Origin of the sequence: Paenibacillus sp. Root52, assembly GCF_001426865.1 — a bacterium.
GTDB lineage: Bacteria > Bacillota > Bacilli > Paenibacillales > Paenibacillaceae > Paenibacillus.
Genome location: NZ_LMFO01000001.1, coordinates 576,714 through 634,384, shown reverse-complemented (window position 1 = coordinate 634,384; position 57,671 = coordinate 576,714). Strand labels below are relative to the sequence as shown.

At 41.9% G+C, this 57,671-nt stretch carries 46 protein-coding genes and 5 pseudogenes (2 of these 51 cut by a window edge); 12 read left to right on the top strand and 39 right to left on the bottom strand.

Translation table 11 applies throughout. The annotated features are described in order from the left end of the window. Together ASD24_RS02675 and ASD24_RS30660 are read right to left on the bottom strand one after the other, a co-directional pair. Positions 1–6,215 carry the 5' portion of a DUF5695 domain-containing protein gene (locus ASD24_RS02675; protein ID WP_162248914.1) on the bottom strand. The gene continues 1,114 nt to the left of window position 1, outside the view, so 6,215 of the gene's 7,329 nt are visible here — the first part of the coding sequence; its start codon is at positions 6,213–6,215; its stop codon lies off the left edge, out of view. A 245-nt stretch (positions 6,216–6,460) separates the two neighbouring features. Further along, positions 6,461–6,766, bottom strand: a pseudogene (locus tag ASD24_RS30660) (arabinose transporter permease); the annotation flags it as partial. Positions 6,767–6,871: 105 nt separating this feature from the next. Here ASD24_RS30660 and ASD24_RS02670 point away from each other — a divergent pair. Next, on the top strand, positions 6,872–7,834 hold the full coding sequence (locus tag ASD24_RS02670; protein WP_235540297.1) for a helix-turn-helix transcriptional regulator: 963 nt from the start codon (positions 6,872–6,874) through the stop codon (positions 7,832–7,834). Positions 7,835–8,002: 168 nt separating this feature from the next. Here ASD24_RS02670 and ASD24_RS02665 read toward each other — a convergent pair whose 3' ends face one another. The 10 genes from ASD24_RS02665 to ASD24_RS31380 form a co-directional block, all read right to left on the bottom strand. Then, on the bottom strand, positions 8,003–9,988 hold the full coding sequence (locus tag ASD24_RS02665; RefSeq protein WP_056691095.1) for a glycoside hydrolase family 127 protein: 1,986 nt from the start codon (positions 9,986–9,988) through the stop codon (positions 8,003–8,005). 247 nt (positions 9,989–10,235) lie between these two features. Then, entirely contained in the window at positions 10,236–10,985 is a 750-nt protein-coding gene (locus ASD24_RS02660) for an AraC family transcriptional regulator (RefSeq protein WP_268795309.1), read from the bottom strand. 329 nt (positions 10,986–11,314) lie between these two features. Further along, positions 11,315–13,378 (bottom strand): beta-galactosidase, encoded by a 2,064-nt coding sequence (locus ASD24_RS02655; protein WP_056691090.1) that lies wholly within the window; start codon positions 13,376–13,378, stop codon positions 11,315–11,317. A gap of 212 nt (positions 13,379–13,590) precedes the next feature. After that, entirely contained in the window at positions 13,591–14,064 is a 474-nt protein-coding gene (locus ASD24_RS02650; RefSeq protein WP_056691087.1) for an Imm26 family immunity protein, read from the bottom strand. A gap of 282 nt (positions 14,065–14,346) precedes the next feature. Then, entirely contained in the window at positions 14,347–14,532 is a 186-nt protein-coding gene (locus tag ASD24_RS30865; protein ID WP_156395299.1) for a hypothetical protein, read from the bottom strand. A gap of 148 nt (positions 14,533–14,680) precedes the next feature. Continuing rightward, the gene (locus tag ASD24_RS02645) at positions 14,681–15,451 is read right to left on the bottom strand and encodes an SDR family oxidoreductase (RefSeq protein ID WP_235540293.1); all 771 of its coding nucleotides are present in this window, start codon (positions 15,449–15,451) and stop codon (positions 14,681–14,683) included. Positions 15,452–15,831: 380 nt separating this feature from the next. After that, a complete protein-coding gene (locus tag ASD24_RS02640; protein ID WP_235540291.1) occupies positions 15,832–17,817 on the bottom strand; it encodes a methyl-accepting chemotaxis protein in 1,986 nt (661 codons plus the stop codon). A 245-nt stretch (positions 17,818–18,062) separates the two neighbouring features. Further along, positions 18,063–19,253 carry an MFS transporter gene (locus ASD24_RS02635; RefSeq protein ID WP_056691084.1) on the bottom strand — a complete coding sequence of 397 codons (1,191 nt, stop codon included), beginning with the start codon at positions 19,251–19,253 and terminating at the stop codon, positions 18,063–18,065. 371 nt (positions 19,254–19,624) lie between these two features. Further along, positions 19,625–20,443: a DUF5605 domain-containing protein gene (locus ASD24_RS31385; RefSeq protein ID WP_327205217.1), complete on the bottom strand. Its 819-nt coding sequence runs from the start codon at positions 20,441–20,443 to the stop codon at positions 19,625–19,627. Then, on the bottom strand, positions 20,440–21,108 hold the full coding sequence (locus ASD24_RS31380; protein ID WP_327205216.1) for a DUF5060 domain-containing protein: 669 nt from the start codon (positions 21,106–21,108) through the stop codon (positions 20,440–20,442). The genes ASD24_RS31385 and ASD24_RS31380 overlap by 4 nt, the downstream gene beginning before the upstream one ends. A gap of 371 nt (positions 21,109–21,479) precedes the next feature. Here ASD24_RS31380 and ASD24_RS02625 point away from each other — a divergent pair, with 371 nt between their 5' ends. Then, complete coding sequence (locus ASD24_RS02625; RefSeq protein ID WP_056691082.1) at positions 21,480–22,367, top strand: SDR family oxidoreductase; 888 nt, start codon at positions 21,480–21,482, stop codon at positions 22,365–22,367. Between the two features lie 215 nt (positions 22,368–22,582). On the opposite strand, the gene ASD24_RS02620 is transcribed toward ASD24_RS02625, so the two are convergent. Further along, entirely contained in the window at positions 22,583–23,071 is a 489-nt protein-coding gene (locus ASD24_RS02620) for an NUDIX hydrolase (protein WP_056691080.1), read from the bottom strand. 196 nt (positions 23,072–23,267) lie between these two features. Here ASD24_RS02620 and ASD24_RS31485 point away from each other — a divergent pair, with 196 nt between their 5' ends. Beyond that, the gene (locus ASD24_RS31485; protein WP_442952575.1) at positions 23,268–23,534 is read left to right on the top strand and encodes an SDR family NAD(P)-dependent oxidoreductase; all 267 of its coding nucleotides are present in this window, start codon (positions 23,268–23,270) and stop codon (positions 23,532–23,534) included. Then, on the top strand, positions 23,491–24,228 hold the full coding sequence (locus ASD24_RS02615) for an SDR family NAD(P)-dependent oxidoreductase (protein WP_327205215.1): 738 nt from the start codon (positions 23,491–23,493) through the stop codon (positions 24,226–24,228). The genes ASD24_RS31485 and ASD24_RS02615 overlap by 44 nt, the downstream gene beginning before the upstream one ends. A 106-nt stretch (positions 24,229–24,334) precedes the next feature. On the opposite strand, the gene ASD24_RS02610 is transcribed toward ASD24_RS02615, so the two are convergent. The 12 genes from ASD24_RS02610 to ASD24_RS02555 all read right to left on the bottom strand — a co-directional run bounded on the left by ASD24_RS02610 (position 24,335) and on the right by ASD24_RS02555 (position 34,975). Further along, entirely contained in the window at positions 24,335–25,066 is a 732-nt protein-coding gene (locus ASD24_RS02610; RefSeq protein WP_056691078.1) for a hypothetical protein, read from the bottom strand. 53 nt (positions 25,067–25,119) lie between these two features. Continuing rightward, positions 25,120–25,374, bottom strand: coding sequence for a DUF3221 domain-containing protein (locus ASD24_RS02605; RefSeq protein WP_056691075.1), 255 nt, complete (start codon positions 25,372–25,374; stop codon positions 25,120–25,122). Positions 25,375–25,486: 112 nt separating this feature from the next. Next, positions 25,487–25,789, bottom strand: a complete 303-nt coding sequence (locus tag ASD24_RS02600) for a hypothetical protein (protein WP_235540289.1) — start codon at positions 25,787–25,789, stop codon at positions 25,487–25,489. Positions 25,790–26,122: 333 nt separating this feature from the next. Next, positions 26,123–26,677 carry a hypothetical protein gene (locus tag ASD24_RS02595; RefSeq protein WP_056691069.1) on the bottom strand — a complete coding sequence of 185 codons (555 nt, stop codon included), beginning with the start codon at positions 26,675–26,677 and terminating at the stop codon, positions 26,123–26,125. Positions 26,678–26,937: 260 nt separating this feature from the next. Then, entirely contained in the window at positions 26,938–27,570 is a 633-nt protein-coding gene (locus ASD24_RS02590) for a copper amine oxidase N-terminal domain-containing protein (RefSeq protein WP_056691066.1), read from the bottom strand. A 196-nt stretch (positions 27,571–27,766) separates the two neighbouring features. Beyond that, a complete protein-coding gene (locus ASD24_RS02585) occupies positions 27,767–28,699 on the bottom strand; it encodes a glycoside hydrolase family 5 protein (protein WP_442952579.1) in 933 nt (310 codons plus the stop codon). A 458-nt stretch (positions 28,700–29,157) separates the two neighbouring features. Then, a complete protein-coding gene (locus tag ASD24_RS02580; protein ID WP_056691060.1) occupies positions 29,158–30,195 on the bottom strand; it encodes an NAD(P)/FAD-dependent oxidoreductase in 1,038 nt (345 codons plus the stop codon). A 173-nt stretch (positions 30,196–30,368) separates the two neighbouring features. Further along, positions 30,369–31,958: a helix-turn-helix domain-containing protein gene (locus ASD24_RS02575; RefSeq protein ID WP_056691057.1), complete on the bottom strand. Its 1,590-nt coding sequence runs from the start codon at positions 31,956–31,958 to the stop codon at positions 30,369–30,371. A gap of 140 nt (positions 31,959–32,098) precedes the next feature. Then, entirely contained in the window at positions 32,099–33,112 is a 1,014-nt protein-coding gene (locus ASD24_RS02570) for an ABC transporter substrate-binding protein (RefSeq protein ID WP_056691054.1), read from the bottom strand. Between the two features lie 402 nt (positions 33,113–33,514). Then, positions 33,515–33,826: a spore coat protein gene (locus ASD24_RS02565; RefSeq protein WP_082560244.1), complete on the bottom strand. Its 312-nt coding sequence runs from the start codon at positions 33,824–33,826 to the stop codon at positions 33,515–33,517. Positions 33,827–33,840: 14 nt separating this feature from the next. Further along, a complete protein-coding gene (locus ASD24_RS02560) occupies positions 33,841–34,032 on the bottom strand; it encodes a hypothetical protein (protein WP_056691052.1) in 192 nt (63 codons plus the stop codon). 103 nt (positions 34,033–34,135) lie between these two features. After that, on the bottom strand, positions 34,136–34,975 hold the full coding sequence (locus ASD24_RS02555) for a manganese catalase family protein (RefSeq protein ID WP_056691049.1): 840 nt from the start codon (positions 34,973–34,975) through the stop codon (positions 34,136–34,138). Between the two features lie 519 nt (positions 34,976–35,494). Here ASD24_RS02555 and ASD24_RS02550 point away from each other — a divergent pair. From ASD24_RS02550 to ASD24_RS02540, 3 genes and pseudogenes are all read left to right on the top strand, one after another. Further along, positions 35,495–37,090, top strand: a pseudogene (locus ASD24_RS02550) (spore germination protein). Beyond that, positions 37,087–38,301, top strand: a complete 1,215-nt coding sequence (locus tag ASD24_RS02545; protein ID WP_056691046.1) for a Ger(x)C family spore germination protein — start codon at positions 37,087–37,089, stop codon at positions 38,299–38,301. The pseudogene ASD24_RS02550 and the gene ASD24_RS02545 overlap by 4 nt, the downstream one beginning before the upstream one ends. Before the next feature lie 31 nt (positions 38,302–38,332). Next, on the top strand, positions 38,333–39,463 hold the full coding sequence (locus tag ASD24_RS02540; RefSeq protein WP_056691043.1) for a GerAB/ArcD/ProY family transporter: 1,131 nt from the start codon (positions 38,333–38,335) through the stop codon (positions 39,461–39,463). A 95-nt stretch (positions 39,464–39,558) separates the two neighbouring features. Here the strand turns inward: ASD24_RS02540 and ASD24_RS02535 are convergent, their stop codons facing one another. Continuing rightward, a complete protein-coding gene (locus tag ASD24_RS02535; protein WP_056691040.1) occupies positions 39,559–40,863 on the bottom strand; it encodes a helix-turn-helix domain-containing protein in 1,305 nt (434 codons plus the stop codon). A 172-nt stretch (positions 40,864–41,035) separates the two neighbouring features. Here ASD24_RS02535 and ASD24_RS02530 point away from each other — a divergent pair, with 172 nt between their 5' ends. Beyond that, positions 41,036–41,653 (top strand): GNAT family N-acetyltransferase, encoded by a 618-nt coding sequence (locus tag ASD24_RS02530; RefSeq protein WP_056691037.1) that lies wholly within the window; start codon positions 41,036–41,038, stop codon positions 41,651–41,653. A 30-nt stretch (positions 41,654–41,683) separates the two neighbouring features. On the opposite strand, the gene ASD24_RS02525 is transcribed toward ASD24_RS02530, so the two are convergent. The 4 genes and pseudogenes from ASD24_RS02525 to ASD24_RS02515 all read right to left on the bottom strand — a co-directional run bounded on the left by ASD24_RS02525 (position 41,684) and on the right by ASD24_RS02515 (position 44,585). After that, a complete protein-coding gene (locus ASD24_RS02525) occupies positions 41,684–42,028 on the bottom strand; it encodes a winged helix-turn-helix transcriptional regulator (RefSeq protein ID WP_056691034.1) in 345 nt (114 codons plus the stop codon). 491 nt (positions 42,029–42,519) lie between these two features. Continuing rightward, positions 42,520–42,699 (bottom strand): hypothetical protein, encoded by a 180-nt coding sequence (locus tag ASD24_RS31480; protein ID WP_442952578.1) that lies wholly within the window; start codon positions 42,697–42,699, stop codon positions 42,520–42,522. Positions 42,700–42,969: 270 nt separating this feature from the next. Further along, positions 42,970–43,131: pseudogene (locus ASD24_RS31475) on the bottom strand (maltose acetyltransferase domain-containing protein); the annotation flags it as partial. 89 nt (positions 43,132–43,220) lie between these two features. After that, the gene (locus ASD24_RS02515) at positions 43,221–44,585 is read right to left on the bottom strand and encodes an MATE family efflux transporter (protein WP_056691028.1); all 1,365 of its coding nucleotides are present in this window, start codon (positions 44,583–44,585) and stop codon (positions 43,221–43,223) included. A 135-nt stretch (positions 44,586–44,720) separates the two neighbouring features. Here ASD24_RS02515 and ASD24_RS02510 point away from each other — a divergent pair, with 135 nt between their 5' ends. Next, the gene (locus ASD24_RS02510) at positions 44,721–45,611 is read left to right on the top strand and encodes a helix-turn-helix transcriptional regulator (protein WP_056691026.1); all 891 of its coding nucleotides are present in this window, start codon (positions 44,721–44,723) and stop codon (positions 45,609–45,611) included. An 81-nt stretch (positions 45,612–45,692) separates the two neighbouring features. On the opposite strand, the gene ASD24_RS02505 is transcribed toward ASD24_RS02510, so the two are convergent. After that, positions 45,693–46,493, bottom strand: coding sequence for a Cof-type HAD-IIB family hydrolase (locus tag ASD24_RS02505; RefSeq protein ID WP_056691023.1), 801 nt, complete (start codon positions 46,491–46,493; stop codon positions 45,693–45,695). Between the two features lie 441 nt (positions 46,494–46,934). Between ASD24_RS02505 and ASD24_RS02500 the strand changes: the two genes are divergently transcribed. After that, complete coding sequence (locus ASD24_RS02500) at positions 46,935–47,279, top strand: LysR family transcriptional regulator substrate-binding protein (protein WP_235540288.1); 345 nt, start codon at positions 46,935–46,937, stop codon at positions 47,277–47,279. Positions 47,280–47,446: 167 nt separating this feature from the next. On the opposite strand, the gene ASD24_RS02495 is transcribed toward ASD24_RS02500, so the two are convergent. The 5 genes and pseudogenes from ASD24_RS02495 to ASD24_RS30860 form a co-directional block, all read right to left on the bottom strand. Beyond that, positions 47,447–47,944, bottom strand: coding sequence for an SMI1/KNR4 family protein (locus tag ASD24_RS02495; protein ID WP_056691020.1), 498 nt, complete (start codon positions 47,942–47,944; stop codon positions 47,447–47,449). An 82-nt stretch (positions 47,945–48,026) separates the two neighbouring features. Beyond that, positions 48,027–48,623: an SMI1/KNR4 family protein gene (locus ASD24_RS02490; RefSeq protein WP_056691016.1), complete on the bottom strand. Its 597-nt coding sequence runs from the start codon at positions 48,621–48,623 to the stop codon at positions 48,027–48,029. A 307-nt stretch (positions 48,624–48,930) separates the two neighbouring features. Continuing rightward, a complete protein-coding gene (locus tag ASD24_RS02485; protein WP_056691014.1) occupies positions 48,931–49,722 on the bottom strand; it encodes an SDR family NAD(P)-dependent oxidoreductase in 792 nt (263 codons plus the stop codon). Positions 49,723–49,773: 51 nt separating this feature from the next. Further along, positions 49,774–50,829: an AraC family transcriptional regulator gene (locus ASD24_RS02480; RefSeq protein ID WP_056691010.1), complete on the bottom strand. Its 1,056-nt coding sequence runs from the start codon at positions 50,827–50,829 to the stop codon at positions 49,774–49,776. Between the two features lie 351 nt (positions 50,830–51,180). Then, positions 51,181–52,569, bottom strand: a pseudogene (locus ASD24_RS30860) (serine hydrolase domain-containing protein). A 159-nt stretch (positions 52,570–52,728) separates the two neighbouring features. Here ASD24_RS30860 and ASD24_RS02465 point away from each other — a divergent pair. Beyond that, positions 52,729–53,259, top strand: coding sequence for a hypothetical protein (locus ASD24_RS02465; protein ID WP_056691001.1), 531 nt, complete (start codon positions 52,729–52,731; stop codon positions 53,257–53,259). A gap of 120 nt (positions 53,260–53,379) precedes the next feature. Here ASD24_RS02465 and ASD24_RS02460 read toward each other — a convergent pair whose 3' ends face one another. After that, the gene (locus ASD24_RS02460; RefSeq protein WP_235540285.1) at positions 53,380–53,601 is read right to left on the bottom strand and encodes a hypothetical protein; all 222 of its coding nucleotides are present in this window, start codon (positions 53,599–53,601) and stop codon (positions 53,380–53,382) included. A 380-nt stretch (positions 53,602–53,981) separates the two neighbouring features. Continuing rightward, positions 53,982–55,721, bottom strand: coding sequence for an ABC-F family ATP-binding cassette domain-containing protein (locus tag ASD24_RS02455; protein ID WP_056690994.1), 1,740 nt, complete (start codon positions 55,719–55,721; stop codon positions 53,982–53,984). A gap of 170 nt (positions 55,722–55,891) precedes the next feature. On the opposite strand from ASD24_RS02455, the pseudogene ASD24_RS29790 reads away from it, so the two are divergent. Continuing rightward, positions 55,892–56,050, top strand: a pseudogene (locus ASD24_RS29790) (VOC family protein); the annotation flags it as partial. A gap of 188 nt (positions 56,051–56,238) precedes the next feature. Here ASD24_RS29790 and ASD24_RS29785 read toward each other — a convergent pair. Beyond that, positions 56,239–57,671 carry the 3' portion of an InlB B-repeat-containing protein gene (locus tag ASD24_RS29785; RefSeq protein ID WP_082560240.1) on the bottom strand. Its footprint extends 1,522 nt past the window's final position, so only the last 1,433 of its 2,955 coding nucleotides appear in the window; its start codon lies off the right edge, out of view; it ends in the stop codon at positions 56,239–56,241.

Sequence of the window (57,671 nt, the reverse complement as noted above, 5' to 3'; positions counted from 1 at the left end):
ATACCGGTTTTGCTATCCGTCTTTGGTGCCAAAATCTTAATTATTCCTCCTTCGACTTTTATGTTTTCAGGAGTCACAGTCGGAGTTGGAGTAGGTACGGTGACTGACACAGGTGAATCCGTTGACGGCGGTGTTTCCGTCGGTTCTGGATTGATAACTGGATTGCTGATAACGACAGTAAGGGATGGGCTCGCATAATGAGTTGCCGTTTCTTTATATCTCACTTCGTAGATTCCGTTGCCAAGACCTGAAATATCTGTGCCTGTGATCGCTTCCCAGTTGACAGCTTCTCCTCCCCCTTGTCGATATTCCATAGCAGGACTCACACCAGTAATCTTACCGTCCTTAACACCCGCTGCACTAACATTTATAGCCTTGACCTCTTCACTGGACGGTGGATTCTGCTCCTGTTTGATTCCTTCAGGGACGATGACTAGAATAGTAGGGCTTGGATTGCTCAGATCCGTTCCTGCGTACCGGAGCTCATAGCTACCTGCCTCTAGACCTTCAATGCTGGTTCCACTGATCGGCATATAACCTCCCTGATCCGCCTTGCGGTACTCCATATCGGCAGTCACATTTTCGATTCTGCCATCACTTCCGCCTGCCACTGTAGGTGATGTAATAATCAGTGCTTCCGCTGTTGGGCCCTCTCTGTCTTCCTTGGCTTCATTGCGAATATCTACTGTTACTGGTGGACTTGCCTTTAGGTTGTCTGTGGCTGCGTACCGGATTTGATAACTGCCGGGATGCAGATCACTGATCGTTGTACCTATAACAAGCACGTATTCCTCTTCGCCAAGCTTCCGGTATTCCATCGTATCATTCAAACCTTCAATTTTGCCTTTCGTCTCGGTATCCGGATTGGCGTGTGAAATTACCCACCCACTCGCATCGGGTGCAGCCTGCTCCTGTGGCTGCCCTTCCGGTATAACAACTTCCTTATCCAGGCTGGCATTCAGCGAATCGGTCTTCATATACCGGACATAATATTTACCAGCGGAGAGGCCTATAACCTCAGTTGTTGCAATTGCAGTATATTCTTCTGCGCCTTCCTGCTTATACTCCATTTCGCTTGTAACACCAATCAGTTTGCCGTCATCTCCATGGAGAACGGACGGTGCCACCCCGGTTGGTGTTACTGGACCTTCACGATCAGGCATAGATACCGCCTGGTGAACTTCCCATTCCCATATGCCTACACCGTTATCTCCCGCCCTTGATTGCTTGGTCAAGGTAACCCGCAGCGCCTTTACCTCCAGCGCCGGATCAAACGTATACGGATTGGAGGATTCTGCCGGAGAATGTTCAACCACATTGATTCCTTCCGTAATCGTTCCTGCGGTTACCCATTCATTGGTAGCGCTATCCGCTGGGATGTAAGAATACACCACTTGGGTAGGTGGCTTGATCCCTCCTGCGTCTGACCACAGCACCAGATTCGAACTCTGGATAGTGGCACCCTGCGGCCATTCATATTGCACCCACTCCTCTGCGCCTTCATGTCCCCAGGTTCCCCAGTGCGGGATATTGTTGCCTTCCTTCTTACCGTCATTCACTGCCGCCAGGCTCTCCCAAGGAGAGGTGTAGCTGGAAGAAGCATTGGCGAGGAAGGCCATATTGCCGTCTCTCGGACTGAGCAGATGCAAATCCGTCAACAATTTTTCCAGCGCCAAGGTTATTTCTCCGTCTGTGGCGTTTATATTCTTGATTACAGCAGAAGCTTCTGTCTTCGCCGCTTCAATTGGAGCAAGGCCTGGATCTATAAAGTTCGATGCATTTAATGTATTTACATAGTTATAGACCTTGATCAGTTCTGACTTATCTACCGCGCCGGTATAGCCATTTACCTTCCATTCCAGAATACCGCTGCCATTAACGGAAGGCTTCATATCCAAACGGACACCTGTAATATATTGAGGCTCAAAGGTAGTTGTATTGTATTTATTAAGTTCATTACCCAGTCCCTTTATGTCCCGCGGGGTGTACCATTTCCCATCTTCGCCGCGAAGCATAAGTTGCATATCCTTCGGACGGAAGTTCCCGCCGTTGTCCTGAAATACATATACATCCATGGAGGCGGCCAGGAATGGCTGATCCCATTCATACGTCACCCATGCCGGATCTCCTTCTCTTCCCCAGTTATGCCATGCACTGTTGGTGGCACCGCGGTTGGGTGAAAAATCTGCTGAGCTCTTAGGTTCAATACCGTTATTCATCGCTTCCGGATATCCGTCTCCACCAGAGAAGCTTGCAGAGGCTTTAGCTGTCAGAGCCGCATTCTGTAATCCTGTATCCACGACATATACAGTAGCCCAAACCTCCAGCGCACTACCATTGACGTTTCCTCTGATCTCAACTTGAGCCGGACTAGCATAGCTGCTTGGATCAATAACATCCCAAGTAATGTCCTGCTGAATGTACCCGTCCTCTGACAGAATATAAATTTGTCTAGGGAGTTGTGGTGCAATATCCTTCTTGGTCACTGCACTGAGTGCCCGGTAAACATCAACTGTATCTTCCTTGATCTCGATAGTTACATCCTTGCTGGCTTCTTTGTCTCCATCTACTGCACTGAAAGTAAATACGTAAGTGCCTGCCTTACTTACACGCGCATAGGCCGATGTCTTGTCACCATCTACAAAAGAAATATCCGCTGAACCCGCAGGCTGTTGCTTCACGACCCAGGTGTAGTTCAACTGTGGTTCTTCTGCCTCACCATGCACAGGGTCGGCAATAGCCTCCCCGGACAATACCACGATACTGTTATTGCTAACGTCCTGAGCCGCAATCACCTGGCCAATTGCTGGAGGCTGTTTATCAGGTGGAGAAGCCAGCTCAAAGGTTACCGGACTGGAACCAGTCAGTGTTCCATCACTTGCGCTAAGCTTAACCGTATAAGTTCCCTCTTTCGTACCTGTAGCCTGTGTAATGCTTGCTTTCGGATGATTAAAGGTGAGCTTGCCGCCTTCCGGAGCGCTGACGACTTCCCATTGATAAGACAGTGTCCCTTCTGGCGCGCCATCATCGGTTACGATTCCATTCAGCATAAATGGAATTAACGCCTGCGGGTGTTGTGTCGCCAATTCAACAGTAATTTGCGGAGCTTCATTTTCACCGCCGGCTGATTTTTCAATGGTCAATTCAGCTTGTTGCACGCTGCCCATCTGGAACATCGCAACGCCTGCATTATTCTTAACATAGAACTGTCCGGCTTTTTCACCATTCAGCTTCATCGTATAATAGCCATTCTCCATCCCTACGCCATCGAACGAAATCCGTGAGGTATGTTCTTTTCCGGAAACGTTGAGAAGTTGAAGAGTGTAGCCCTTACCGTCTTTTTGAATTTGTGCGCTTTCTATTTTATCGCTTTCGAGCTCCAAATAGATTTTCTCATCGATCAGATTGATACGCTTGCCGAACCCGTCTTTCGGTGTAATGTTGTAGCTGTCTCCTTCGTCAGTCACCAGCGCCCCATATCCGAACAGCCCAAATACGGGATCTGTCACAATATCGGAGCTGATGCTGAGTAGGGAACCATAGAGACCTTCTTCCGATTCGCCCGAAAAGTCATTCCAGCCATTACTCATGACGCGTGAGCCGCCATCGTATACGTCTTTAGTTCCTGTTCCTCCCTTATACATCGAATATCGCCAAGAGGTGCTGCCAACTGAATTAGCTGAAATCTGACCCATATTGACGGCATTGAAGTTCGAAATCTTCGCAGCGTAATTACGCTGCTGTGCAATTGCCTTCTGCTCCACCGTCCTGCCATCATTCTCATATCGGAGCCAATCATCCATAATGTATCCTGCTAAAGACGCAGTGTATTGGAAATTCCACCAACCTTCACCGCCGCGGAAGACAGGCACTGAATAATGGAACCAGGTAGGCTGTATCCCGCGCATGGCACGTGTTTTCCAATCGGCCATTTCCATACTTTTCTCTGCAGCACCTGTAAGCGTGTCTGTTGGATAGTACGTACGCAGCCCCTTCGCTGCTGCATAAGCCCCTTCTTCGCCGGTATTATCATATTCAAATTCGGATCCGTATGGATACGCGGCTCTCGTCATATTTCTTCCCTTATCGAGGGCAAACTTCTTCTGCAGATTGGCTGACTCGGTCTGCATTCCCTCTTCCTTCAGTGCTTCAATCATATCCGGGATTTGCTGCTCGCCATAGAATCCGATGGCTCCGGTTGAAACACGCTTATAATAAATGTTATAAGCCTTCTCCAGATAAAACTGAGGTGATTCCCGATACTCGATGAGATTAGGATACGCCTTCTGAATCCGGTACATATTGAAGAATCCGGTAGCTTCCATGATTTCGGAGAATGTACGTGTATAGGGCTTATCTTTGTCCGTATATGCCCCAGAATCTTTTAGCCAGTTTGCAACGATGTAGCTATCCTGCGTATTCTTCATGTATCTTTCCCACATGAAGTCAATCAGGTATGTCTCGATAGAGCGAATTTCATCCGGGTTAGGTTCCAGATAGTTCTTCATTGTCATGAAGTTGACGTTGTCATGGCTCCAGTCATCCCCCCAATGGTTTATGTTGAGATCCTTGCCGCTTGAAAGATACCAATCGAAATAGTTACCATAAGTCGGACTTTCTGGGTTCTTATCCTGTGTTTGCTCGACCATGAATTCGGAGTGGGCGTCCGAGATTGCATCCAGCTCGGCTAGAACATTGAACTCGAATTGAGTAAATTTATCCACCCATTCGCTGCCGTCCTTCAGCTTATATTCAACACGCACGCTATTGTTGCCAATCGAATCAAACTGAAGGGAATAGATATGATGCTGCTCACCATTTACAATTTTAGTCTCCACAAACTCAATTGACTCGTTATAGCCGGGATTCCCATTAGGCAGTCCCCGTCCGCTACGTGAGTTGTCAACCATTTCCTGCCTACTCTTCCCAGGCTTGATATCCGGAATATGCGCTTCGTCAAACGGATCATTCTCATCCACATTCAGAATATCGATGGACTGTACATCAACGATACTGTCGTCATAGTGCAGATCAAGCTTTACAGGCATATTAATCGCAGTCTGGAAGCCCGGCACCGCTACGGCATCAATCATGCCTGATTTATATAGAATGGAGCGGAGATTGGCTTCACGGTCTTCCATTGAGGTCGAGCTGTTATTAGGGCTTTGGGCACTTTCCTGCGGCGTATTGTCGCCTCCACGGATCGCTGAGAATTTGAACTTATACGTCTTGGACTCATCCGGCCCGAGAACAAGACTGGAAGCATCGGTATAGTAACCGCGCCCTGTTTTTTGAATATCTTTGGAGTGGATATAGAGAACGTTCAACCCTGGATACCAACCGCCACTGTCCCCGGTCCAATTCTTAAATGTATCTGCAGCACGTAACTCTCCTGCTTCATGCATCCAATAATCTACATATTCAATTCGAGCACCGCTCTCCGGCACCGGAGTGAAGAGCATAAAGTTCCCCTCACCACTGGTACGGATGACATAAGAATATCCACTATCAGCACCTGCAAAATTATGCACCGTCACACGATCATCATAAGTATCAGATAAGGTCTGGTATTTGTTATTCCAAGGCATCGGCAAGCCAATATCCCCGAATTCTATATACTGGTTACTCTTGTTCTTCACCGTAATTTCCCACAGCATTGAACCGTCATTGGTCTCCATATCAAAAACTGACTTCACATCGAAGCCCTTCATTACCCGCTGAACCGTAGAGTCCAGGTTCTGTCCGATAAAGTTGACTTCTACCTTCTTGCCATCTGCTGATGCTAACTTGTTAATATAGGGGTTATTAGGATTGATCGTCGAATATTGTGTAGATCCTCCAGCGGCCAATGTCTTATTGGTATCCACTTCTACAAAGCCGTCTCTATTGTCAGGGAATTGTCCACTAGCACCCGTACGGTAAGAGAAGATCATTTCACCCATCCACTGGTGCTGAGTACCATTTTGCGGTGAAGTAGTGTTAGGTAGGACGAAATTGATTGGCTTTCCCTGTTTATTGGTAGGGTTGTTGTTGATATAGAGCTCTTCGATCTGGCCTAAGTCCCCAACTTTGGCAGATAGGTTGGCATTGGAAATATCGTTCTTTACTGCAGCCGCTGCGACCTCTGGCAAAGCGCTAACCTGTAATGGCAGACTTGAAAATGCCAGTAAAAGCGCGATCATTAGCGACTTCCACTTCTTCGAAATCATTGTCATAATAACCTCCTGTATATATGTGATCATATGCATTAGGCGATTAATTCTTTTAAACCGGTAAGTAAAGTGCCCTCTACGAAATACTTCTGACCGATCCATAGAAAAATGACGTTCATGCTTTCGGCGAGAGTAGAAGCATTCCTTCAGATGACCATTGAATACCCTACCCCCTTGTTCGAAGCAGGGCCAATACAAACTTAAATAAAGCTTGGGGCATCCTTTGGGTCGCATAGAAGGAGTTTGCTTTAACCTTTCACCTCACCGACTGTGAGCCCTGAGATGAAGTAGCGCTGAAAGAATAGAAGCAGAATCAAGATGGGAACAATGGCAAGCACGGCTCCTGAGATCAGTTCCTCATAATGGTTGCCCAGCGGGGATAACGGAGGAAGCCAGCCCGATCGGTAGGGTGAACTGTCCCATTGTCCGCGGCACAATGAGTGGCCACAGAAAGTTATTCCGGCTGTTCATAGCCTGCAAGATGCAATTGCACCAAACGCCGGTGCCATAAGTGGCACCATAATGCGGAAAAAGATACCAAACTCGGTACAGCCTTTAATTCATACAGGAGCCGTTTAAGAATAGAAAACTCAGTTTCGTAAGCGCTTTATTTTCAATGATACTTGTTGTATCATAAAAAATAAATGCTCGATGCCAACATGAATTTTAAATATTTCAACCTGATCGGAGGTGCCGGATTGGACTCGCCCATTCTTCATTTCATCACCCCGCCTATTCCCTATTTTATTGATTGTGGACGTGCTTATTACGAAGCCGGTGAATATCACATCAGCCGCAGTGACATCGGTGTATTTGATCTAATTGTCGTTACAAGCGGTTCACTCGCCATTAGTGAGAACGGGACAGAATGGCTTCTGAAGCAAGGAGAAGCACTCATACTTAAGCCCGATGGTCATCACTACGGCTACGCTGCCTGTAAGACAGAAACGGAAATGATCTGGATTCATTTTCAAACCTATGGCAGCTGGAGAGAGTCTTCGAACATGGACGAATGCCTAGCTAATCAAGCCGAACTAATTCAGACACACAAGGTAAGTGCGTATCTGAATCACTGTGATGTCTGTTCCATCTTCATCCCCAAACATATGCGTATTACAACTAAAGATATGGAACTGTTAGAGCATTTCTCTCAGCTTGATCAGGAGCCTCAGTCCATGCGCAATTGGAAACGGCAGGCGACTTTTCAGCAGTTTATGCAGCACCTGGACCTTGGGCTGTCCTCACTATCCGACGTTGCTGCCATCCGGATTGCCGAGAAAGTTGAACTCTATATCCGTCGCAATTACCCTCTACCGATCTCCAATCCGATGCTGCAAAAGGAACTCAACTACCATCCAAACTATCTCGCACGCAGCATGCTGAAAGTGTATGGGATGACACCTATGGAATATCTGCTACATTACAGAATTGAACAGGCCAAAAAGCTGCTGCTGCAAACCGCCTGGCCCGTTGCCCGGATCGCAGAAGAGATTGGCTTCAATCACGTATCCTACTTCTCTTCCTGTTTTGCCAAAAGAGAGGGTATCTCTCCTTCCAACTTCCGCAGCAAGTTCACCAACACAGAAATTAAATCAACGACTCATTCAGGACGGATGCTCTGAAAAATAAAAAAGCGTCCGCTCACCAGAAATTACGTTATCCTGCAACGCGATCTCTGAGTGTATCAGACGCTTCCCTCTTTGCTTATCAATTAAAGAATTACTTTTCAACGTAAGCTTACCTAGCCAGTTTCGTTCACTCACACTCTATCATCCTGTTAGATAGTCCCTTTATTCGCACTCCCGAATCCAAACGCTCATTTCTCCTTCATCCCGGTTGGCCCAAGTAAAGTATGGAATGAAGCGAAGCTCGGCTGGCTGGATATCCCATTGAACATCACTGCGATATAAATGTATTCCCCAGTCTTCATCGGATACCATTCGCCGACCAATAGTTGTAAGTGCCGGAACCCCCAGAGGCATCCGCTCCCCGCTACCAACAGAAAACTGGGCATCCCGAGGCAGCTGAATGCGATGCAATCCGCGGCCATTATCGACTTCTTCGAGACAATACATAAACGGTCCCCGCTGTAAGGCTACTTTACCGAAAGTGGCTCTGATGTGATCGTGCCCTTTCATTCGCAGCAATTCCATAGGGAAGTGAAGCCTGATCTCATCACCGGATTTCCACGTACGGGTCACCTTCATATAACCGGATTCAAGAATAAACCCATCCTGATCTGTGTTCTCCCCATTAATCCACAGCTCGGGATTCACGCACCAGTCCGGTTTTCTCAGAGCTACTGTAAACTCCATTCCCTCCGAGGAGTCAGGTCGAACAATCAGCTTAACTTCTCCGGTGGAGGTATAGTCAGAGTCCATGGTTAGCCATGCTCTTCTATCCTCAAGTGTGAATTCTGCTTCTCCGCCAATGTACAACTGCACATACAACGTAGCTTGTTCCACAACCGGGGTATACACATATTGATCCAATGAGGCAAGTAATCGTGCAATGTTCGGTGGACAGCAGGCACAACCGAACCACCCTTGCCTACGTGTTCTTACATGGGCATAATTAGGATTCAGACGTTGAATCTCCGGATCGACTTCAAGTGGATTTACATAGAAAAAGCGTTGACCATCCAGGGACATTCCACTAATCACCGTATTATATAGGGCTCGCTCCATAACATCCGCGTACCGGCTATCTTGATTCAGCTGCAACATGCGCTTCGCCCAAAAGATCAGGCCAATTGAGGCACAGGTCTCTGCGTAGGCCGTATCTCCCGGTAGATCATAATCGCCTGTAAATGCTTCTTCTTTGGCTGATGAACCAATGCTTCCCGTAATATACATTCGCTTGCTTACAATGTTGCTCCACAACCGTTCACTGGCTTCTCTCAGTGATGTATCTCCCGTCTCAGCAGCTACATCTGTCATAGCTGCACACATGTAAACCAGTCGAACGGCATGGCCTTCTGCTGTTGACTGCTCCCTAACGGGGAGATGGGACTGCGAGTAAGTGTGCCGGTGAACCATGTCCAACTCGCTAAAATGTATGGTACGCCCCCGTTGTTCCCATTCCTCTACAAAAAAATGCGGACTCGCTCCGCGCTGATCCAGAAAATAACAGCTCAATTCAAGATATTTCTTTTCCCGTGTCGTCTCATACAATTTGAAGAGCGCAAGTTCAATCTCCTGATGCCCATCATAACCTGGCAATTGTCCCGGATCAGTACCAAACACAGTGCCTATATGATCCGCCAGGCGAATAACCACATCCAGCAGCATGCGCTTACCCGTGGCATGATAATACGCCACACCTGCCTCAATCATATGTCCTGCACAATATAGTTCATGGCACTCAGCGAGATTCGTCCAGCGCGCCCCAGGTTCACGCAAGGTAAAGTACGTGTTCAGATAACCATCGGGTTGCTGTGCCCGGGCTATGGTCTCAATAACGGAATCCACAAGGACTTCCAGTTCAGGGTCGGGCTTCGCAGAGAGCAGGTATGCCGCTGCCTCAATCCATTTCGCAACATCGCTGTCCTGAAATACCATGCCATAATGAACGCCCTCTTCCTCCCCTGCTGCAATGCGGAAATTCCGAATGGCTCGGCTGGGTTCAGCTCCTTCGATACGGTCATTGAGCGCTTCCCACTGATAAGGAACAACCACACTTCGCACCAGTTCAATATAGTGTGACCAGAATGGATCATTAATTTTATGACTATAGACTGGTGTCTTAGGATGATGTCGGACATCTGGTTTTGTCATGAGAACCTCTCCTTGTTCTACTTAATATCCTTATTTTACAAATCATTACATCAGCGCGAAATCATCATTTACAACTGAAATTTACATAATTACAACCTTCTACGACGGCAGCATATAACCATGATCGGAATCTGGGAATACAAGCATCATTTTCATGTCCTTTCCAACAATTGATATAACAAAAAAGCCGCTAAACTAGCGACTTCAATGGGGTACTTTGCCGTTATTGTACAGAAACTCGGTGCTACTAAACCGTGAATCGATATTTGGCAGGAGTGATTCCATGCTCTCGTTTGAATATACGTACAAAATAGTTTAATTCCATCCCTACCATTGTCGCGATCTCACCTACAGACAACTCTGAATGTTCAGATAAAAGCTCTGCCCCCCTGTGCAATCGAAGGCGTTGCAGGTAGTGACTGGGATTCACGCCATATATCTCTTTGAACTTACGTTGAAAATGTTGCTTGGAATAACCGACCGTATCGGCAATATTAGCAAGGCTTAGATTTTCCATATAATGCTGCTCCATATATTGTACCGAGGCGCGAAGCATCTCTTTCGCGTTTGTAGTGCTTCGATAGTTTTGCATTGGTTTCTCGCATTGAGTCGTTGTAGCGATGGACGTTAACATACTATATATTTTCGTAGAGGCCTTATGATAAGGATCGCTCTCCTCAGGATCACTTACATGCCATAGCTCCCTGATATCTGATTCAAGCTGCTGTATCTTTTGTTCATTCACTGAGATCGGTTTCATCATTGGAAGTTGTAGTGCGTTAACTAGGGACTCAACAAAGCTTCCCTCAATGCCCATATATCCTAATAGCCAGGATTCCGTTGATGATGGGCCATAATCATGAGCGAGTTTGCTTGGCACAAATAAGATATCTCCCCTTCTCATCTTGATATAAGGCATGTTCTCAAAATGAAAGGCACCTGATCCTGCAAAGCAAATCATACATTGAAATGTTGGATAACCAATAGGCCGATGCATCATGTGCTGGTGATGTAATCCGCAGCTATATAATGACAAAGGTAATTCAATCTTGCCTTTATTATGAAAAAGCCTGAATGGTAACATGCTTCTCTTAGATCTCCTTCAAAATGAGACAACAATACGATATTGAAGTACTGTAATCTGGCGGATGTTGTGTTCTAATCTTAGACTCGTTCAATTATACCATTTTTAAATAAAACCAGGATCCTCTCAAATGGAGGTTCCTGGTTTTAAATTCCTGAATTCAAGGTATATGAAGGCTGTTTAATACATTTGCGATATTTTCAAATCTGCTGTATAACATCCCTACTTAGCGGTTCTTACACTCAAAATTCTCGATAGAAATCGTTTCGCATTTCCGATACCGCTAGGTAACATTCTTTACCGGCCAGCAATCTTGCTGGTACTCTCCACACATCTCCGTAGTAATAACTGTCAGCAACGAGTTCTTCATCTGCGTAAATTTGTGCAACATCGCCATAATAATCAATATCTAAGAATCCTTCGGATCCTGTAACGGTGATCTTTTGCCACTTAACTTCTCTATCACCGCCCATATGCAGTTGCTCTGTATGTTTCGGTTCAAATGGAGGCTGTTCTACATCTTCGAACGTAATTGCAGGTGCTGTATAAGATTGCTGAATGGATTTCTGATTAAATGTTACACCATTCCAATGCCAATATTGAAACCCACCGTCTTCCACAGAACGAATTTCGTTATCAGCTTTGTACAGATCACATCCATCGCCCACATAAAGCTCTCCATCCAGTCTGCGCAGATATCGTGCCTGATCCCAGCTCAGGGTAACTACTGTAGTGCCGTTGACCTGAAATGCAGAATCAAGCCCTGCTTGAGCTGTTATATTCTGTCCATCACTGAATTGATATTCGGGTGTAATTCCAGGTATTTGCGCAAAGAAGTAGGTATCTCCTTCTCTGCATAACGGTTGCACAGTGCCATAGTCGAGAACAATACCCGACAACTCCATTTGGAACGGCATGAAGAAACTTACTTCTCCACACACATCAATTGACGGGAATATGACACTGCCTGTATCGATGACAACGTTTCGCACATCCTGAAGCTCAGAAAGCCTTTGATAATGATTAACAAATACATATCCACTCACACCATCTGTCCGCATCACATAACGCAATGATGTAATATCCTCTCTTGAAACTGAATTCTCAGCTTCCACTCTGGTCATCGGTGCAAGTGTCTCCTCAAAGTCCTGTACGAACAAGTGCAGAATATTCAACAGCCTGTACTGCTCTCGAACTTCGCCATACTCCGATAAGGCACACTGAAAATCATATGAAAGAATGGGATAATCATTCGGATAGCCTGTTGCTTTTGATTCCTGAAAAGTCGACAGCTTGCCAATTTTATTGGTTCCGCCATGGTACATATAGTAGCCAATCAGATTGTTACCATCACCGATCTTTACAAGCGATATGCTATAAATATCCATACCTCTAATTCGTGGTCTGCGGTGATGTGTAACCTGAATACCTCCGCCCAATTCGCAAGTTGCAAATGGATATCGTTCATACGGCAATCGCCACTGCCCATCGCCTTCAAGTTCTTGAGGAAGGAGATCGGCTCCTATGCCGGTGTCATTTCTCATGCCCGTAAAGAAATAATGAGGAGATGGCGGAAGTTGATCTAGGTGATCGTCCCATGGAGCATCACAGTATCCTCCGAATACAGGAAACACTTCATCTACTGGTATTCGCGCTCCCTCAACGGCATTCCAACCAGTTACCGTATATATGGGGGCAATCATGCCACAATCCACAGCCATTTCTTTTAGTGTAGCTAGATGCTCAGCATCATTTGTTAACTCATTCTCTAACTGCACAGCAATGATGTTTCCACCATCTTTGTAGAAAAGTCCTTGTACCTGCTTCGAAATATTCTCATAGAAAGTACGCACTTTCTTAAGATATTCTGGATTGTTTTTACGCAGCTTAAATGGTTTTTGGAGCAGCCAATCCGGAAGTCCTCCGTTTCTGCATTCACCGTGTGCCCATGGTCCAATCCTTATGACAGCTTCAAGCCCGGCCTTCTTACATTCCAATATAAAAGCACGAAGATCATTGTCACCTGAGAAGTCGAATACCCCTTCGCTCTCTTCATGGTAGATCCAGAACACATAGCTAGATACAAGCGTAATGCCGCCTGCTTTCATTTTACACAGCTCTTTATACCAATCGTTTCGATTATATCTGGAATAATGAAATTCACCCATGACTGGAATAGAAGGCTTGCCACTACGTGTAATATATAAACTTGTTACATCAATCTTTTCTCCTGCAGGATTTTCCCCGCCAAGATTTAAATGATTTTGTAAAACTTCAGGTTTCTGATATTTTTTGAATGTATACATTAAAGTCTTCCTCTCTTCATTTGAATCATGTCTTATACTGATGTCATTGTAACGTAGAGAAAGATTGATACGTTAGGATTATCATGATGATAAATAGCACAAAATGAACAATTGTATGAAAGTAAGTATGTAAATTGAAATGTCAGTAGGTCATAGTGAAGTTAGAGAACAAAAAAACCTTGAAGGCGATTAGCACATCAAGGTAACTCAAACTAATCTATATAAATTAACTCATTATAATAAGGATCCCATTCTCCTGTTAGAAATTTAGCACGAATCGCGTTTTCTAGGCTAACAGGCGACCAAGGCTCTAATTCAGGAACTTCTTCAATCTCCGAAGCAAGGGGATCATCATTCACAATATCACCCTTATGATCTACCAGGATATACCCATCTTCAGTTTCTACTTTGTACAAAGGATATGTCATGCTTGGTATTGGCCCATTTCCAACCACACTCCAGAAGCCATCTTCAATTCTAGAGTTTACAGTCTGTATTAAGAAAATGATTGGGTTTGACGTGATTTCACTGATCGCTGGGTGTTCTGTTGCTACTAAGTCATATACGATCATACAATCTGATGTTCTTCCTTCAGAAATAACTTGTCCATAACAAGAACGATCTTGATCAAGCTTTATTGCGAAGATATCTCCTATTTTCACCTTAATTCTTTTCTTTCTTGCCATGCTACTCATATCTCATGCCTCGATTCCTTTGCTACCGTCAAATATGCCCAATCTTCTCCATGCTTGCTTCTATACTTAATTCCGTACTCCCACGTTGACTAACGTTCTTGTTCATTGTAGATCACTCCTCCTAACAAGAAAGCAACAACCATACATTCAAGCCAAGGTTACTATAAAGTGGAACTCATCGTCAATCAAGTCACGTGAGCAATACTCTCCATGTAACACGGGTTCAATTATTGTTTAAGATTATTTAAGAAGGGTAACGATTTAACGATGATATTAATCCAAGAGTGCAGATTCGAAACCTTTGGCGGTGTGGCTATACTCTCGATTTTTATGAGTAATCAGGCTGTGAGTAAAGCTCATTTTGGGTGCGAAGGGGAAAAACTGCAGTGTACCCGTCTCTAGTTCATTCAGAATGTCCTGATGTGTCCCATGTTCAATGCGTAAATTTACATCTGGCATGTTTGGCTAATGAAAATTTGTCTGTCATTTATTAAAAATAGGATGAGCAAGTTAACAAAAAATTGCTCATCCTATTTTCCGTTATTTTCTAATGTTGAATCTAGATTATCTTATCAAACACACAATAATTTCTTTCGGTTAATTTATATTATTGAACCGTATATCCACCATCAACGGATATAGCCTGACCAATGACATAGCTTGCGGAAGAAGAGCATAACCAAAGGACAACGGAAGCTACTTCCTCTGGTTTCGCTAAACGACCAATGGGGACTTGTTTCATTAATTCATCCATGGCATCACTTTCCGTGGCTAACATATTTTCTACCATTGGCGTTTCAATGATCCCAGGACAAACTGCATTAATCCGAATTCCTTTTGAAGCGTACTCTAAAGCAGTACTTTTCGTTAATCCCAATACGCCGTGTTTAGATGCATGGTATACAGAACGTTCGGGAACACCTATTAATCCACCCATTGAAGAACAATTAACGATCGCGCCTTCTGTCCCTTGCTTTCTTAACTGTAACAACTCATGCTTCATACAAAGCCAAATTCCCTTCGTATTAACGTTCATAACATCATCGTAAACGTCTTCTTTCAAATCAACCGTATCTGTCGCAGCATTTTGAATACCAGCATTGTTATAGGCATAATCTAGTTTTCCAAATGTAGCTACCGTTTTCTCCACCATGGATTCAACAGATCTCTCATTCGAAACATCACATTGGATGGATATCGCCTGATAACCTGCGTTGATCAAGTCTTGTGCTTCTTGTTTAGGTTCATTTATATCCACTAAAGCTACGCTAGCACCTTCTTTAGCAAATAATTGTGCGGTTGCCAGTCCGATACCACCTTTTGCTCCAGTTACAATTACCACTTTATCTTTCATAGATACTGTCATTGTTGCTTTCATGAAAATTCCTCCTAATAATAAATTGAACTGTAATTGTTTAATCAACTCATGTTAATTATTTTAAACAAGATCTGTTTTCTTTCAATAGTCAATAATTCAAGATCTGTGCGTTTCTCAACAGCCCATCCATAATTGCCGATTATCTCGAAAAAAGCGAACTTAGATATGAGCAAAGCAATCGGTACAGCTTCTTATCGTTGTGTTGGGACAAGAACTTACGTATATATAGCAAAAAAAAGTCGCTAGATTAATAGCGACTTTTACCGATCAACTCTTTTTAAAATCCCTCTTAGAGAGTCAAAAAGTATTCCATAATTTTAATTTTCAGCAGAATAAACTATCTCATAGACTTTGCACCGTTGTATGTTATCTCGTACCATCTACACAGTAAAACGTTGAACCAACTTTTGCATATCTTCGGCCATTTTGGCGAGTTTTACTGAGGATGAAGAGATCTCTTCCATCGCCGCCATTTGCTCTTGAGCTGCTGCAGATGTAGTCTGCGCACCACTAGCCGAAACTTTAGATATGTTAGCCATCTCGGCAACTGTAGCAGAAACTTGTTCTGTGCTTGCCGATAACTGCTCTGATACAGCGGATATGTCCTGAATTTGACCGACAATGTGGGAAGTAAACTGTTCAATATTCGATATGGTAACCGAAGCTTCTTGGCTTACGCGCATGCCTTCACCAACTTGATCACGAACCTTTTTGTTCATTAATGAAGTTGATCTATCGATTAGATCAAACATTTTACCAATCGTTTCCCCAATTTCGTCTGCACTTTGTTTGGATTGCAGCGAAAGTTGGCGAACTTCACCTGCAACGACAGCAAATCCTTTACCATGCTCTCCTGCTCTCGCTGCTTCAATCGATGCATTTAGAGACAGCAGATTCGTTTGCCGAGAAATATCAGCGATGGCTTCATTCATTCGATTCGCTTCAGTCGAGAGCGTAGACAGCTCGTTAATCAATGCTGATGTTTCTGTGACAGCTTCAAGAATCTGTTCCATCTGTTCTCGAACACTGGTTATGGTTGTACCACCAAGCACGACAGCTCGCTCTGTTTCCTCTGCTGAATAAACAATTGCGCCTGCAGACTCAGCAATTGTGCTGATCCCTCGAGCCATTTCTTCAACTGCATTTGCGGCTTGTTCAGCATTTTCGGCTCCGATTACAGCCGTTTCCGCCGTTTGTTGTACTGTCTCAGTAACATGTTGAACAGATAATGTGGTTTGTTCTGTGCTCTCTTGTATCATTTGCGAAGAATTGTTCAGCATAGATGATGTCTGATTTAGTTCACCGACAACCGATTGTAATGTAATGGTCATTTGGTCAAAATCATCTGCCAATAGCCCAAATTCGTCCTTGTTTGTGAGTCCCACTCGCGCAGACAGATTTCCATCTCTGACATTGCGGGTAGCTGTGCGCAGCTTTTGCATTGGCACCATAAATGATCTTAGAATAACAAATATAATCAAACCTGCTATAAGAACAGAAATGCTAATGACAATATAGCTTGTAACCATAATCGGTTTTGCTGCTGCTATAAAATCTTCATGCCCCATTAAAGCAATGACATTCCAACCAGTTAAAGCATTGACGCCAGTATAGACTTCCAAGTCATACGCAAGGTCAGTCCTGACAAAGTGGGAAAATGCCATAGGCTCATCATCGCTTAAAGCGGAATTGGGCTGGAGCGGAATTCCACCAACAAGTTCTCCGCCAAGCTCGCCGCCTCCACCTTGCGTGATCGCACCTGCCCAAGCTGCGATCGTTCGATTGGAGTCCACGACAACCACGCTTCCGTTTCCGCCAACATTCACGATGGATAACTCTTTTGCGAGAACATCCAAGTCGAGTCTAATACTAGCTACACCTTCTCCTTCTCTAAGAGATTTAGATATGTCTACAACAATTTTACCGGTTAGTTCATCCTTCATGATGTTAGAAAAGTAAAACTTCCCATCATTGCTTTTTCCATTGTTGTACCACTCGTTCTGACGAGGATCATAAGTCGAATCAGAAATTTCTGGGGCAGCTATATATTCCCCTTGTTCGTTTGCAATTGTTATAGAAATAATATCAGGATATGTAGAGGTTAATCGATCCAACTCGGTATGAATTATATCTGCGCTCTCCGTAAGTGAGGTAGGTTCAATCATTGTATCTATAAAATGTAATAGTTCTGCTTTTCCACCTACGATGTTATCAATGTTCTGCCCTGTCATGGTTAGTATGGTGTTAATCGGCTCTGTCATTTTCTGCTGAACTTGGTCTTTAGCACTTTGATATGAATAATATCCAATCAGCGCAGTTGGAATAATGAGAACACTAAGAAATGCTACAATCAGTTTAGTACTCATTTTGTGGAAAATGCTAAGTCCTTTCTTGATAGGTAATAATCTTTTGCTTTTTTCCTTCAAGTGTATCATCCTCTTTCTCTTTCTATTATGCTTGCTTTGCATTCAAGTCAATAAACGCAAAAAAACCCATATATACACACACTCAAAGAAACTTTGAGCATGTATATACATAGGTTTTGCCTGAAAATTCAGTAACAAGCCTTATTTGATCTGTATTATATCATAAATATGGAGTAAATGGGCTTTTATTCTGGGACTATCGGTCTAGCCGATCGGGTCAATGTCCCTGAGATCATCACACCAATCAATACCGCAATCATGGCATTCAGCAACCCATAATGCTCTCCCAAAAAACCTAAAGCAGGCGGTCCTACCAATGATGCGATGTAACCGGAAGTAGCTACTGCACCGACTCTAGCTGCTGCGCCCTGTGGATCATCACCGGCTGCGGACAAACCAACGGGGAAACCTAAGGAAGCACCCAGCCCCCATAGAAAAACTCCAGCAGAAGCAAGTAGATAATGTTGACCCCATATTACAAGAACCAAGCCGCAGATTGCTGAGATCGCACACCCCATTAAGACACGAACTCTTCCATACCGGTCTAAGACCCAGCCACCCGAGAATCGCCCAAGGGTCATGGCTCCTACAAAAATGCCGTAGACAATTGAGCTCGTTAATGAGTTAACCCCATATCCATCCACCATAATTAACGGTAACCAGTCATTTGCCGATCCTTCAGCAAACGCCATACCTAAAACCATAATACCTATTAATAAGGTTCGTTTTTCCGTCCAAACTTGTAGCGGCTTCTTGGGCGCAGTTCCCCTATTATCAATACTTGGGACAATTTCTTTACCTGTTGCCTTCGGAAGATAGCGGAAAGAGCTCAATAGCGCTATTGAAATGAACAGAGCTAAGATTAAAAAATGAATCAGAATAGGAAGCCTTATCGCCTCTGCTCCAACCCCGATTGCAGCTCCAGCCAGTGTACCTACACTGAAGAAGCCATGAAAGGCAGGCAAAAGAACTTTGCCCATTGCTTTTTCCACCGCAGAGCCTTCCATATTTAATCCTACCTCGGCAGCACCAAAGCCAGCTCCAAATACGAATAGTCCAATCATTACAATGGCCAATGTCTTCGCTGCTGCTCCTACGCCTATAGCAATAAATCCACATACAATCATGATAGAACTTACGATAATAACGAGTCGTGCACCTTTTCGGATGATCACCGATCCCGCAGTAAGTAACCCTGTAAGTGAACCTATCGCTAAAGCAAAAATGATCATTCCCATTCCCGACGTAGATACATTCAACTGATCTCGCACGGCTGGTGTTCGTGCCACCCATGAAGCAAAGGCTAGACCGGGTAGTGCAAACAATAAGAATAAGATGTTTCGTAGCATTCGATTCTGATCATATACCGTTGTCATATGTACTTGGTCTCACCTCTTTCTCTTTCACCAGTTTGGTGAATTCCATACTTTTAAATCACTCTTTTAATAAGTATTTTAATAAGTAATAATTTATATGAGATTAATGTAAAAGTCTACTTCTTTTTAGTCGCAGGTCAAAACTAAACTGGTATTCAGTACGAGATCTGTTCCGCTTTTTTTGAGCTATTAAAAAGTTAAACCCGCTAAACTAGCGATTCTCAATATAAGTATGCTGCTATCTTTTCCACCTTATTTACTAGCAAAAAAAGCTAATACGGTCTTATCAACCGCATTAGCTCTTGGATTTAACCTAGAAATGGAATCGTTCGCTTAGGAGTCACTAGATGCCTTCTTCCTGTCTTACTTGCTTACTCTACAACTGGTTGAACAGCACTTAAGCGCAACGCAAAGTAAGGTCGGCTAGGCAAAGGAATTCGGCTCTTTCCTCGGTACGTCTCCATCAGCCTTGTAAACACCATCCCCTGCGTGTCGATCCATTCAGCAACAAATTCTCGGTCTTCCGGTAGGTCTACTTCTCGGTATCCTGGCTGGTGTTGACCATAATAATGTAAGTAATATTCACCCTCTACCCCCATTACTGGTACGTCGCGGAGCGGAATGGGCATAGTGTCAGTTGGCATTTGCTCCGCCACTTGACGAAGAAAACGGATGTGTTCATGACTTCGTCCGTATAACGTTCCGCCTTTGGCCCACCAGATCTCATCTTCTGGATGCAAGAAAGTCTCACCATGACTGGCATAACCACCTCGTGCAAAACTTTCCCATATCCGGTGCGTCATTTCTTCCGCACTAAGATTGCCCCATCGCTGCTGCAGGTTCCCTTCGTATCCACATTCATCGACGATCACAGGTTTCCCATATTGAGCTCTCCATGAAGTGACTAACGTGACGTCCCAGTGCTGAATGCTGCAATGTGTAATTTCCGGACGGCTATGATCATACATAACTATACTTTCTGGGATATACATGGCTGTACCGTTATGAATGGATAGCAGATGTGCATACGGATCTTCCTCTGCAGCGAGACTAATCAACCTATCCCAATCTGACATCGCTTTTTCACTCATAAAATCATATTCATTCGCCATTGACCACCAGACATTCCGGTAAGCCGCCAACCGTGCAATTGCGTATTGAAGATAACGATTATCTTCCTGGGCATTCATACGATCGAAGCCCCATCGTCCCTATCGTATGGGTGAAACAAAATCAGATCCGCTTCAATCTGCAGCTCAAGCAATGCTTCGATACAGTTCTCAACGTGCTCCCAGTAAACGGGGTTGAAGCGAGTATAATCAAAGCCCTTTTCGGAAGAGCCGACAAATGGAAAAAACGTAGGTTCCTCCGCGTTAAATGAGTAATTTTTCGGAAATAAGCACATGCGAATTTTATTAAATGCCCCTTCGGCAAGAGTGTTCAGCGTTGCCGTACGTAATGCCTCTGATTGATATATCCATGCATAAGCAGTTGTACCAAACGGATAGAATGGTGTGCCATCCGCATAAGCAAAACGATTTTCATCCAGGGTTCCGACCGGTCCGTGAACCGAAGCTGCTGCCGGTATACATGTAAAACTTCCTTGCAACCCATTCAACTCGGGAAGATTACTAAACGTCTCATATGTCCAGTCCCCAATGTCAGATGGCAAGAATCTGACCACATACTCCCCGTTTCCAGCATAAAAACCGGAAACCTTCTGTTCAATCTTGTCATGACGAAAAATGACCGTCCAATCGGTATCCAGATAAGGATTACCTTCAGTTGAGCCAGACAACTGAAGTTCAAACCGTGCCCATTGGGGCACAGGTTCATGAAGCATCGCGTTTTGCATAACGAACCCTCCACCTTTCCTTATGGCATTCCAGAATTGTAAACGCATTCAATTTACTCAACCATATTTTAGCACTATTTTATATTAAGTTCAGCATTTTTCACTTAACTACTAGGTGAATATCGCAATTTATTTTTATGTACGGATACTCCCCGTCCTAATCGTTACTCCTGAATTAATGATTCCTACGTTAATATGAGCCTCTGGACTCACGATCCCTCTCATCACATAATTATCACTTCTTGGTTACTATATAACCAAAAAGTACGTACTATTTTTAAAGTAAACCATAGTACATAATGAGCCTAGTGATCATGAACAAAAGCAAAGCCGTTTCTCAATAAAACGATCAAAGCAAAGGGGTTATTACGATGGGGAAAATTCTTATTACTGGAGCAACAGGTAATCTCGGCAGCAGGACACTAGAGCTTCTTCTTACTAAAGTGCCATTCAATCAGGTCGCTGTATTGGTACGTAATACCGAGTCCGAACAAATCAAAAGGTATGTTAAAGAAGGTGTAGAAGCTCATCAGGGCGATTATTTGGATTATAACTCCCTTCTGCAAGCGTTTAATGGTGTTGAAAAAGTGATGCTGATTTCCGCGCAAGCATTTACTGACCGCAATACACAACATTTCAATGTCATCGCAGCTGCCAAACAGGCTGGTGTGAAACAAGTGATCTTCACGTCGATCATACGAAAAGAAAATTCAAATCTTATCATTCCTGAAGTCACGATGTCAGATATATTTGCAGAACAAGCGCTTAAAGCATCCGGATTAGCCTATACGATTCTACGGAATCCACCGTATCTTGAAGTCATGCATTCGTATTATGGAGATCCACTTAAAGTCGGCGTAAAAGTACCAGAGGGGTTGGGTAAAGTAGCCGCTGCATCTCTGGATGATTTGGCTGCAGCCAACGTAGCTATTCTCACTCAGGACGGTCATGAAAATAAATCATATACGCTAAGTGGCAGCGAAGGAAGCTCATTTGCGGACATTGCTGAAGCACTCTCTGAGATTCATGGGATACACATCCCTTATGAAGCAATTAGCGAAACAGAATATTCAGACACGATGGTAGCGAATGGATTACCTGTCCCTATGACCGACTTCTTATTAGGTTGGGTGCGAGCGATCAACACTGGGGAATTCTCGGAAACATCTGGGGATCTTGAACGTCTAATTGGCCAAAAACCAATGACATATAAGGATTTCTTGAAAAATAAATTTCCGTTTTCTAAAGTAGAAAATTAAAAATTAAAAGCTAGCATGTTTTCCAACATACGCTACCCAATGAGCTGCTGTAGTATTGGCCAGTCGAGAATGACTGTATTCTCACTGGCTCTTTTTATGTAGTAGAGAGTGCCTGCCGTTAATTCTTCATAAATAGCCGATCATGCTGATCGGCTGTTACTCTTGTCGTCATAAAGTTACAGTTCACGATAGTTTTATATGCGTTCCTCATCAAGTTAAACATTCCGTTGAAGCTTCACATTAAATTCTGTCATTGACGAAGTGACATACTCCATATAACTCACAGACCCGTTAAAGTTTAGATAGGCTTCATAACGCATACGGATTCCAGGTAAAGTAATCAAGTCCAGCACATTTTCCTTTGGAACCCATCTACATTCGCTCGTTTCATCAGACGTAGTTAACGCTCCACCTGTAGCTTGACAGACGAAATCAAACATGACCTTCGTAGGAACATCAGTCACGCCGTCATACCACTTATGGATTGCTGTATTCGAAACAACACTAATTAAATGACTGACCGTGGCTTCTATTCCACTTTCCTCTTTGATTTCACGAATGACTCCATCAATCAGATTTTCTCCAACTTCAGTTATACCCCCAGGATACACCCATCCATCATCATGAGCTTTTACTAAAAGGATATTTCCGTCTCCATCTTCTACAATTCCACCTGCTGATACGATATGTGTCGGGAAAGCCATTGTACAACCTCCAAATATGATGAATTTGTATAATTATTCCACACAGTTCCCGTACTTTCCTTTTTGGATGGGTAAAAGATCATTTAACTAACTAAATATATCTGCAATGAAGAAAAGCACTTTGTGTTTTCCTTGACCTATAGTTGACTCTAGTATGTATAATGTTAAACCAAATGAACAATAAGGAGCTCTGAATATGACATCAAACCAAAATTACAATATTACTCCGCAGAAGCCCCTTTCTAGTGGCTTCGATAAACATTCGACGGCCAAAGATATACTGAAAGGAATCGACCTCAGCAATAAAATTTGCATAGTAACTGGCGGGTACTCGGGAATCGGACTTGAGACCACTCGTGCGTTAGCGGAAGCCGGTGCAACAGTCGTAGTACCAGCTCGTTCTATGGACAAAGCACGCGATGCCTTATTGGATATTCCCACGTGTGGAATTGGCAGAGCTTGACCTGATCAATCTGGAGTCTATTGATACGTTTGCAGAGCGCTTCCTGGATACAGGACGCCAGATTGATATTCTGATTAACAATGCGGGGATCATGGTTCCTCCATTAACACGGGATTCCCGTGGATATGAATCTCAATTTGCCACAAACCATCTGGGGCATTTCCAGTTAACAGCACGCTTATGGCCAGCATTGATAAAAGCAGGTAACGCTAGAGTCGTATCTGTATCCTCTTCAGGAATCGTATTGGGTGGCGTGGAGTTCGATGACCCGAACTATGAGCATCACCCCTATGATAAGTGGAAAGCTTACGGGCAATCCAAATCAGCTAATGCTCTCTTTGCAGTTTCATTAGACCGATTAGGTTATAGTCACGGTATCCGTGCGTTCTCAGTCCATCCTGGCGCAATCTATACAGATCTGTCCCGGTTCTTGTCCGAAGAAGAGCTCGGAGGATTGGATTTTGGAAATGATCTCAAAACAGAAGCTCAAGGTGCAGCGACAAGTGTGTGGTGTGCAACCAGCTCTATTCTGAATGATATGGGCGGAGTATATTGCTTGGATGTGGATATTGCTCAAGCGGTGTCTACACCAGAAGAAATGCCAGGTGTTTTGCCCTGGGCCATAGATCCTGAAGCTGCAGACCGACTGGGGAAACTTAGTGAACAATTGACTGGCGTAAAGTTTGGCGAATAAATTAGTGGACAACCTTTTGCATCAGGATGTAATTGCAGGTATGGGAAGTTAGATACTGATTACCTTTTTGCTTAAGAAGGCTTCACTAGTTGATTAATATATAAAGTTACTTTATGGCTACTACAAATTTTTCATTACCTTTTTTATTAATCAAAGCCACTTCATAATCGGATTCCCATGCAAGTTCACCTAAATGTCTAGCATAGGCAAATTCATCTGGCTGATCTGATTTTACCTTCTCTAAAAGCACTTGCGTACCATCTCGATGTGAAATAGCTATGTATATATCCATCGTTTTCACGTTATGCTGGCATATCACTGTAGCATTGCACTTCTTATTCGGGCTTTTTATGGCTTTTTTCCAAGTCCATTCGTTTAAGTATCCTAACTCTTCAATTTTTAGAGCTGTCTCCTTAAATGGTTCGACTCGCCAATTATGACATACAGCAATTTTCTCGATTCCGCTCATTAGCAGTTGAAGCGTAGTCTTTTTCTTCTCCAACTCACTCTTTGCACTAAATTCACTTAAATTAAATTGAATTGGCACCGACCATACGCCTGAATCGTTGATAATTCTTTTGTCTGAAGAGTCTTCTACACATTCTATAAGGACTTTCCAACAATCGTTCGTTTGGTATCTCCCGAATAAACGTTCATACATCGCTGTAATACAACGCGTTTCTAAGCTAAATGAACGTCTTTTCCATTTCCAATTCAATTCATAATCTAGTTTCGTTGCTTCGTTGTAATCACATTTTTGTGTTCTCATTACAGATTCAATAATTTCATCATTAATAGTATATGGTAAGTCTAGGTCAAATTCCTTTAAAATTCTCATTGTAACTGCACCTCAGCATTTGAATTACATGATTATAGCCCTATCCATCTTCCCTAGTATTCAATCTTAACTTTATCAGCTAGAGCTTGTGGGGGTGATGATTGGGCTATTAGATTTTTAATCCATACTTCAACTTTTTTATTTTGAAATGACTTCTCAAACTTAGTCTTAGCTACGCCAGCGACAATTATTTCACTATCCTGATCTTGACTAATCCAAATTAGGTTTGATGCTGAGTCATCTGCGTTATTTTGTTCGATTAATATTAGTACCAAAACGAATGTAAGTCCACTCACTAATTTGGCCATATCCATCATCCTCCTCTTCCAATATTAAATCCAGCATTACAGTGCGGATTTCTTAACTCTTCTTAAATCTTCTTAGCACCAGTCAACATTTTAGTTGTTAGCACAGCAAGTACTAACCTTTATTACTTTCATTAGTCTTTTTGTGTTGTCTGTACCGCATAATGGCAAATGGTAGATTAATTATTCCCGCAATAAAAGGAGACACAATAGATATCCATTGAGGTATGGTAGGATAAATAGGATTTCCATCTCCAACAGGTCCTACCTTGGGTTGGCTGCTGTCCCACAAACCATATAAGAGACCAATAGGGGGCAGTAATATGCAAAATAGACTCGCAACGATATGTAAGACATATTTGTTCATTCCTAATCCTCCATTCAATGTATTCACATTTGCATCTATTAAATTATACATTATTTAGAAGTTGGAATTACACTACTTTGGATTAAGCACATTTCATGTCCAATTGAAATGTAACAAAAAAAGCCGCTAACTTAGCGACTTTGATAAGAACAGGTAATTGCTCTTGAACGTCTTGTATTCAATATGTTTTAGATACACATTTCCTCGGAAAATCCTCGGAACGAAGTACCTCCCAAAAAGTTTCCTCATGGGCTTTAACATGGACAAAACCTTTTTCAAATTGACAAACATCAGGATGGAATATACTAACTACCGCCAATGGGTCATGGAAGGTCAACTTGTTTGAACTTTTCAGCCACGAGTAACCAAAAACAATGCTTAAATTCAATCCTTCAATGTCTTATCTGATTGTCTAAAGATAAAATGATCATCAGGATTCCAGACGTGCAGATGATCAGCGCAGTATCCACGTAGCCATAATACGCCATCCATTTTTCTAAGATAGAATCCTTTTGGAAAACCCTCGTCATCAGTTAGAATCTCCGATGCAATCGTGACGGAACCCACTGGAGCTCTATGTTGTTGCACAGGTTTTCCCGAATAACCCTCAGGCTGATCCAGATACACTAGTCTTAGGTAAGGTCCTAATTCTAGCGGACACAATTCCAAATCTAGTTCAATCGCTTTCGCAAAGATTCGACTCGTAGTAGCTCCATCTGGAAAACCAAGTTCACCAACGGTTAGTTCTACGATCTCCACACTATACTTCGTTTCGGATGTTCTAAATTTATCATCAGCTAATAGCTTCTTTCCTAATTCATTCATTAAGATAGTATTTTGCTGTAACTTCTGGATAAGTTGCGTTCTCGTAAGTCCTCCAACCTCTACAGTTCGCTTTAGTCTTTCACCATTGAAGGATTTTTCATTTTCAATACGCATTCTTAATCACTCCTAACAAATTGGGTTAGGCTCAAAACAATATAATAGACTGAATTTACATATTCCAGAATTCTAAGTACATTTCCTCTTTAATTGAACTCCGTTTTTGAACAAAATCTGCTCCGATGCTTTAAACTCTTTTTTTTTCGATAAAAACAAGCATCATTTTCATTTGTAGCTTCATCATATAACCTAAATTTTCTTGAGATTATAACAGTGAATTGATATACAAAAAGGAGAGCCTCTGCCCTCCTCTTCATTTATATCTCAATATTTAATGTGTTTTTGCTACCATTCAATTGCAGAGTGGCGCCTAATCCTTTAATCGATTGTACTGGAATATACGTAACCCCGTTAATCACTTTTGGAGCTGTGCTTAATGTAGAAGCCTTTCCGTTGTAAAATACGGTTTTACTCCCCATGGTCAAAGTTACCTTGAATTTATCTTTTGTTAGACCTATCGTTGCAGTATCTTGATCGTATGTAAATGTTGCATCTAATGCATCGGCAATGTCTCGTAAGGGAAGCAAGTTACTCCCTTGATATTGAACAGGTTTGTTAGTAAAATCTACTTTTTTATCATTCACATATACTTTTAGTGAAGATTCCGTATATTGCGGTTTAGTTTCTTTGGGTTTTGCTGGGGTTGTTTTTTTGGAAGATGATGATGAAGAAGATGATGAAGAAGAACTACCTGATGACTTGCTACTTGAAGAAGAACTACCACCATTATGATAATGATACTCTCCGTACTCTAATCCCCATTTGGCACAATTTGTCCAACACGTATGACCGCCATTAGAATCTGTTCTCCCCGGATGAGCAAGCACACTTGTTGCACTGGATAGAAGAAACAGAGATAACACGGAAGTTACAAGTACCTTTTTGTTCATATCTAGCACTCCCTTACTGGTTCTATTTTCCTATGTATCATAACATACAATATAGGTACCTACTAGATTTATAATTAACAATGGATAAATGCTCTCTTCCTTTATATTGGACTCAAAATTGTAGCGATAAATTAAGAAAAGCCGCTAACTAGATTAGCGACTTTCAATGTAATTATATTTTTGTTCCTCATTACTATTAAAAAATACCTGCTTTAACTGAAGTGTTCTTGATCCCATACGTGTCATTCACTACAGTGTTTCCGAAGCTGGTCAAGCTTCCGTTAGGACCAGTGGCCATATCTAGATATTGCAGCCCTGAGCCATTACCGTACCAGGACCAAGCCAGCCAGCCTACCCCTTTTTCCTGACCATATTTCATAATCGCATATTCATCAACGTCTCCATTAGTGTGGTATCCACCGAACTCACCAATAATTAAGGCTAACCCTTTGTTCAGAACGTTTTCCATATTAGCTTTTACCGTAGCAGCATCTTTGCCAGCATACTCGTACATATGAATGGAGAAAACCGTGTTTTTCTGAGTGTCAGCCGCGAAGACGCTTTGTCCATAATCTACAATCGATTGTGGATATTGTCCCCAGCCAGCTGCGTCAATAATGAGTGTGTTTTTAATTCCCGCATTTCTCAATTTCGGAATAGCTTTCTTATACCCATCTGCCCACGCACTTCCATTCCATGTTCCGTACCACTCATTAGCAATATTTACAATGACACGATCTTCTTTGCCAATCAGTGCTTCCTTAATGCTAATCCAGTAGTTAACCGCAGCATCTAATGAATTATAATCGTCTTTGCCTGTTGCATCATGCACTTCAAGGATAGCAATCATTTTGTTCGCATTCACAATATTGATGATATTTTTAACGGAATTTAAATCGTCTTTCGTATATTGCGTACCGTTGGATAAAACAATACGAACTGTATTTGCACCCGTTTTTGCAATGGCAGGAATAGCGGTGTTCAGATCATCCTTATACCACGAATGTCCATGGTTAATACCACGCATGTAAAAAGGCTTACCTGTAGAATCATACAACTTACCACCACTGACATAAAAACCACTAGCAGCTGATACTTGAGGTGCTGTACTTCCCAATACCGCTAACATAAGAGCAGCAATTACAGTGAAGATCGTACATTTCTTCCATTTGACCATGCGTTTATCCTCCTAAAATTTGTTTATCTCAATTAACAGACTCTAATAAGAATTTGTTAATTAAAATCCTAGAGACACGCCAAGCTTTCATTCAAAACTCTTGCAACCTTTAACTCTCAACTGTAACTTAACATTATTGAAAATTTACCATTTAATATAACAACTATTTACCTTATCGATTAGTTAACAATAGTTATAATAAATTGAAAACGCTTACTAGTCAACTTTTTTCTATTTATATCCATAATAGAATCCGCAACAATAGTTAGCGTTACTTTTACATTTCAAAGGAACTCTCCTTTATTTCGTTATTTACATCAAAAAAAAGCGCCAACTGGCGCTCAGATCGGATCAAGAATTATTCAATTGAAAATCTCTTCTCACAACTTCGCCCTAATGATAGCAAACCTCTATTCAACAGATACGCCAAGCGCCTTGTTTTTTTCTTTAAACCTCTCGTTATGAGACGATACATAGGCCATTCTCGGCGCCTCGGGATCCAAATACAGCTTGGCGCTGTTAAGCGCTAAAGCCGCATCCGTGAACGCTCCAGCAATCAGGTTGAGCTTACTTTCGTAATTGGCGAAGTCGCCAGCACCGAAGATGCCCGGTAAGTTCGTCTCCAGTTTCGGACTGACAAATATGTTCCAGTCGTCCATATCCAGTCCCCAATCCTTGATACCTGTAAAATCGGATTTTAGACCGTGGTTGACAATAACCTCGTCTATTTCCAGCTCGCGTGATTCCCCTGATTCGATATGTGCAATCGTCACTCGTTCAATTGAATTCCCATTACCGCTGTATAATTGCGTGACTTCATATGGCGTTAAGACCTCGGCAGAAGACTCCTTCATTCGAGCGATGTTTTTCTCATGTCCACCGAAACGATCGCGCCGATGTACGACTGTAACCTGAGCAGCGATAGGAACTAACTCGTTCGCCCAATCAACAGCCGAATTCCCCCCACCTGAAATAAGCACCCGCTTTCCTCTGAATGGCTCCAGCTCCTGCACCGTATAGTGCAGATTGGATACCTCGTAGCGCTCAGCCCCTTCCAGCTCAAGCTTCGCCATTCGGAGAATACCGCGGCCAATTGCCAAAATGACTGTCCGTGTCCAGTGCTTCTCTCCCGTTGCTGCCTTCAAAATGTACGTTGAATCCGCTTGTTTCTCCAAACCGATAATGTGCTGACCAAATACAATGGTTGGGTCGAACGTCCTCGCCTGCTCAGACAATTGTGCAATTAATGTCTCACATAGGATCGGTGTAACCCCTCCAACATCCCATATCATTTTTTCGGGATATATCAGCATCCGCCCGCCAAGTTCGTCTTTGGCTTCGATTAACTTCGTCTTCAAATGGCGCATTCCACTATAAAAAGCAGTATACATTCCTGCAGGACCACCGCCAATAATTGTCACATCGTATAATTCAAGCTGTTCTGTCAATCCGTATCCTCCTCCAGCCGGTTCATCTAACGCCCAAGATATTGATAATCATTATCAACTTCATTGTAGCTTCGACGACTTCCGAATAACAATGGACAGAATCGACGGTTGCTTTGTACAAAATCGAGAATGAAAACCTTCCAGTCGCAACTGAAATTATAAACCAAGCTATATCAAGCTAACGATCGTAGGATATCATCAATTTTTTTGCTATTTGAAATAATCCCGTTATTCATCCAGGTTAGAAAATCCACTTCGTAAACATGGTTATGCCGTACAGCTGGTAGATCAAGCCACTCTGGCTGCTGCAGAAGTTCCCTCTCCTTACCTTCGGCCTGGCTGTGCCACTTATCAAATGTAATAAACAGATGATCCGCATTTAGCTTATGTAAGTCATCTACGGAGAGATTGAACATACCTGGTCTATTTGCCTTAGAAAATACACCTACTGCCGCATGGGAATGTAAACCAACATCGCCATAAAGGACAGTTGAAACAAAACCTTGGCCTTCATCGGTATACTGAATGAGGTGATCTGCCGAAATACGCAGAAAAGCAACCGTTTCACCTTTCATCATCTGACTCAGTGTATGACTCGCGCTCCTTGCCTTGAAATCATACTTGGCGATCGCATCATCGGCTAACTCCGTCCGACCAAAATAATCGGCAACGGTACGCAGCAGTGTACGCCAGTTATTGGTCTGCTCACGTAGAATACACGTGTTGGATATGCGTCGACACTGCGAATATTGCTGCTGCTCATAACGATCCATAAGTAATATTAGATCCGGTTTATAACTGGAAAGTGTGTCAAAGTTACCGCCATTCTCGTCGAACGTTGGAATATGATTTAAGCCTAGATAGTCTTGTTTGCCCCACTTTGCATGACTATACTGGGCGATAGGCTGCATATCCAGAGCAACGATAAAATCCTCCAAATACGGTGCGACTACTCTAAGCTGTCCCTTCCGGCTACGGCGATATTGTCCTGGCGAAATACCTACCGTCTGCTTGAAACGACGATTGAAATAATATTCATTGTTAAAGCCTGCATTCAGCGCAATATCGAGCAACTTATCATCAGCACTTGTGAGCCACCTCTTGGCTTGATTAATGCGTACTTCATTCAAGTACTGGAGAGGTACTTGACCCGTAGCCTCTTTGAACAGACGGGTATATTTCCAGCGATCAATACCTGCGAGAGATGCAAGCTCCTCTACAGTTAGAAGCTCGCGGTAGTATTGATGAATATGCTGTATGCTAAGCTCCACGCCTTGCTGTTCAATATCCGTACCCTTATCTTCGCACGTAAGTGCATTCTGCCGGAATAAGAAGAGCAATAGCTCTTGGAATCTCACAAACCGTTGGAATACTTCAAGTTCATCTCTCGTTCCACGAAGACCATATAATTCATCAAGCAATTCGATCATCTTCGCAAAAGGTGAGCAGACAAGGTCATCTTTATCTGGCATCAAGCTCGAAGCTGAAGCACAGCCGTTCGTTACAAAGCAAACTTGGTAATAGTTGCAGCTCATAAGTTCTTGATCAAGAGAGAGCAGACTCCCAGGACTCCTTAAATAGCATTTTCCCTGTCCCGTTCCGCTCATGATAATAATCAGTTCATAGCATTCTTGATCATTTCGTTCTCTGTCGTGCAATTCATTCACTTCCGCTTGCTCACCAGCAACGATGAAGTGAATCGATTGCAGCACATATTGGACTCGAGGAGCCATCACGGCTTGTTTGTGCTGTTCAATATCCATCGTTTCTATTAACCGCCTTTTAATTGATATTCATTCTCAATAAATATAGTTTAAAATAAAATGAGCCGCCTATCAACCTTCGTTGACAAGCGGCTCTTTCCTCATTATGGCGATGAGTCCGCCAATGAACTTGATTATTCTTATTTACTGCCAGGAGTCAGCAAGCGAAGTAAGTCATCCATCTTTAATCCATTAGCTGTAATAGCTCCAGCCTGCCAATAAGATCTCTCTACTGGATACACATGGCCATTCTTAAATGCAGGAACATTCTTCCATAACGGATCTGTCTTCATTTCCTCAAGCGCTTTGGCATTACTCTCTTCATCCCATGTTCCGTTGGACGGGAGGATAATAATATGGTCTGCGTCAAGCTCTGGAACGACCTCCTTCGACAAGACGATATTTCCATCCGTCATCGCTTCAGCAAATCCCGGCGCCTTCAACCCCAGATCCTCATACAAGAGTTGTCCAACAAACGTGTTATGAATACCGAAAATATTTATCGATTTGTCTACCACGTTCATCCGTAAAACAACCAGCTTTTCATCGCCGATCGCTGCGTTCAGCTTCGCCTTCACATCGACAATACGTGCATCGTAATCGGCAAGAACTTGCTCCGCCTTGTCACTCAGACCAAGCAATTCCGCGATTAAGGTCAATGTTTTCCGTGAATCTGGAAGTACGTCGTCCGGTATGCGGAACGTCGGCGCAACCTTGGAATAGAGTTCGTATTGTGCTGCATCAACCTCTCCAGCGGCGATGATTAAGTCGGGATCTGCTACAAGCAAAGCTTCGATGTTGCCGGTCACATCGAACAACGGTACGTCCAGTTTCAAATAATCCTGCTTGCCCCACATTGGGTTGTAATATTGAACAATAGGTGTCACCCCAAGCGCCACCAAGTAATCTTCACGATAGAGAGCAGAGATTCGTTTCGGATTGGTTGGGACCTCTACTTCTCCGAAGCCGTCGTTTACAACGCGCGTTTCCGCCTGAGACGGTACCTCGTTTGATGCTGCAGTGGTCTGTGCCTGCTGATCGGTTGTCACTGGAGCCGCAGCTTGCTCGCCTGCCGAGCCGCAACCCATCACCGTAATCATTGCTGCCGTTATAAGCGACATCCATCCTGTTTTCATAACTCCCCATTTACCCATGATCTAATCCACTCCTAGATGTTTTATGTTTTGTAGCAAAATAATTCGCTTATGTATAATGATAATCATTATCATTTTGCCTGAATAGATTTTACTCCATATTAGAGGCCATGCTCAATATACATTCTCTACAACTGGCCTTATACAAACTCGTCACTAGATTACTCACAAAGATACAAATAATACATTAGTGATCCTGATTCTTATTCAATTCATTAAACGCAATCACAACTTTTAGTTTTATCGCATGCTCAATTTGTATGTAGTGTAGTACATTTTGTTTTAACAAGGAACGTTTCACAAATAAAATTGGCGAACTCTCCCCGATTGAATTCAGGGAAAAGTCGCCAATTAATGAAACTTCTATTTTTTTATTATCTAATTCTGAAGGTATCCGAGAGATTAAACTTCTTTCACCAATCCTAGAACTTTATCGGATTTCTCCAGATCATGCTCAACCTGTTCCTCAATACTATAAGGATGATACATTTCATTTTTGATCATGTAATCTGCAATTTTTTGATGAGTATCAATCGCTGTATCAAGCTGGGATCTTAGCGCTTTCCGAACTCTGGGTGTAGCCGCTTCTGTAAGAGCAATCGCATAGGTGCGTACTGCTGACTTAGCAGACAGAAGTAGATCAGTAGCAATTGCAAGATCATCCATTGGTTTAATAGCTTTAACCAGCATTTCTTTGGTCATCGTAGTAGACATAATTAGAACCCTCCTTATTTCAATAGAGATTTCAATTCTTCAATCGCTTTGGAAGAGTTGTCCAAATCATTTTCAATTAAGGATTTTAGTTTATCGTCTTTGACAAGCTCCAACATCGTCACGGCTTTCGTGGCACAAGATGTTTTGAGGGTTAACAGCTCATGGATTTCAAGCTTTTCATGTACAGCGAGTTCTTTATTCGCCATTATCCAACACCTCCAAATATAGTTATATATTCATTTAATACCCATGTTAATGAAAAAGAAACATATATAAAATTAGTGATACTATATTTTTAGTCGGTTAACATTACTTATCGCTCGCTTTTCCATCAAGATCATGATGAAGCTCTGTGGCTGGAATGACAGGCTCGTAGACTTGTCCTTTTGGAACTGGATTGGAAATGTACACGAAGTCTCCTGTACCATCTGGTGCACTTCCTTTAGCCCATAAACCTTCGCTTGATTCGTTGCCTTCGGAGAGATTCCAGAACTCATAGGCTTCTGGCTGAGATTCAAGTTCAGCCTCTGGTGGGAAAGAAGCCGGTACTACCACTCCGTTCTTTTCTTCCAGTTCCTGGATGGCTGCCATCCATTGATATTGATGATACCGGTCACGCGCCAACATTTTGCGGAACGTTGCACGAACACCTTCATCGGTGGTCATGTGATACAATCTCGCAACCTGGAGACGGCCTTGACTTTCGGCATGTAGGTTAGAGCGCATGTCTGCAAGAAGGTTACCACTGGCTACAATGTATGATCCATTCCAAGGTACGCCGGTAGAATTTGTAGGTAAACCGCCCAGCCCGCTGACAAGTAAATGTTGGGGATTGATTCCACCCATGATCGCTGCTGTTACAGGATCTTCAGCTGCTTTTTGTTGTTCCTCCGGTGATGCACCATCAAGAAGTTGGCTAATCAGTGCGCACAGCATTTCAACGTGTCCGATTTCCTCGGTGCCGATATCCATAAGCATGTCTTTGTATTTTTCCTCTCCTCGACAATTGAACCCTTGGAAAAGATACTGCATCATGACCGTCATTTCTCCAAACTGTCCACCCAATATTTCTTGAACCTTACGAGCAAATACGGGATCCGGGTGATCTACTTTTACTTCGAATTGTAATTCCTTCTGGTGTCTAAACATATGAATCCCTCCATTGGTATGGTTGATAACTTCTAAATTTATATAACCTACCTGTATGAATATAAACAAAGGGTACAACACTCTCTTTTAACAACAGTGGTTCTGCAGATAATCACATTGTTTGAAAAAGAAGGCAGAAACTAAGGGCATTATTCACTTGGATGGAGGACAAGCATGTTTTTCTATCGCGAGGACTTAATCAACAAGATCGCCCCGGACAATACACGAATGTCAGTGATATTTAGTGGCAAAACTCCACGCCATAATAGTGGAGAACTTTCGAGTTACTGACCCTCTACAAGGATTTCCACTTCCTTAAATTCCATAAATCCCCAACGAGCATAGCTCAGGTATGTATGATTTAAAGGCATAATTCCTTATCAGGTAGTAAACAAGATACGTAAAATTGATCTATTCATATTTAAGAACTTTTCAGAGCATGATAGATGAATGGAGTTACTTAACTAACAAAGTTACTTAACTAACAAATATCACAAAAAAATGCAAAGTGGGTTTCTTATGAGCTTCTTTCAAAGATTAAAGAACTTTAAATCTTCTAATGGGAACCGGAAATACTTGATTAACCACTCCAGTAAAGAATGTCCCGAAGATCATCCAGATGTTCCGGAATTAAACACTTTGGATTGGATACAACAAAAGTTAGGCGATAGCCCTGATGTAATGATCCGTTCCCTTGCCGGTTTTAAAGAACAGACTGATATCGATGTGACCATCATTTACATAGATGGACTTATAGATCAACAGTTACTAACTACGATGCTAGATGTTTTGGCGAATAGTCCGATTAGCTCAGAAGATGATCCGATAGCATGGATTAAGAACCACCTTCCGATCGGAAGCTTAAAGTCAGTTGATAAAAATCAACTTTTGGAATCTGTGCTTGAAGGACAAGCAATCATCCTAGTCGGTGAAGGAAACACCGTATTTACCGTTTCCATAGGAGGTGGGGCTCGAAGATCTATTGAGGAACCTACATCCCAAACTGTTCTTCGCGGACCCAAAGAAGGATTTACTGAGGACATTTCCACAAATATGGCTTTATTACGCAGAATTTTACGCACACCAGATTTGCGCTTTGATCCTCTAACGATCGGTGAATATACAAAAACTAAGGTATCTGTAGCATTTATTCGAGGAATTGCTGAACCAGAGATAATTCTTGAAGTAAAATAAAGACTTCTATCCATTGAGACAGATAGCATTCTTGAAAGCGGATATATTGAAGAATTCATTCAAGACGGAGTGTATACGCCATTCCCAACACTTATGAACACTGAACGTCCAGATGCAGTTGCTGGCGGATTATTAGAAGGATTAGTTGCAATAATCGTTGATGGGACTCCCTTTGTTTTACTAGCCCCTGTAACTTTCTTTCGGTTCTTCATCTCCAGTGAGGACTATTATCAAAGGTATGATATCGCCTCATTTTTACGGATAATTCGCTTCTCCTCTTTCTTAGTTGCCCTGCTGTTACCCTCCATTTTCATTGCAGTTACTACGTTTCAGCAGGAGATGCTGCCAACAACGTTATTAATTAGTCTAGCTGCCCAGAGGGAGAATACACCACTTCCTGCACTCATTGAAGCATTTTTAATGGAATTGACATTTGAAGTGATTCGAGAAGCTGGGGTGCGTATGCCACGTGCCATCGGTCCAGCAATTTCAATTGTTGGAGCTCTAGTACTAGGACAGGCAGCTGTTCAAGCAGGACTTGTATCTGCGGCAATGGTCATTGTCGTTTCCTTTACAGCTATATCAAGCTTCGTGATGCCAGCCATCAACATGGCCGCCGCGGTTCGTCTATTGCGTTTTACCTTAATGTTACTTGCAGGGTCTCTTGGTCTATTTGGAATTTTAGCTGGGCTGGTTCCCATCTTAGTTCACTTGGTTTCCCTACAAACATTCGGGGTTCCCTATCTTCTTCCAGCAGCCCCGTTCAAACTTCAAGATATGAAGGATCTTGTACTACGCTTCCCTTGGTGGAGCATGCGAACAAGACCTGCCTATTTTAGTCATAGGAACCCTATAAGACAAGGATCTAATCAAAAACCAAGTCCTCAATTAACACGTGATGAAGGGGATGAAGAACAATGATAATCAAGAAATTTTACCTATTGGGTTGTATTTCATTGCTGCTATCAGGATGTTGGAATCGAACTGAACTCAATCAAATAGGCATTACTTCTGCAACGGGGTTTGATCGTACAGGAAAGGATTGGGTGGCTACGTATCAAGTCATTGTACCCTCTTCAATCACTTCCAACACAGGGGGTGGTTCCGGGTCTTCTCAGCCTGCAGTAAATGTATTCTCTTCGGTTGGCAAAACCATATCTGAAGCAGCCAATTTAACCAATTTAGAAAATCCCCGGAGACTTTATTTTGCACATAACAACGTTGTGGTTATTGGAAAAGATGCTATGGATCAGGGAATCAATCAACTAATCGATACCTATTTACGTACTTCAGAGTCACGCGAAACCGTCTGGTTACTTGTATCGGATCAACATGCTGGCACTATTCTTCGTAAACTGATTCCTCCTGAGAAAATACCTGGTGAGAGTATAGATCAAATTCTTCGTAAAGAAGCAGATACCTCATCTATATTTCCACCTGTTACGATATTCGACTATGCCAGTAAAATGAAATCGGAAGCCAAGGTCATAGGTATTCCGATTATAATGGTCTCTGGAAAAGGAGATACGGAGAAAGAAAAGAAGTTGGATACCATGGATACGTATAAAAAGGTTTCTCAAGCTGAGAAATTACGACTCACAGAACTCGCCATTATTCAAAATGGTCGTTTGGTCGGACGTATGAATCAACATGAGAGTCGTGGTCTTAGCTGGATTACCAATAAAGTAAAAGGAACTGTCATTTCTATATCTACATCAGAACATAAACACAAAGAACTTGTTGCTCTTACCATCTTGAAGTCTAAAACCAAGCAACGTTTAGTTAAAAGCGGTGACCATTATGTGATGAACATTTATGTTAAAGCTAAAGCAAATATCAGTGAATCGGAGTCCAAACTCAATTTATCAAAAGATACCATGGTCAAACAAGTTGAAGATCAAGCTGGGAAGGACATTAAGGAAGAGATAACTGCCAGTTGGAAAATCATGCAACGTCTTGGAACAGATTTAGGGGGATATGCTGATACAGTTCATCGTAAATACCCGAAACATTGGCAAGAGATCAAAGATGATTGGAATAATGAATTTAAAAAAATGGAACTTAATATTCACGTTAAAGTGATCATCAAGCGCCCCGGCATGCTGCAAAACTCGTTTAGCAATTTAGATTAAACGAAAAGATCCTATAGTGAGGAGATCCGTCTTGAGCAAATTAACCCCGAAATTATCTGATCTGGTTGTCACTTTCTGCGTTTTTGAAGTAGGGAGTACCACGTTATTTCTATTGGGAGGAAACGCTAAACAGGATGCTTGGATAGCAATGCTCATCGCGGCAAGTGTAGGTTTTTTCCTGCTCTTAATGTATCTTTGGATACATCAATTAGATAAGGGCAAAGACTTATACGAGCTCCTACAATATTATATCGGCAAAATACCTGGCAGTGTACTTGGTTTCTTGTTCGCTATCCATTTTATGTACGAAACTTCCCGCAATTTACGCGACATGGGAGAAGTGACGGTTCTCACTTTATTAAATAGAACGCCTATCGCCTTTATCATGCTTGTGGCCATCTTAGTTGTTGGAAACACGGTAAGATATGGCCCTGAAGTGCTTATGAGAACCTGTACCATCCTTTTTCCCATTGTTATTCTCAGTTACACTGTGTTGATCGTGTTAATCACTGCAGCGGGTCTATTACACGTTGAAAATATGCAACCCATTCTCGAAAAAGGCCTACCACCTGTATGGAGCGCAGCCTTCCCGGAGATCGTGTCCTTTCCCTTTGGACAGACTGTCTTGTTCTTAGTTTTTTTTAAAATCACCGAACATGATTCCAAATTTAATAAAGCTCTTTTAACTGCGTATGGTGTAGTCTCAATATTTTTAACCATAATAAATCAAATCAATATTATCGTTCTTGGATCCTCTATAGCTACCAATACTTCAACCCCTTTACTTGAAACTATCCAGCTCATTCAATTTGCTGGAGTTCTAGAGAGGATGGATGCCCTTTTTGCACTGGTTCTTTTTTTAGGTTTAGGTATTAAGATGGCAGCGTTCTTTGTTGGTGCTGTAACAGGTTTAAGCCGGATCACAAACATTAAGTATAAATTATTAATCTTACCTACAGGCATAACGATTTACTTCCTCTCCTTTCTGTCACCCAGGTATACAGAGTATATATGGCTGGGTCTGAACGTTTCAGTTAAGCGGGTCTCCCCTTTCTTTCAAATCCTTGTTCCACTTCTACTACTGGCGTTTATGCTACTACAAAAAAAGAAAAGGTTAAGAGCATCCCAAAATACAGGAGAGGAGCGACAAAACCGTATTTGATACTTTACTGCCTAACGTTCAAAATCTCAGTGCCAACACGGATCGTACACCCAGCAAGTTTGAGCTAGCCATTCTTCCGCGTTCTTTGGTTGGCGTTATCGAATTTCAATCTTCCATCCTTTTAAACATTCTGCTCCATAGATAAGGGCATAGTTTTCAATCAATCGTTGTATTGCTGCTATCTGTTCTGACATAAGTTTGCTATCTGCTCCCACAATAAATGCAGGATGAATATCATTATCGCTAAACTGGTTCATAAACCACGTTAGTGATTGTACATCCTTGTTAAAGGTGAAATCAAAAGGTTCTTCGAATCCAAAAACTTGATACGGAATTAAATCATGAACCTGAAGAATCCGGTTAAAATTGTTATCTAAGTTACTTATGAGTAAATCAGTAATTCTGATCATATATACAGAAGTTGATCTCGGATCGTAATACCCAAATAGATCAAGGTTTATCCATTTATTCGGTATATTGCTTACTGCTTCGTGATTGTGAAATAACCCTTTATGCCTTGGAAGAACGAATGCTGGATCAATACTCTCTCTGAAGTGCTCCATCATCTCTTGCTTTTTTTTATTTTCATGGCGAAATTCTTTGGGTCCTTCTGGGAAAATCTTATTAAACTTCTGATAGAAATATCTTGGGGAAGAAAAGCCACTATCCATGGATATGTCCACGAGACTTAGATTTGTCGTTAATAATCGTTTTATCGCGTGCTCGATGCGTAAGTAATGGAGTAAATTTTGCAATGTATCTCCTATTAATAACTTAAATTGTGATGATAAATAATCTAAATTCAAATATTCATCCGTCATTTCGGCAATTTCATTCAGAGAAGCTTTGTTGGTGTATCCTTGGTTATTGAATAAATAATTATAGATTTTCCATATTCGTTGCAGCTTGATTGGGTTGCCTTCGAACATTCTTTTGACATCTAAATTCGTTATAAGCAGATCCAACAATGACTCGATTATATTCAATAAAGTCAAAAAGCGTAGCTCACTCTGGTTGTTTACTACTGGAGTTATTAGCGTGCAGATTGCTTCCGTTATTTCTTTGACTCGCTCCGAGCCTAAGTATGTTCCAGGGCCAAATTCGTGTGCAAACCAGACTGTGGATAAATCTGAACAGTAATCCTTAGCCAATTCAGCATCAATATTGATAAGTAACACCAAATTCTCATCATTGGTATGTGACAAACGATGAACTTGATTGATATTGAAGATTTCTAGTCCACCAACACTCAATATCCTATTCTCGTCTGCGATGGCTACTTGAATGCTACCCTCTAGCACTATTACCACTTCAATGGAGTTGCTCCAGCGAAACGGCTCATCTTTGATTCTTAGAAATTCCACTTTTAAGGGAGGACTTTGGTTCTGATTACTGCTCACCTTCATTTCCTCCTTTCAACTCAGTGACGATAATTAAGCCACCCGACATTATCATTATCTAAGAAATGTACCTTAACCTCTAAGAAATGTGAATTGTTCACTTGGCTTTTTTCTAGGAAAATGAGCTATAGAACAGCAAAAAAATTTAGAATGCAGGTTAGGGGAGATTACCGTGGATCAAATTGAAATCACATCGAAGCTTAATCCTCAGCAACAAGCACAAGTGGCTAATTTATTTTACGAAGCTTTTCCATTGAAAGTAAAATACCTTTGGTTTTTTACCAAAACGAGAGAGCAAGCTGTTGAGCTATTAGCTCAATCTATTCAATTTGAACAAGGTATCTATGCAATCCGAAATGAAGAAGTCATTGGCTTTCTCGGTTACAATCTAGGCAAAAAAGCCTTTGCACCTGCGAAATATAAGGCGTTTCAGAAGGTTTATCCTCCATTCGCAGCGATGTGGCGATATTTCTTTTATACCTTGTATTTAAGGTTCCATATGTACAACGAGGATATATTACAGATTGACCCTATTGCAGTATCTGAAAAGGCACGTGGTACTGGAATAGGTAAACTGTTGTTAAAGGAGGTAGAACAGCTTGCAAAAACAATGCATATTACCAAAATAAATCTTGAAGTTGTTGATACAAATCCATCAGCACAGAAATTATATGAGCGTTTTGGTTATATGATCAAAAAAGAACTTACATCCGGCTTATTTACTGTAAAAGCAGGCTTCAAAAAAGTAATATTCATGCAAAAATGTTTAGAAATCAACAGTCACACCTAATCTCCCGTCACCTTGGATTTTAACTACTGGTTATGGATACAAAATCTCAATTTCACCTGGAGCATAGGATTGCTCTGCGTATTGCCCGCCCCATCCACATAGCAATTTCAAAATGGGTTCAAGGGATTGACCCAGCTCTGTTGTTGAATATTCCACTTTTGGCGGGACTTGATTGTACATTTTCCGATGAATTAATCCATCAGCTTCTAGCTCTCGAAGAGTTTGAATCAGCATCTTCTGTGAAATGTTGTTTATGAGCCGCTTAAGCTCTCCCGTCCGTTTAGGTCCTTTTATTAAATAATATAGAACAAGTCCTTTCCACTTTCCTCCAATAACCTCTAATGTCACTTCCAGTTCACAGTAATACGTTTTCATATCATGCACCCTCTCTCCAATCTATTATGGAGGAAAAGTTACTAGATGAATAGTACCTACTTTTTAGTGATATAGTCACCAAAAGGTAATAATTGAGTCATTACAAGTTATTTGTTACGCCGAGCTGTTCATTTAATGACATCAAGAATAGTTGCATACCCTTGCGGTGGCATATCATGTCTCATGTCTACGGACACCTAACCACAAGCAAAACAAAAGCAACCGACTCATTGGGTCGGTTGCTTTATTCTTTTTTTCTAAAGACGAGAATCTCCTAATATTCTGAATTACATCCTGTCATTATGCTGATCATTATGATAGGCATTTTCATTATAATAATGTTCAAACTTTTTTTTCATTTTATTGGCGATCAAGTGGGTTCGGCGGGTATGGACAAGGGCTCTAATGACAAAAAACAGAGCGATCAATACGACAATAGAATAAATAATATACATAGACAAACTCCTCTCTAGAAGGTAGATGTCCTTCTTTTACCATTCAACCTGGTCAAAACGCATGTCTTTATAGTAGAACTCTCGATCCTGTTCGTTAATCTCACGAAGAACTCTGCATGGATTGCCCACAGCGATTACGTTGGCAGGGACATCCTTCGTTACAACACTACCCGCACCAACGACACTTCCTTTGCCAATCGTGACTCCTGGTAGAATGATTGCTCCTGTCCCGATCCACGCCCCATCTTCAATGACGACGGGTAATGCAAACATCCCGCCTTCTTTGCGCTTCTCAGGGTGCACCGGATGACTCGTTACAGCAATTGTTACATTTGGGCCAAACATCACATCATTCCCAATCGTTACTTTGTAATCATCAACCACAGTTAAATTGAAATTGATATATACATTATTGCCTACGCTCGTATTTGAGCCGTATGCCATGCGGAGTGGCGGCTCCATCCACACATTTTTGCCTATGCTACCAAACAGCTGTTTCATTAATTTCTTGCGCATCTCAACATCATCTGGGTGCAAATTATTGATTTCATAGCATAGTGCCTTACCTCGCTGGCGTGCTTTGGCTAACTCTGCAGCCTCTTTCGGATAATTGGCATCATCATCTGTAAAAAGTTGTTTGCTTGCCATACGTTCTTGAATATTCATATCATCTTCTCCTTTATGAAAAAGCTATTATTTATAAGAGTACATTACATAATCCTTAGTGATGATTAGGTTTATGTAAAGTTTCTAGTTAAGTTGTTCAGCCACTTAAATTGATGATAACGGGTGAAAGCAATAGGCAATTTAATTAATTCATCTAAGCTGATGACAATATATAAGAAAATGGGAGACACTTGCCAAACAAAAGCACACAGATAACTAAGGGGTAGAATAATAAGCCACATCACAACTGTGTCGCACCATAATCCAAACTTCGAATCTCCACCAGCCGGGAATATGCCCGCTATAGTTGTGGAGTTAAACGATTTTGCAATACAGTAATACGCACTAATGTATAACATCCCATCCAGATAACCTTGAGCAGCGGGGTTCAAATTAACGATGGAGTAGACCAAAGGTCTAATGAGCAGAATTGTGCAACCGGCAATGACTCCAAAAATTAATGCGTAATAACACATGTTGTTACCCGCATACCTTGCTTTCTCCATTTCACCCTGTCCCAGATACTTTCCAACCAGCACAGATCCGCCGGTAGCTATACCTCCACAGAGAACAACCGCCAAGTTTTTAACGACAGATGCGATGGAGTTCGCTGCTACCATATCGGAGTTCACATGACCTATAATGGCAGCCGTAGCGGTAAGTGCTCCTCCCCATACGATATAATTCCCCTGTACTGGCAGCGTATATTTCAAAAAATCCTTTAATAGATTACGCTGAATACGGTCACGTACCGGTAAACGTAAGCGAATAGATCCTCTTGTTAAGGAATGAATCACACAACATGCTAGTTCAATCATACGTGCCAATACCGTGGCAAGAGCTACTGCCGCAATCGCAAGTTCCGGATGGGATGGGAATAATACAAAAATGCAAATGGCATTAAATATAATGTTTAAGACCAAACATAAAGAACTAATCCACGCAGTGAGTTTTGCATTTTCCATACTTCGAATCACACTGAGATACATCTGCGATAATCCCATCACAAGGTAAGAAAAGGAATTAAACTGTAAAAACTTTGACCCATATTGAATCAGTTCAGGATCATTGGTGAATAAGTGCATCAGTGCGTCGGGAATCAACAAGGAAGACAAGAAAAACAGAATCGATATACCTAAGGAGAACACGCAGGCAATACTAAGAATGCGCTGTATGGTGGGTGTATCCTTCTTCCCCCAATACTGAGCCGTGAGGATACTCGCCCCCGCTGACAATCCCATGTAAAACAATGTCAATGTAAACGTGATTTGTCCTGCGAGTGATACGGCTGCCATTGCAGATTGACTTATCATACCCAACATAATTACATCAACAGATATCACGGTTGCTGATATTAGGTTTTGTAGTGCAATGGGGATCACAAGCGATATTAACTCTCGATTAAAGTCTCGTTTGCCGAAACCTTGAAGTTGCATGCGTTTTCTCACCTATATCGATCCTCTCTGTTGTTTTGCATAATATAAGAATAGGACACAATGATTGTTGTTTCCATCAATATTGGCTATACTTTTATCAATATCGTACACATTTGTGTGTAGAAGGGATTCTCAATGACAGACTTAGAGGTGTTCTCTGATTTATCAGAACGGTTGGATTATAATCTTCCCGATTTACCGCTTTATGTCCGCAAGGGAAGCCTTCATCAATTTAACAATCATGCAGCAGTTGCACATTGGCACGTGGATCTGGAGTTTATATATGTATTAAAAGGATCGATGGATTTCTCTGTGAATGGAAGTATCACTCGATTGCATCAAGGCGATGGACTTTTTGTTAATAGCCAACGCTTGCACTATGGTTACGCCATTCCGGATCATGACGATTGTTCGTTCCTCGTGGTCGTTATTCATCCCTCTATCCTTGGTGAGAAAATTTCATATATCCAAACGTACTGGGAGGAAAAGTTCAGTTCCAAGATGGCTGATTTTGTTGTGCTCACGAATCAGGAGGACTGGCAACAAGATGTATTACTGTCCATTCAGGAACTCTATCGGGAAATGCACACGGAGCAACGACACCCCAATCCACTTCGTTTGTTAGCCCAAGCGTTATCGTTGTGTGCTACAATTGGCGATCAGTTAAAGCCCGTTTCCGGTCAACCTGGCGTACTAACGCATGTTCAGGAAATGACGCATTTCATTCACCAGAACTATGATCAAAAGATAACGCTTGAAGAGATCGCATCCGCCGGAGCTGTTTGCAGAAGCCGTTGTTGCCAATTGTTCAACAAATATGTGGGTCAATCGCCGAGCAACTATGTCACCCAATATCGAGTTCAGAAAAGCTGCGAAATGTTAAAAGAAACACGGAGATCCATAAGTGAAATTGCACTTGCCTGTGGTTTTCAAAGCTCTAGTTATTTCTCATCCATTTTCCGTAAACTGATGGGTGTAGTTCCACAGCATTATCGCAAACAAGTGACGATCAACGACTCCAAGTAACATTTCTTATCCAATAAAAATAGGGCAATCATAAGATTGCCCTATCATTTTGAACATGCAATACCTGTGGGTAGACCAGTATTATTGCAAATCCAGTATTTTTTGAACCGTTAGAAGAACGCCATTCTCTTCATTGGATTTCGTAATAAAGCTCGCTGCTTTTTTCGTATTATCACAAGCATTACTTACTGCAAAACTATATTTGGCGATGGCCATAAGCTCTACATCATTCTCACCGTCACCAAATGACATCGTTTCTTCGTACGTGACACCCAACATTTCTTGCAGTTTCTTAACCGTCTCTCCTTTGTGGGTGTGCAATGCCGTAATATCCAGCCATTTAGCCTCCGAGTCAACAATGTAAATTTGTCCACTCAACGTATCCTCCACATGCGCTCTTAATGCTGTGCTACGACCTTCAGTATCAAAGACCGTAATTTTGATAAAACGACTCTCAATTGTTTCAAAGGAATCTGTTTTAATTACACGCTCATAGGAGCCTTTAACCACTTTGTACATATCTTCTGAAATGGAAGAATGAACGTAAGCAGCATCGCTTGCACATACGATAAGAGTCATCGTTTTGTCGAAGTCCTGAATTCGATCAATCGCCCTCAACGCAAGATCCTTGTCTATGCTGAACTCTTTAATAACTTCACCATCTTTTTTAATTCGAGCAGCGCTGTCACCCAGGATCCAAACGCCTTTGCCATGCTCATCAAACAATTTCTCTACACGTTCACATTGTTTCCCGGTACATGCGACGAAAGTAACCCCTTTTTGCTGCATTTCCGCATACACTTTTTTGAAGAGCTCGAAATCGTACGAACCCTTATTGTTCAGAAACGTTCCATCTAAATCAGTAACTACCAGTTTAATCATCGTGATGACCTCCATGTTTTAAGTATGTCCTTTTTATTCTGTTTGATTGAGATGATCTTCTTTATTTAGACACTTTATAATGGATATTTAATAAGTGTCCAAAAAAAAGGTTTATCATGTGTTGGCTACAACTATGAATGTGATCTCTCGCTACAAAGCAAGATTAAGATATGTAACTGGTTTCATGTCAACATTTTTTTAAAAATTCATGATTACCAGATGCTCTTTAGATTAAAAATGATACAAACAGAAGCTACCGTAACATGAACATAATCGCCGCAACTCTATCCTGTGAATGGTTACGGCGATGGACTTCAGAAGCTCTATGACATTGTAAGCTATCTATTATTATTGATAAAACCCCTCTTCGACCTTTTTTCCTAAATTCATGGAAAACTGAACACCAATCATTAACATCACAATGACCAGCATGCTCTGGTAATGTACCCGAAGGGGTATCTGGGCAGAGATTTGGTGGATAACGTTTGTCGGGAGCAGGGCATTGAGTTAAATGCCGTCATGGAGGTGGGATCCGCTTCCTCTTTATTACAATTGGTGAAGGCTGGCATCGGTGCGACCATTCAACCAAAAGAGTTACTGAAACAACATCCGGAATGGTCACATATCGTATCGATCCCCATAGCTGACCCTGCTCCCATTCGTCATCTGGAGTTAACCTATTATGCTGACCGGTTCATCAGCAAGGCACAGCAGCAGTTAACAGAATCGCTTATTAAATTCTTTAAATCCAGAGGGGTAGGAGAAGACTTGGAATTGCGAGGTTAAATAAACATAAAATAATTGCTCTTACCGTTGTGAATTCTATAGTTGGAGTGCTTCACCTGAACAACTTCAACTGGCTAAACCAAAACAAAAAAGCCGCCAAATAGCGACTTCGATAGGGTTATATTCTTAACCCTCAATATCTGGGATTACTACATTATCATATCAGCTCACTCGAGAATAATTGAATTCGACATAATACCTTGTAAAAATTCATCAAGATGCTCTGCAACTTTTGTGACTTCTTCAAATTCAGGTTCTTCTCCACGCACGATTGTACCTATTTCGTTGGATAAATCAATTGCATAGAACGAATATCCCCCATGCACGGAGATGACGATTGGCAGATAATGATCCCACCATGTCTTAATCTCTGATGTCCATTGGTCATCTCCGGCTGCTGCCTCCAAGCTGAGTAATTCGAATTCGTTCCATTGAAACGCTGTATCTGTGCTATGATTATATTCATTTTCACACAGAAACCATGTCTGCTCACTAGGTGAGACACATTGTTTAACAACACGTAAAAAATCTAAATATTCATTAGGAATATGGTTGTATCTTGTACTCACATTAGCATCTAAATTTAAATCATGACTCGACTCGGAGCGAATTGCCCAACCATTGGTTTCAGCCCAAAGTATAAATTCATGGAATGTACTTCTCACAGTGCACCTTCTTCCCCCTAATAGATTCACTTTAACTCTTGGAATTGGTTCACACTTATACGGTTGTCATTGTTGGTCAATTCTAATCCTCGTCTTCACTAAGATACACATATTCACCGTCAATAAGCATTTGTAAATACGCATCAAAACTGTTCGCAATCACGGCATATTCATCTGGGTCATGCAAAAAGCGGATGATTTGACCCTTAACCCCTAGATCAGAAGGGTTAAAATCAATATAAAGTCTTGATGTTCCTCCATTGTTCATACAATCTGAGAAATGAAGGTATTGGCCTGGAAGTAGCCCCTCTGAATTTATTTTAGGGTCAACGGCCTCCTCTTCCTCTTCCTCTTCGTATTCCAATAGGTAGGACACATCTTCCTCTTGTTTCGAACTTTTGAGCATTTCCTCAGTGGAAAGTAAATAATATGGATATCGACCTTCTTCAACATCAGAGCCTAGAATGCAGACCGTAATTTCTTTGTCTCCGTACTTCCTCCAATATGTACCATCTATATTTTCTAGCAAACGTATTAACGATTCTGGACAATCAGGATACTGTGCCCTCAGTGTATCAATATCCTCTTGTGCAGCACCATGTGCTGTGTTTAGATCTTCAAGCTCTTCTGCCGATAACCTTGCTCTTAAGCCACTTAAAAATTGGTTTACTAAATCCATGGTATTGCCCTCCCAAATAAATAATAGAAATTCCGCTTAAATAAACAGATAAACTGAAGTCAAACTCTTGTTTTGTTAAAATAGTTTTGCTCTTCCATACCATCGTTTATATCAAGTCCAGTTTATCATTTTTAACTAGCAACTCTCCAGTTAGGTTGGTAACTTGATTGCAACTTGGCTAAATTTAGCTAACATTACAAAACTTCAACGAGAACATGCTTTAATCCTGGTTCAGCACCAAAAACAACCGATAAATCTTATCGGCTGTCTGTTAAAGTTATGAAATTTATCATGTACTTAAGTATGATTAGTAAATCGTCGGAACCATTCCACCATCCATACGGATCGGTGAACCTTTAAATGGTGTTGCGAACGGGCTGCAAACAAATGTCGTAAGTCTGCCGATCTCGCTTGGTCTAATGAAACGTTGTAACTCCGATTGCGGAAGATTCGTAGCCATGAAGGTCTTCTCTTTTTCTTCAAAGGTCATGTTCTCATCCTGTATGACGCTCTCAATAATCTGTTGTACATTCTCTGAAAGTGTCGGTCCAGGCATAATCGTATTAATCGTGACTTCCGTGCCTACTGTTAATTTGGATAGACTCTTGGATAAAGAGAGCAGCATGGATTTCGTTACGGCATATTGAGGCATATGTCCAGGCATTACCGCTTCTTCACTTGCAATAAAGACGATCCGGCCAAAACTATTGTTCAACATGGTAGGCAGATAAAATCGGGTCAGCGCATCTGCGGACAGTACGTTGGTCTGAATGTATTTTTCCCATACGGCATCATCTACATCATAGTAAGACATGATCTCATAAATCCCGGCGTTATTTACCAGAATATCAACCTGTGGAAACTTCTCAAATAACGCTTCACGTTCAGCACTTTTGACAATGTCGGCTGCCGCATTTTGAGGAGACGTAGTTGGATAGGCAGACTTGATTTCATTTACAACGTTTTCTACCTCATCATAATTCCGTCCATTGATCAGTACATTTACACCTTCTTTAGCCAGTTCGATGGCAATGGCTTTACCGATTCCTCTCGTCGAACCTGTTACCAATGCTGTTTTATGATTCAATCCCATGTCCATGATCGTATTCTCCCTTGTCTGTTCTAGTTGTTGGTTCTCGATGATTGATTATTAATGAGTGTGTCCGCCTGAAAATGAAGGATGATCTCCTGAGTTTGCATCCCCCTCCGCATGCTCAATGCGCCAATTGGCAGGCGTATCGCCTTCCCAAGTGCGGAATGCACGGTAAAATGAATTTTGATCTTCATATCCGATCAGAAAAGCCACTTCCTTGATATCAAGTGATAAATCTGACAAATACATCCGTGCTTGTTCATGCCTTGCTTGTGTGAGCAAATGGTTAAATGTCGTGCTTTCATCGGTTAGTCGACGCTGCAAAGTCCGATTGCTCATGCCAAGTTCTTTCGCGACCATGTGCACATCAGGACGCCCAGCGCTGAAGCTACGCTTCATAATCCATTTGACCATCTCCGAGAAGGAACGATTCTCTTGATGTTTATGTAACGTGCGATCCAGTGCAGGAGTCAGAATCTCAAGCAACTCTTCATTGTAAGTACGAAAAGGAAGATCCAGATCTTTCCGATGTAATGTCAAACCATTGCGATTGGCATCCGTTCGAACCTGGCATCCAAAGTAATCTTCAAGAGCCTGATTGTCTCCCATCGGCTGTGAAAACTCTACAGCTCTAGCCGTCAGATGCCGGCCTGTTCCTCGTCGTCCCAATTCGAGAAGGAATGCTAGCGTAATGCCCACCAGAAGCGGTGGACACGCTTGATCGGTAACCAACCATTGCAGATCTATGGTGCATTCTTCGCTATCTTCAACCATCTCTAAACTTTCTGGAGGACACAGCTGTTTATATCGAGCCATCCGTTGTAGTGCATCGCGATAATCCCGTGCGTGAAATGTGGCTAATATAGGGGGTGGATATTTCGTTACCTCATATATAGTTGCAAGTTGGATCATGCCGTGAGCAATATCACCTGCGAGATCTGAATATGCCTGCCAGATTGCGTAATATTGAGTGATATTCACCGATGAATCGGAAATAATCGTAAGTGGTAAACCGGCCTTGCGTGCTACATCATGTGAGTTAATACCGATCTGACGTAGTCCTTCCCAGAATCCCGATGGCATCTTAATACGTTCAAATGAATCGCTTGTCATTGATGTGCACCTCCTTCTGCTGACTGACAAACTCGGATGACATGCATCCTTCGCTGACTTACAAATACAATGATACTTCTAGGGTTCATATATGTAACTAGCATAACATGACAACCTACTAACACATTGCGCCATGCTCATCTCATCGCGATAATTGGAACATATCAGGTGCCAATACGTTTGATGACGAAGAAGTAATTGTTCTGGGTTTTAGGTTTTGGACATCTTCAATCATTATGCGTATACAAACGTCAAGGGCTACACAAAAGGCTATCCCCAAGGATAGCCTTTTCTTCAGACCCAACTATGAATATGCTAAATTAATTATATACTGCAATTCTATTCCGCAACTTAGTCAAATGTTTTATCCAAACGGAATGCTCTTCCATCTTGATGAATATGAAGTACCACAACTTGACCATCATCATTCCGTTCAAAATCAACGCTTGTATTCAGCCCCTCTGTTGAAAATTTCGTTTCCGATTCGGGAGACAGTCCGATTGGGGACTGTTCTTGTATTCGTAATGCCACGTTATTACCGTCTAGGTTGATAGAAGCATGTAGTCCTGATGTTGCTTTATAATCGCCTACGTACTCCTTAAGTATATTCGGCGTTACATCCACATTTATTTGGTCAGGAGAATATCCGAGCCATCCATATTCGCGCGCAATAGCGTGCTCGATTTCTCCAAGCAATGCATTACCTTCATTTGAATTAATCATAATGACGGCACCATAACCGTGATGTTTGGATAAAACAAATCGGGATACGAAACCTTCATTCCACCCATTATGACCGAAACGACTTGCTTCCCCTTCACCTTCTAGGAAAAAGCCGATACCCATATGATTCTCAATTTGGGCAGTTAACATTTCGTTTAAAGTTTCCGCAGAGAGAATCCTACTCGAATGATGCTGTAATGTTAGTTGCAATTCAATGCCTATACGAGCAAGATCTGAAGGTACCGTCCAGAGACCTGCTGCCGCCATTTCTGGATATACCTACCACTTGCCAGGCAGAGGTCTGCCTTTCCAAGGGTGTCCCGTTGCGATAGTTTCATGCCTTTGAGAAGGCAATGGCTGTTCATATGTACTGTTCGTAAGTCCTAACGGTGCGAATACCAATTCGCTCATAATTTCAGCAAAGGGTTGGTTCAGCCTATCCTCAACAAGCTGTTGTGCAATGGTCGTACCCCCTCCAGAATATCGAAATTGCAATCCTGGAATAACATTAACCTCCACAGATGAAGTATTGGCTGGATGCTGTCCATTCAGAATCTGCACTAGCTTGGGAAGTTCACCGGTTCTTTCATAACCGGGAAATCCCTGAATCGTAACTCCCGCACTATGGCTCAATAATTGCCGCAACGTGACTTTTGGCTGCCAGCCGGAAACAGAAGGTATTTTCCAAGATGTCAGATACTCGTTCACGTCCCGATCCAGATCTAATTTCCCTTCCTGAACTAATCGCATTACAGCTATAGCAAAAATCGGTTTGCTGACCGACGCAGCTTGGAAGAGCGTTGTTTCGGTGACAGGCTCCGGTTTCCCTGCCTCGCGTACCCCGAATCCCCGAGCCCAATCCAGTTTGAAGTCATTGATAACCGCAATGGATACCCCAGGTGTGTTGTAGTATGTCATTCGATCTGCTAGCGTTGCTTCCTGACCGTATTTATTTCGAAGATGAGTTTCCGGTTGTAAACGCTTAATAATTGCTTCGATTCGTTCTTCAATTGCCATGGACATCGACCTCTTCCCACTTTATTCGTTTTGAATATAATTCCACGAGCTGGCCAGATTCCCCTTTCATCTCAACAATAAACTGAACAAGTACAGGGTAACTATTTCATTACTGTAGACGTTTATAACTAAGCAGAGTATATATAAGGAGGATTGGTCATGACAAAATTATGGATTGTATTTCTACTAATGGGTTGTATGTTGACTCGTTATTCCGTTTCTTCTGACTCTCAAGTTATATCTACTTCTACTAGTGAGCCTGTTCAACAAGAAGAATCCAATCTAGTCGGCTACACCAGTAAAGAAGAAATTGCAGCTGCTCTTGATGCAGCAAATATCTTCAATTTTCACTACATAGATGAGCCTCCCTATGAGGGAGATGAGCTGCAAATTGTGCAGACATTGAATCGAAATATGAAAGGTGTACTGGAGTTTGATGCTGAGGCGGTACGTTCAGCCTATGTCCAAGAACATGCGGTTCACGAGGGAAAATTCAGTCAAGTGTACGGTGCAATTATTTCGATGGATGAGCCGTGGTTTAACGTGCTTCAAGATGGAAACATCGAAGTGTTTGTCAAACAAAAAAATGTGTATTTCAATGAGTCTCCCCTACAAGCAGATGAAACTACTAAGTTATACCTCATGCAAAAAGAAGATTCAGCATGGCGTATTCTCTCTATTACGAATTAACACTCCTTGCATATAAAAAGTCGTGAGTCTTAATGACCTCACGACTTACTTGTGATCCGATATCCGATTACAACCGCAGTGTAGATCAATTTACCATCGTATGTAGTTTGCTAAACGAGCTTATAACGTATGATCTTCTTTCTTTAATTTTCTAATCTGACTCAGCTCTTTCCTGATTTGTAGTAACCGTCTATGCGGCATACTCGGTTCTACTGATTCGGCTTCTACATTTTTGTGTCGGATATCCAAATCATTTAATTGCTCCAAAGATGTTTTCTTGTTCGGAACTGGACTAACTTGACCTGTTCTAGCCTTGATCGATTGGGATCTCTTCGATTTCATAATCTGTTCAAATACGCTGTCTTCTTGAACCATTGTACATTCATCCCTTAGTCTGTAATGCTTCTATTGTAATCAATCCTTGACACTTTGCACACTATTAATTTGGCATCCAACTACTGGTTCCCATCCTTTCTCATTGTCTTCAGTCTATATATAAAGCGGCATCTCAGATTTATATCCCTCTCCCTCTACACTCCTATCGCTAACAAATCAAAGAAGATGTTGGTCGTTAGACCAACACCTTCTAGCTACATTGAAATTAATTTTTACTATAGATATCAAATAGAACTTGTTGTGTTTCCAGTTCCAATCTGCCGATGCCTCAACTCAATTTGTCCTATTCGTTGTAACTGACTTCATTCCAATCAGAACCTTGTCCATTAAAGCAACTTAATGACCTCTTCTAGCTCATCCACCAATACTTTTGCAAGTTCAAAATTAGTATCCTTCAAAGCTAATTCTATTTTCATCTCAACTGCTTTTTTCTTTTGTTCAGTTTCTAAATAATCTTTATTAAAATGACTCGCATAGATCATCTCTCTAAATTCTTCAATACTCATTTTTCTAATCTTCTGATCCTCAATGATGACAACATAATCCATACCATTGACTACAGAATAAAAATCATGCGAAATCATGAGAATGGCACCTTTGTATTCCACAATGGCTTTCTCCAGTGCTATTTGTGTATAGATGTCTAAATGGCTCGTCGGTTCATCCAGCAACAATACGTTTGCTTTACTGGCAGCAACTTTAGCCAATTGAAGCATATTTTTTTCTCCACCGGATAAAGATTCTATCTTTTGATTAAGAATTTCTCCTTCAAAGCCATAGTTTGTAAGATACGATCTAATCTCATCATACGTATTGAACCCATCATCAATGAATTCATCTAGTATGGTGTTCGAATCTTTCAGCATTTCACCTTGAACCTGAGATAGATAAGCCACTTTAACATCAGCATTGATTTCAATTGCAGGATGATTATTTTTAAAGACTTCGCGGAGCAAAGTCGTTTTCCCGGTACCGTTTGCACCGATAATGGCTACTTTATCTGTAGCTTTCATCTCAAAGCTAACATTATCCAAAAGCAATTCGTCAAAGGCAACGCTATAATTATTGACATATACAACAGGGATATCTTCTGGTTCATGATCCACATCAAAATGAATATTCGGTTGCTTAATATCAACAAATGGCGCTTTAATTCTACGTGCTTCCAATCTTTCTGTGAACTTAACTCTAGCCTTTAACGCTCGCCCTCTCGATGCTTCTGAGTCATTCGTTGCGATCTCTCTGAGGTTAATTACGATATTCTCGTTTCTCTTAATTTCTTCTTCTTCCGCGACTGCGATTTCTTGTAACTCTACTTTGGTCTGAAGCAGTGAGAAGTTATAATCGATATATCGTCCATCAAACTCTTGGATCTCCGTATCCTCAAGGTGGATGATTTTGTTGAAACAATGATTCAACAGATATCGGTTGTGCGTAACCACCAGCAGCATACCCTTGTGGGAATTAATAAGTTTTTTAAGTGCATTTAGATTTTCAAAATCCAAAAATACATCTGGTTCATCCATAATCATCAAGTCTGGACGATGGAGCATTTCCTTCATCACTTGAATCAATTTGAATTCTCCGCCACTTAATGAGGAAATGTTAAGATCTTTTAGCTTCATGAGGTTAGCCAGGTTTAGCTGCTTATTAATGTTGTTTTCGAAATTATCTCCGTCCATCGACTCGAAGGCGTCTAACGCCAATTGAACCTTTTCCATCAGCGAGTCCATATCCGTTGCGGTTGCCATTTCATCATAAATCGACGTGATTTCATCTTGGATCTTGATAAATTCTTCTGCGATAAATTCAAATACAGTCATTTCTTTCGCTTGGTCTTCTTGCAAGAACTGACTTACATACCCGATTCTATACTCTGGGTCTATCTCCAACTTGCCATCGTATAAATATCGTTCCGGATCCATCAGAATATCAATCAGCGTACTTTTCCCACTACCACTCGTTCCGATAAAGGCGCAATGTTGGCCTTCTTCTAATGTAAATGAAATATTGTTATATAAATCTTTTTGCGGAAATGAAAAGGATAAATTATCAACTGTTATCATAGTGTTACCTTTCTTTCTAACTAAAATGGTGATTATGAATACATGTCTCATGAACACAGACTTTTAGAGTAACACTGATTACCCCCAAGTACAATTCATTTTTAGCCCTTACCCTCCCTTTGGAGTTCTAATACTTTTTTTATAATGGAGACTTGTTGGATGATGATTGCTTGAACTCGTTTGTCGATGAGTGGGTAAAGGAACCTACCACAACCACAATGCCGTGGGGGAATCGTACTGTATTGTTCCGCGATCCTGACGGCAATCTTGTTAATCTCTTCACGCCGGTGACCGAGGAAGCAATCCAACGGTTCAGTCATAGGGGTTGAACGACAGTCTATTGTTCTATGCCCAGGGGTCATGTTCAGACTATATCACCGTTTCTGCAATAGGCATTCATAAGTAAGGTTGATACAGCAAAAACACGAGGCGTGAATAAACAACCTCGTGTTTTTCTATTTACTGTAACTATGGTATGCACCTTCCGACTACTTTGCTGATTAATCCAATTAGAAGTTTATTGTATTACTTTTAATGCTCGATACATCATTGCCACAAACTGTGCACGTGTCACGGGTTCATCCGGCTTAAATTTGCCGTTATCTCCAAGTACAATTTCTAGTTCTGCAAGTGTAGCGATGTAATCATAGCTCCAATGCGTTGTAGGTACATCTTGGAAAGCAACAGCTCCACCCGGTTCTATCTCAAGGGCAAGCGTCAAAATTTTGGCCATCTCTGCACGAGTCAGCGAATGATTTGGATTAAATTCCCCATTGGATCCTTCTACTATGCCAGCTTGCTGAAGTGACATGATGGCTTCATAGTAAGGACGGCTTGGGGATACGTCAGAAAACGAAACTGCCTCACGTGTGGGTTCAAACTCGAAAGTACGCGTAAATAGTAGAGCCATGTGATGGCGTTTGATGTTTTCATTTGGATGAAAAGAACCGTCGGGATACCCTGCTATTATCCCTTGACTAGCTAATTCCTCAATCATTTCTTTTGCCCAATGTCCTGAAAGGTCGTCAAAAGTAACGACGGGTCGTTCCGATTCGGATTCGTCTGGTGTTGGTTGCGGATCGGGTGTTGGGATCGATGCTGTGTTTTCGACCCATTTTGCATACAATTTTGCATTTTTGGTCACTCGATCCTTAGTAATGTCCCACTTGTTTGTCAGCGCCACATCATGATACCATCCGTCAAATGTATAACCTTTTCTTGTGGGGATGGGTAGCTCTGCTAACTTTGTGTCATACGCGACAGACAGATAATCTAACACGTTCCCTCCATTCGTTTCAAAAAATACAATTGAATTTTGGGAAGGCGTCGTTGGATTATTCCCTCCTCCCCCTCCTCCGTTATTGTTTGAAGAATTGTTTATAATCCACTTCGCATACAACGTCTTATTCGCCGTAACGACATCTTTCTTAAAGTTCCACTGGTTAATGATGGCTGCTTCTTTAAACCAACCACCAAATGTATAACCTGGTCTGGTTGGAGCAGTCGGCTCTATCGCTGTTGCGTTATAAAATAGATTCTGCGTAGCGACAACATTGCCTCCATTTGATTCAAATGACAAGGTATAAGAATTAACCGTCCACAATGCATACAGTATGACATCTGCGGCATTAATATTAAAGTTGTTGTTTGCCGCATAATTGATCCCACTGCCGTCTGCTTTTGTATTCCAACCATTAAATGCAAACCCAGTCCTCACTAAATCTCCACTATTATCAGATACTGTAACGGTATGTCCGTTCTCATAAGATTGACTATCGACGGGTTTTTGTCCTCCAGTAGCACCGTTTCCGTCGTATTTAACGCTATATCTAATTGGAGCTGGTTTATTGATATTGAATGTTATAGTAGTTGAGTTACCGGCGCGATCCGTAACCACGAGTACATAGGAACCATCAGTATCCACAGTCGTTCCACTCACAAAAGAACCAC

What these genes read in the sequence shown, in the direction of transcription:
- ASD24_RS02670 (WP_235540297.1), top strand. Translation starts at nt 6,872, where the DNA reads ATGAATTTTAAATATTTCAACCTGATCGGAGGTGCCGGATTGGACTCG.
- ASD24_RS02665 (WP_056691095.1), bottom strand. Translation starts at nt 9,988, where the DNA reads ATGACAAAACCAGATGTCCGACATCATCCTAAGACACCAGTCTATAGT.
- ASD24_RS02660 (WP_268795309.1), bottom strand. Translation starts at nt 10,985, where the DNA reads ATGCATCGGCCTATTGGTTATCCAACATTTCAATGTATGATTTGCTTT.
- ASD24_RS02655 (WP_056691090.1), bottom strand. Translation starts at nt 13,378, where the DNA reads ATGTATACATTCAAAAAATATCAGAAACCTGAAGTTTTACAAAATCAT.
- ASD24_RS02650 (WP_056691087.1), bottom strand. Translation starts at nt 14,064, where the DNA reads ATGGCAAGAAAGAAAAGAATTAAGGTGAAAATAGGAGATATCTTCGCA.
- ASD24_RS30865 (WP_156395299.1), bottom strand. Translation starts at nt 14,532, where the DNA reads ATGCCAGATGTAAATTTACGCATTGAACATGGGACACATCAGGACATT.
- ASD24_RS02645 (WP_235540293.1), bottom strand. Translation starts at nt 15,451, where the DNA reads ATGAAAGCAACAATGACAGTATCTATGAAAGATAAAGTGGTAATTGTA.
- ASD24_RS02640 (WP_235540291.1), bottom strand. Translation starts at nt 17,817, where the DNA reads ATGAGTACTAAACTGATTGTAGCATTTCTTAGTGTTCTCATTATTCCA.
- ASD24_RS02635 (WP_056691084.1), bottom strand. Translation starts at nt 19,253, where the DNA reads ATGACAACGGTATATGATCAGAATCGAATGCTACGAAACATCTTATTC.
- ASD24_RS31385 (WP_327205217.1), bottom strand. Translation starts at nt 20,443, where the DNA reads ATGAATGCCCAGGAAGATAATCGTTATCTTCAATACGCAATTGCACGG.
- ASD24_RS31380 (WP_327205216.1), bottom strand. Translation starts at nt 21,108, where the DNA reads ATGCAAAACGCGATGCTTCATGAACCTGTGCCCCAATGGGCACGGTTT.
- ASD24_RS02625 (WP_056691082.1), top strand. Translation starts at nt 21,480, where the DNA reads ATGGGGAAAATTCTTATTACTGGAGCAACAGGTAATCTCGGCAGCAGG.
- ASD24_RS02620 (WP_056691080.1), bottom strand. Translation starts at nt 23,071, where the DNA reads ATGGCTTTCCCGACACATATCGTATCAGCAGGTGGAATTGTAGAAGAT.
- ASD24_RS31485 (WP_442952575.1), top strand. Translation starts at nt 23,268, where the DNA reads ATGACATCAAACCAAAATTACAATATTACTCCGCAGAAGCCCCTTTCT.
- ASD24_RS02615 (WP_327205215.1), top strand. Translation starts at nt 23,491, where the DNA reads ATGCCTTATTGGATATTCCCACGTGTGGAATTGGCAGAGCTTGACCTG.
- ASD24_RS02610 (WP_056691078.1), bottom strand. Translation starts at nt 25,066, where the DNA reads ATGAGAATTTTAAAGGAATTTGACCTAGACTTACCATATACTATTAAT.
- ASD24_RS02605 (WP_056691075.1), bottom strand. Translation starts at nt 25,374, where the DNA reads ATGGCCAAATTAGTGAGTGGACTTACATTCGTTTTGGTACTAATATTA.
- ASD24_RS02600 (WP_235540289.1), bottom strand. Translation starts at nt 25,789, where the DNA reads ATGTATAATTTAATAGATGCAAATGTGAATACATTGAATGGAGGATTA.
- ASD24_RS02595 (WP_056691069.1), bottom strand. Translation starts at nt 26,677, where the DNA reads ATGCGTATTGAAAATGAAAAATCCTTCAATGGTGAAAGACTAAAGCGA.
- ASD24_RS02590 (WP_056691066.1), bottom strand. Translation starts at nt 27,570, where the DNA reads ATGAACAAAAAGGTACTTGTAACTTCCGTGTTATCTCTGTTTCTTCTA.
- ASD24_RS02585 (WP_442952579.1), bottom strand. Translation starts at nt 28,699, where the DNA reads ATGTTAGCGGTATTGGGAAGTACAGCACCTCAAGTATCAGCTGCTAGT.
- ASD24_RS02575 (WP_056691057.1), bottom strand. Translation starts at nt 31,958, where the DNA reads ATGGATATTGAACAGCACAAACAAGCCGTGATGGCTCCTCGAGTCCAA.
- ASD24_RS02570 (WP_056691054.1), bottom strand. Translation starts at nt 33,112, where the DNA reads ATGGGTAAATGGGGAGTTATGAAAACAGGATGGATGTCGCTTATAACG.
- ASD24_RS02565 (WP_082560244.1), bottom strand. Translation starts at nt 33,826, where the DNA reads ATGTCTACTACGATGACCAAAGAAATGCTGGTTAAAGCTATTAAACCA.
- ASD24_RS02560 (WP_056691052.1), bottom strand. Translation starts at nt 34,032, where the DNA reads ATGGCGAATAAAGAACTCGCTGTACATGAAAAGCTTGAAATCCATGAG.
- ASD24_RS02555 (WP_056691049.1), bottom strand. Translation starts at nt 34,975, where the DNA reads ATGTTTAGACACCAGAAGGAATTACAATTCGAAGTAAAAGTAGATCAC.
- ASD24_RS02545 (WP_056691046.1), top strand. Translation starts at nt 37,087, where the DNA reads ATGATAATCAAGAAATTTTACCTATTGGGTTGTATTTCATTGCTGCTA.
- ASD24_RS02525 (WP_056691034.1), bottom strand. Translation starts at nt 42,028, where the DNA reads ATGAAAACGTATTACTGTGAACTGGAAGTGACATTAGAGGTTATTGGA.
- ASD24_RS02515 (WP_056691028.1), bottom strand. Translation starts at nt 44,585, where the DNA reads ATGCAACTTCAAGGTTTCGGCAAACGAGACTTTAATCGAGAGTTAATA.
- ASD24_RS02510 (WP_056691026.1), top strand. Translation starts at nt 44,721, where the DNA reads ATGACAGACTTAGAGGTGTTCTCTGATTTATCAGAACGGTTGGATTAT.
- ASD24_RS02505 (WP_056691023.1), bottom strand. Translation starts at nt 46,493, where the DNA reads ATGATTAAACTGGTAGTTACTGATTTAGATGGAACGTTTCTGAACAAT.
- ASD24_RS02500 (WP_235540288.1), top strand. Translation starts at nt 46,935, where the DNA reads ATGTACCCGAAGGGGTATCTGGGCAGAGATTTGGTGGATAACGTTTGT.
- ASD24_RS02490 (WP_056691016.1), bottom strand. Translation starts at nt 48,623, where the DNA reads ATGGATTTAGTAAACCAATTTTTAAGTGGCTTAAGAGCAAGGTTATCG.
- ASD24_RS02485 (WP_056691014.1), bottom strand. Translation starts at nt 49,722, where the DNA reads ATGGACATGGGATTGAATCATAAAACAGCATTGGTAACAGGTTCGACG.
- ASD24_RS02480 (WP_056691010.1), bottom strand. Translation starts at nt 50,829, where the DNA reads ATGACAAGCGATTCATTTGAACGTATTAAGATGCCATCGGGATTCTGG.
- ASD24_RS02465 (WP_056691001.1), top strand. Translation starts at nt 52,729, where the DNA reads ATGACAAAATTATGGATTGTATTTCTACTAATGGGTTGTATGTTGACT.
- ASD24_RS02460 (WP_235540285.1), bottom strand. Translation starts at nt 53,601, where the DNA reads ATGAAATCGAAGAGATCCCAATCGATCAAGGCTAGAACAGGTCAAGTT.
- ASD24_RS02455 (WP_056690994.1), bottom strand. Translation starts at nt 55,721, where the DNA reads ATGATAACAGTTGATAATTTATCCTTTTCATTTCCGCAAAAAGATTTA.